The sequence below is a fragment of the Maribacter sp. 6B07 genome, from assembly GCF_002700155.1.
In the GTDB taxonomy this organism is placed as follows: domain Bacteria; phylum Bacteroidota; class Bacteroidia; order Flavobacteriales; family Flavobacteriaceae; genus Maribacter; species Maribacter dokdonensis.
Map to the genome: position 1 here is coordinate 230,686 of NZ_PDUT01000002.1, position 57,671 is coordinate 288,356.

Sequence of the window (57,671 nt, forward strand, 5' to 3'; positions counted from 1 at the left end):
GTTCGGTTCTCACATACTGAAACGCCTATTGTTGATTTGAACGCTAAAATCAGACATGTGTATGATATTCATCAGCTATTGAAGGATAAAGTGGTTTAAGAGTTTTTCAGGTCGAGTGATTTCGATACAATGCTGCTAAAATTAGCTCATGATGATGTGCAGAGCTTTAAAAATAATAATGATTGGTTGAGGTATCATCCCAAAGAAGCTTTGATTTTCAAAAGCCCTGAAGAAACTTGGAAACAGCTGAAAGCAACATATCAAAATGATTTTAAGAATTTAGTTTATGGGGAGTTACCAAAATATGAGGAAGTGATGGCAACCATTAGTAAGGTGTCTAGCCGATTGTCCTATGTAAAATGGAAGGTCGCATTCTAAGATTTTATCGGATTTGTGAGTTGAACTTTATCTTTTGTCACATACCCCTTTATTGGAAACGGAAGGGTCTAGGAGATCCCATAAATTGCCATACAAATCTTTAAAAACGGTAACAGTTCCATAAGTTTCTTTTTTTGGAGGCTGTATGAAAGTAATCCCATGTACGACCATTTTTTTATAATCCCTATGAAATCATCAGTAAAAAGAAAAAGAAAGACCCTGCCACCGTCCGCCTTAGCGAGCACAAAGCTCCATTCCTTGGCTCTTGAAGGCGAAATCACGACCTAGCGTTTTAAATCATCAATTTGCGTATCCTCCAAAAGCTCAAAATCCAATTTTTTGGCATAAAATCGAATGGCCTCATCATAATCTTTAACCACTAAGGAAATATGTCCTATTCTCTGATACATTTAAGGTTTTTTATTCTTCTTTTAGTTTCATATTTAATTGGAATAGATAAGGTAACTTATTTAAGTTGCTTAAGTAGTTTAATAAATCCAGTGTTTTTTCTTAAAGCTTTAAAAGAACTATTCTCATTTAACCATTTTTTATCATCAAAACCCAATTCGATGGCTTGTTCGAGATACTTTAAGGCATTGTCGAAGTTTTTGGTCTCTGCAAAATACATAGCCAAATTTCGATTGGCTCTCCAATTTTCGGGGTTCTTGTTTAAATAATTGTCAAATGCATTTTTTGCTTCATTCAAGTTAGTATTCTTAAAATAGGATAACCCGATGTCGTTATAATACTCGGCTTCTGAGTACGCTGGATAAATTTCTAGAGCTTGTTGAAAACCTGAAATAGCATTTTCATAATCTTCTAATTGATAATAACAACTTCCAATAAATTGATACACCGGCATGGTTTGGCCTTCCGAAGCAATTTTATAACTGGGCTTTTTTGAAACGACCAATAAAAAATGTTCAAGCGAATTAGAGTACTTCTCTTTTTTATATAATTCCGCTCCTGTGCGTAATTCCAACTCAACGAAGAGATTGTCAATCATCTCTTGCTTAGGTCCATTATTGGGATAAATTTCCTTGAAAACGGAATTACATTTTTCATAGTAGTTATAAGCTAGTTTCAGGTCTTTTTTGGTTTTATACAATTGTGCCAAATTCCAGTAAATTTGTCCTAATTCTGCTTTATTTTCAGGGAAATCCTTCTCGATTGTTTTAAGTATATCTAATAAACATTTTTCTGATTCTTCTAATCTATTTGCCTCAAACAACAAAGAACACATGTTTATATTATCCTTTAGCTGAATGAATGTATTTCCTAAACTAGCTCTCTTCCTCATGTCAATACTTTTCTCAAAAATTCGAATCCCTTCATCATGCCTATTTAGTTTTACAAGATTCCAAGATTGAATCTGATAAGCATTTATTGAGTTCTCAGTAATTATATCATTTTCTTTTTCCAGAAGCGAAATCACCTTTTTAGTCAGTAATAAGGATTCATTATAATTTTCTTTTTGAGTAAGTATGTTTGCTTCAGTTAAATATGATTGGATAAATTGTGGGTGTTCCAGATTTTGAGTACTTAATCTAATATCCAATCCCTTTTTCGAGTAGATTTCAGCTTCATCGATTCTGCCTAACTCAATTAAAAGATTTGCCATATTAAAATAAATGGTAGCAAGTTCAGGGTTTGGTCTAATGTGAACTTTTTCAAGAAGTTTTATGGAACTTAATTGAGCATCCAAAGCCTTATCATATTCCAAAATAACCTTATAACCCTTGGCTAAATCGTCATAGGCAATTCCAAGTACTCTATTTTTGTCAAATTGTAATGCACTATTCTCTATTGTGTCAACACCCTTTTTTAAATAATATAAACCTTTCTCAAAATCTTTTAGCTTGATATATGAGTTTCCTATTTTGGAATAGGTTATGCCTAGAAAATTCATTTTTCCTGGGTCATCGGGGCTATTTTCAATTATTTCTTTTGCTTTTAGCTGAAAATCTAGGCCTTTTTCAGTGTTTCCCAGGGCTTCATTATAGACACCCAAGTTCATCATAACATTAGCGCGTCTTGGATTATTGAAGGTTTTCTCTTCTAACCAGAGGGAAAGGCCTTTTTCAAGACGGTTTAAAGAATTGTCATATTTTCCATCTAAAAAATAAATATGAGCGACTGAAGTATAAAACTCTGCTAGACCATCACCTTTGAAATTGTTGGTTTCAAATATTCTTATAATGTTTTCATAGCTTTTTATTACTTCTTCATATCTGAATTTAGGTAAAAGTAGATTTATTCTTAGGAAATAACCATTCAATATTTCCATAGTACTTTGGATAAATCTGATTTTTGAATCAACTTCTTCATTTTTTAAAGCTTCTTCACTTATTATTGCTAAAGCTTTTTCAACACCTTGACCAGACTCGATGGCCTTGACCGAATTTTGAACTAGTAAACTGGCTTTTGGTAAATTCAAGGAAGCAATGAATTCAGATAAATTTTCTGCTTGCTGCTGTGCTTGGTCTCTTTCTAGTCTTATCTTGTTTAGTTCCTCGGTCAACTCTTTTCTTTCACTCTTCTCAAGATTCGAGTCATCAAGTGACTTAGCAATTTTTTGTATATTCTTTGACAAATCTCCTAGATAATCATTTGCAATTAAATTATAGTATTTGATTGCTGATTTTTCTTTCTCTCCTGGATAACATACAATTAGGTCAATTGGCGAAGTATCCGGATTTTCAGGAATAGCCAAAAACTGTAACTGGGCTTCATTTACCAATTCAATTTCTTCTCCTTCGTTATTTGTTGGTCCAATTAGCAATCTTACTGGTTGACCGATTGATTTATTTGGACATTTAAGAATAAAAAGTCCATTTTCAAGGGAATATGTTGTACTACACCCAAATGCACTTATTTCAATTCCAGTAGCAGGTTTCCCATTACCTTGATAATAAGAAACAACTCCTTTAATTTGTTGAGAATGTAGCTGGTTTATAACTAAAATAAGTAATAATGAAATATACTTTTTCATGCTCTATTGTAGTGGTTCTAGCCGAATCTCCATCATAGTATTGGGGTAATAAATTTCAGTTTTAGATTTAAAGCCACTTTTTTTAATGGTTAGATTATAATAATCAGATATTGACGACACTCTATACCAATAAGGTAGGACCGTTTTGAATTGACCATTTGAGTTGGTATAAATCAAAGTGTCTGCATTAATGTAAATAGAGGCATCTGCTATAAAACTCTCCCCACTTTTGCTTCTAACCAATCCTTTTATCGTTCCTAAAGATTCATCTCTCTTTACTTCCAAGATAATGGGTTTACCATTAAAAATAAAAACTTTATTCTTATCCACCACTTCCCATCCTTGAGCCTCAAGTCCGATTTTTAGGGTATCACCAATACTATTTGACGTAATATCAGGAAAATTTGTCCTTCCATTGACTCCAATAGTTTCATTTAATGAACGATTTCCTAATGGAATGTTTATTCTACCCTGATTTTCTAAAACGGAATTCCCAAGTGTGTCCGTCACAAAGATTGTTAGTTGTTCAATTTGAGGCTTTTCATTACAACTTCGAATCCAAATAAATACAGTTCCTATTGCTATAATTATGCCGATTATAGCGTCAACTCTAAAAATATTATTCCAATTTATTTTCATTATTTTTGAATAACGTTTCCCTTAACTATTCAGTAACCGTTTTAATAGTTTTCGATTTACTTGAAATCCATATTATTTTCATATGTTTATTTACTGTTTGGTAAACCACTAAAATAGAAATAACCCTCCAATTTAACGATTAAGGACTGCTATAATATGGAATTATCTTATTTATCTTAATGATGTATGTCCTTGTAATCCTGTGGAAGCCCCAAATCTTGCCCAAAAACTTTACGGACGGATGCTGTGCGGTTTTTGCAGCATTCCGGTAGAGCGTCAAGCAGAAACCGCATGGGGCGCACACTACTTTTAATTTGGAACGTTATCTTTTTTATTTTAATTTATGACCAATATGTTTTTTATGATTATAAAGCTAATCCGTAAGCATTATCGAATAATTAGTATTTGATATAATTAGTACAATTGGGGGAATAATATAGAGGTGCAATAAAGAATAATTACTATAAAAAGCAAGCAAATTGTTTTAAAAGGATTTTATATAAAAACATAAATGTTGAATATTCAATCAATCAGGATGAATTTAATTTTTATCGAACCTTTTTTCCATAAATGCTACTTTATCTTTTTCTGCCTGTAGTAACCGTTCGTAAAGTTTCCGGTTCTCCTCATGGGCTTCCATTAGTTTATCCAATGGATTGAAAGTGCAATGTGTATTGAATGCGCTGCTGTCGTGGAAACTATTAAAGTAATTGAATATGGACTCCTCATTAAATTGTTGAATACCTTCCTTGGTTACCCCAAGTGCCTTTGCAATTTCATCCAGTTTGGCATCGTCCACTTTCTCACTGTTCTCGATGTTGGAAACCGCCTGTTGGCTGATGCCCAGTTCCTCGGCCAAGGTATCCTGCTTCATGCCTCGGAGTTCCCGGATTCTTCCGATTTTTCTACCTATATGGTTGTTCTTGGTCTTTGTCTCCATATCCCAAATATAGCTTGTTTCTAAAAATTAACCAATTGTAAAATACAAACTTCGATAATAAATTACAAGTCCATATGGTGGGATACGGGGAACTATGGTCCTATAATAATATGGAATAGAAAACTATAAGACATTGTGCCATGGACAACTACGTGAACATCCCCGAAAATTTTGAGAAAAGTAAGGAACTAAAGGCCTTAATGATCGATATCGTTAATGTTATCACCATCGATAGGGCCTTTCTCTCAGGACTACAGGAAGAGGGCGGAACAAAGTACCATATTGTAACCTTGTTCGTGGATACCGAGAACGAACCCATACCCAACGAAAAAGTATCATTTGTGATACGGACGGGAAAGCGGTACCCCGATTTCAGGATAAGGGTCTATACGGAGAACCAGTTCGAAATCGGTGTTGAAGTTGGCTCACTTTATTTCTTACGGCATTGCCTTTACGGAACCGTTATTTATACAGGGTCTGACAGTAAAAACCAATTCGACTATTCGGAAATGGCCATGGGTACTTTGGTCAAAAGGGCCAAACGGTATTTCGGTAAAGAAATAGGAAAGGTTGATGCCTTTGCCCGGGCCGCCGATGGGCTAATCGATGAAAGGGATTATGCTATTGCCACATTCAATATACACCAAGCCTATGAGCTTTCTTTCCGTTGCATTGAACAGATGTGTATCGGGAAAAGCAGGATTACCCACAGTATCATCAGTCATATCAACTATTGCAAGCCTTTCTTTCCAACGCTCCGGTCATTCTCCGAAACCTCGGATATGGAGGAAAACGAGCTACTGCTGCTCTTGGAACATGCCTATAATGTCGCACGTTACGGAAACGAGTTCGAGATTACCAAGGAACAGGTACTAAGGATACAGGGAGAACTTAAGGATTTCATAAATAAAGTACATGCTATATTTCAACGGCACCTTTCAAGTTGTATTCAAGGAATCGAACATCTCGGAGCCATGTTCGATAACGCATCCAAATCCGATCCAACGATTGAAAAAAAGGAAAGAGAAGAATTTCATTTGGGCGGCACAAAAGATGTTAAGAAAGAAATGGCCAATGAAGAAAAAAAAGAATACAGAACCAGACTGTTAAAAATCCAAAGGGCATTATCACATCGGGACGGACTGTTGAAGTCAGCAGGATATTCAAGTAACCGGAAACCATTGATGAAGGCAGAATTCCTTATTGGTAATAATGACGAACTCATGTTCAATCTATCCTGCTTGTTGAAAACCTGTGTGTTGGCATTGGAGGGCGAAGCCGGCTTTTCCCATTTCGCGCTTTCCAATGCGGATCCCAGGTCCAACGTAACAACGACTTTGGAGTTCATCATCAGCCTATTGCCCAGGGAGCAGATGATGGCCTTGGACGAGATTACCGAAGTCCTGACCGGACTCGATTTAACAAAGTAGTGGAAATAATAAGATACATTAGAGAACCGGACATCCTATTACTATCTGAGAGACACCATTTTCATATTATACACAATTCTGAATTTTACATTGTACAATCCTTTCCCAAATCTTACCATAACTTGACTGCGCGTGGATCCTATGGAAATTTTGTAGCGTTCCTGTAGATAAGCGTCAAGCAAAAATTCCATAGGGCGCACCCTACTTTCGGTTTGGAACACTATCCTTTTTCTGTATCCATTTCCGGTACGATTCGTAATGACCGGGATTCTGGTCAAAATAACCTCTCAGCTCAGAGATTACTTCTTTCCCTTCGTTGGTAAAGGCCTTTTCTCGGACAACATTTGTCCCAGATACTTTGAAGCTCAAATAGCCGATGATGACCAAGGAGATGAACCAAATCGAGTAAAGTATCCATAACTGTACCTTTGGAACCAATCTTGCTTTTGAAATCTGACTACTGATATCCTGAACCGACTCCTGAAGCTTTTCGGTTTTGGTCATCTCAGAATTCAGATGTTCACGGAGCAATCGTTCGATTTCCGAAGTATCGGGTATCACGTTGATGTTGTCCGTATGTTGGGTCAATTTTTCCAATCTAACGATGGATTTGTTGAACCCGTCCAACTCGTCGGTGAGCAGTTCCATTACTTCATCCAGTTTTTTATATCCCATAGCTTCTTGTTTTAAAATCCTATTCCGGTATCGATGGCCCTTTTAATGGTTTTTTTGATAATGTTCTTGGCGATGCTTGTGGCCAAATTGGAACTCATTTCAAGGGTCTTCCCCATAAGTTGGACCGATTTTCCGATTTCTTTTGGTTTGGCAATCCCTTTGTTCTGGGAAAGTTGCGCCATGATCCTTCCCCCAGACATGGAGCGGTGCACCTCGCTTGCCTTAAAGTTATGGCCCTCATACTGGAACCGGAATCCTTGTAACTTGTTCGCTTTATTGATGGTCGGAATGACTTCCACGTTCCTTTCTTTCATGATCTTGATATAACTATCCAATGTTTTTGGCCTGTCGCTCTCCATTACTTTATGATGGATCTCCTTTATTTCAAACCGGATCTTTATGGAATCCAGGTCCTTTTCCATTTGTACCTCCTTGACCGTGGTCAGTCCCATTTGTTTGGCGACCCGTTCAGCAGCCAACTGGCTCTGTTTACCAATGAAACTGTCATTATAGGCCCTGCCGTCGAAACCGATACGGTTTACGTACAGATGCACATGGGTATGAGCCTGGTCCCTATGGACAAAGGCGATCGCCTGCCGTTCCTTTAAGCCCATTTCCTTGATAAAACGTTGGGACAGTTCCCATAGCTTTTTCTTTGACAGGCTTTTCCCGTCCTGGACGGTAGGGCTCAGGATAAAGCTCAAGGTGTTCTTTTGGCAACGGCCATTCTCTTGCTGTATCAATTTGAACTCCTCCGTGATCTCCTGAGGATCTGTTCCCGCCAAATGTTGGCTAAATACGATTTCAGCATCCTTCTCTTGGTTCCAGCCGTATTCGATACTTGTACCCGTATGCGCTATGGATTTTCCCTTTCCGATCATTTTTTCCTTCTTTTGAAATTATTAAGATGGGTCCGTATTTCCTCCGCCAATTGCTCCACCTCGCTGGTCAGTTTGGGGTTGTGTTTCCTGAACATATTTCCGATCCGGGTAAAATTCCCTTTGTACTTCACAAGCATTTTATAATGGTCCAATTGTTCCTCGGTCAAACGTTCGATGACGGTATGGCCGAATGCGGAGCTTCGGCAATATTCGGAGAGGGAAAGCCCTGCCCGTTCCGCTCTTTTTTGGAGCAGTTTTTTCTCATATATGGAGCACCTGAACTTGATATAGGTTCTTTTCATTTCTTTTTTTCTTTGCGACTATCGGGAGTAAAGCAAGATTGTTTTTGTGGCAACAAAAACACATCTTGCGCTCCCTGACCAAGTCTCTTTTTAGTAGTATAGATGAGCCATTCGTTCATGTCCTTGAATTCTTTATATAGCATTGACATGTCCACGCAGTTACTGGAACTGGCCATCAATTTTTGGCTCGTCCGTTTGCCGTTTTGGTCATTGTCGAGATATAGTTCCACGCTCGAATATCTCTTCGGTACCGACATAACTTTTTCGATTAAGACTGTCGAGTTCATTATTAAAAAATCAGTTTTATACTTTAACTCCGGTCGATGGCATAGAATGGAAAAGAAATCGAACATACCTTCCGTTATCACAAGTCTGTCGTAACCGTTTTGAATAAATTTGATATCCTTGGACATGGTACAGCTTTTGATGTACTTGTTTCGGAGTTCCCAACCGCCGGAATCATTTCGTAGGCCGACGGCGAAAAAGTGTTTTCCCTTGAAGGTATAGTGGACTTCCTTACTGTAGCTCTTAACGATTTCCATATCGATTCTTCTCGATTTTATATAGCCCGACAAAGCAGGATGGGATATCGACTTTACCGCTATGATAGTGACCTTGTCTTCTACTGGTTCCTGTCCCTTAAAAAGCGGATGCCGGTGAAAAGAAAAAGAGTTCGAGTCCTGTTCTAAAAACCTTAAAGTTTCCTTTACCGGGGAATTGTTGATTTTACATATCAGGTCGATAACATTCCCCCCTTTTCCTTCTCCATGGTCGTACCATCTATTGAGTTTTTTGGACACCTTGAAAGAGGCTTGGGTCTCTGAGCGGAAAGGGCTCAGGAACCAAGCTTCTTTTTCGTTCGTTTTGGTCGGAAAGTGCCCGAGTTTTGCCAGCGCCTTTTCGATGGGAAAAGCTCGGGCTCTTTCACACGATAACTTAATTGTTCTTTTTTTCTTCATCAGCTTAATTTTCGTTATTTCTCCTACCTTTCTACCTGAACCAATGAATACGGTGCTTTAGACTTAGGTCACAGTAATTTTTAATGTTGCCTATCTTACCTAATAGGTAGGTTAGGTAACCTTTAGGTAAGATGGTATTGAAACATCCTACCTTGATTCGCATCTCATATTTGTTAGCTTCCTTGTTCGCTAGGTAACTAGGTAGGTAGTATTCTGTATTTTATGATTGTTCCATTTCCCAAGGGCTATCCATGAACAGCGGTCTCGCTAGATAGCCATAAACTTGCCGTTTGGGGTGTTTTACTTTCTGAAAGCCGAAACCAGCAAGGGCACGCCCGATATTGATGTGGTTCAACCGTAGGTTGAGCCTCCCGGTTGCGACCATAATATCCGAAGCGGTCTTGAAATCCTTCATGTCCGTGGATTTTTCGTAATACTTGGCAACGATTTCCTGTTCAGAGGTCAGTTTGGTATACCGTTTGTTGCGCTCCTCGTTCTCTTGAATGTCCAAAATTGTCAGTTCGGGATTGAAATCGGGGTCTGAATAGGCAAGATGGTACGCCTGGGTCCATACCTGTTTTATATCCACTTCCTTTGAATACGCAAAATCGATTTTTCCTTTGAGTTCAAAGCAGAGCCATCGAACCGATCCCGTCTCATCGTTTAGGAACGAGGACATGTTGGTGGAACCTAGGAAAGAACAAATTCTGGGAAGGGTGGTGTTCTTCTTATCATAGGGCAATCGCTCGTTGATAAAAGTTTTGGAGAAAAAGGACTTTAGCGCGTTCACATCCTTTTTGGAAAGCACTGCCAACTCGTCAAGATTGTACAGAAAGTTTCTGCACAACTGGATACGTGCATCCTTGTCGTTGCTGATGTCCTCGGCCATATATTCCGCCAGTTCGGGCGGACAAAGAAATCGGCACCACGTAGATTTACCGGAATTCTGCCCCTGATGGGACAGCACGAAGGCCTGTTTGTTGAAATAGTGTACCTCCAACGCACACTTTATTGTCCGTACCAGCCATTTCTTGAAATGATATTCAAAGGCTTCCTTCTCATATGTCGGTACATAGGAGGCTAATTTTAGTATATGATCCTGCCCGTCCCATTTAGGGAGGTTTTCAAAATATTCCCGGATGGGATTGCATTTTGGAATCCATTCCGACCGGATAAGGGTTTCCAGTTTCCCGTTGGGGATATCGATGCCCGCTTTTGCCAGTTCGATGATAAGGGAATTCAGGTTCAGGTACTGCCATTCCGTAGAATCCTTCAAGGCGATCTGGAAGTCATGGGAAATCTCGTTATATGTAATGTTATACTTGCCCTCCAAATATTCCATGGTATAGTCGTACACGGTCTTTTTCTTAGCGTCCTTTACATGGTAGAGTTGATTTCCATTGCGAAGCGAGGTCATGACCTTCTATTTTTGAGCGTGTACTTAAGTGCATCGTCGGCAATTTCGGCATGTGACTTTCTGTGGTTCCGTAGAAGCCAATCGTTGAGTTTGCATTTCTCGAAGAAAATCATCTTACCGTTCGGCTTTGAATGCGGAATGTTTCCCGAGGCCGTCAGTTTGTAGAGATAACTTCTGGATATTCCGGTGTAGTCGCAGGTCTCCTCGAAGGTGAGTACCTCTTTATTGGCCGTCAACAGCCTTTCCAAACGATCAAGTCGTTCGAATATTAAAATAGTGTCCATTTGTTTCTTTTTAAGATTATTAAATGAACAAAAGCGCTTTTGTTTTCCTTTGGATAAAGTTAATAGGAGGGAGGTAATTAAGCTCGTTTCTATACAATTTTTTATTCACAAAAGATTGTATTTCAATTGTTTATATCAAATCAGTTTAGATGGCACCAAAGAAAATTTGTAAAAGGTAATTTGGTGTCAAAACGACTCATACGACACCGATCGATATTTGTTAAAATCGGAAGAATTTTGAGTTATCAACAATTGTAAATTAAAATACCAAGAAAATAGGGATATTTGAAGGGCAAATGGCACATTTGGATTAATTCAAATGTGCCATTTTGTTCAACCAGCGGTATTAATAAAACTCAAAAGGAGGTCCTCTGAAAATAGGTTCATTGCATAGTCTTTAAAAAAGTTCCCTTTAGAAAACGTACATAATGGTCTCATGAACTTTTCTATTACAATTGATAGAAAATTTTACTTTTTATTAACAATTAATTTCTTACCCGATAATTTTCTTTCGTACATTTAATTTAGAACGTCAATCCATAAATCATGAAAAGAAAACTACTTTTAATCGTATTTACCTTCGTAATGTTTATTACCCGTTCGCAAGAGGATGCTACCATTGAAATCGAAAAGTACGAACAAAAACTAAATGCCATTGATAAGCAGTCTATCAAGACAAACTATTTATTGAACAAGGGCTTTCTGATGTCCGGTTTTTTGGATGATTTTTTCGCTTATGAAAACCATGATGAAGATGCATTCACAGAAAACAATCCTCAAAAGTTCAAGCTCCTCTATAAGGGAATGAGAAAATCAGATTTGAAAAACAGAAAAAGACTATCCCAATTTAGTTTTAGAGACCTAAAGGCTCAATATGCCGATAGGCCGAACATAGTACCTATTGGGGTTATACAGACAAGGGGAGAGTATCTGGACTCATTGCAGATTGAGGACAACATCCAGAAGTCAAGAAATAATTTTGCAATCGATGCCGATTACACAAAGTACTTGGTTTTCAATGCAGGTGTACTTTCGAAAAGAGTTTACTCTGGCAATATCACTTTCGAAGTGGTACCCGAACTTTTTCAGATTCAAAACCCTAAAAGTATTAAATCATTGAGTATCGATTTTTCCGACGGAAATGGCTTTAGGCCCTTGGATAGTCTAAGCAATTTCAAAGTGCGTTATGAAAGCATCGGGGAAAAGGTTGTGGCCGTGCAGTTTAAACAGGGTAAAAAAAGCTTTACGAGTTACAGTAGAATTAAGGTGGTCACATTGGATGACGAAGAAGCAGACATGGTCCTGTTCCCTGTGACCGGAGAGGTACAAAGCAGTAATGCCGCCATCTCCAGCAGCAAGACGGTGACCATTGGTCAAAGTGCGCGATCTACCTCTTCCACAGGTGGTAGTGCAACGGTGCACTTGGGCTGTGATGTGGTTTTTGACCAACCGGTAATCGTTATCGAAGGCTTTGACCCCATTAACGAGAACAGCAGCGCAAACTTACGTGCCAATTATACAACAAGCGGTGTAGAACGTATCTTTAGGGCCAATGGACATGATATGGTCTATTTTAATTTTCAAAATGGAGGTGCAGATATCATACAAAATGCTACTGTCATAAGGAACTTGATCGAACAGGTCAATCGAGAAAAGGTGGGTAATGAAAAAATAATAGTCATTGGAGAAAGTATGGGCGGAATAATCGCCCGACTGGCCATACGTAGCCTAGAAAGTTCAAACATAACACATAACATTAGCCACTATATCAGCTTTGATGCCCCGCACAAGGGCGCGAATCTGCCTGTAGGCTTTCAAAGCCTAGTGCGCCAAATCGATGATGTGAACATTCTGCCAGCAGATATTAAAGAGGACTTGGACGACGCACTCGAACGACTGGATGCGAAGGCCGCCCGGCAATTGTTAATTAGGTTCAACGGCCCAAATCCACACCCCGATTTTACATCACTTCAAAATGAATTGAACCGGGTTGGCTTCCCCCAAAGGGAAGGCATTCGTAATATCGCTATGGTAAACGGCGCCGTGGATGGCAGCCATGGCGATGCAGGTTTTTTTAATGTCCCCGGCAGTGAGATAATAGAAGCTCAAGGGGCTTTTGCCGGTCTTTTTACGGTTGGTGCGGAAGTAGTTAGCAATAATTTAGGAGGTACTACTAGAGTTTCTACATTAATTATAAGAACGGGTGGAATTCCTACTACGGATAAACGGGCCTTTTTCAATTTTAACAGTATTAACTATGATATAGCAAGTGGTGGTGGCGTGGACATTGAGCGGGAGGTAGATGCCCTAAATGGTTTTGATGTGGACATTCCCAACAGGTTTGTCACTTTTGTTCCGCTGTTCAGTAGTTTGGCGTCAACAAGAAGTACAACGAGCCAAACCGAACTGAACCGATCCGAAGCATATTTAAGGACCAGGGGGCAGGTCCCATTTAATCGTGTTTTCGGAAACATTAGGAATTCCGAGCATGTTAACGCTCCAACTATTGCCAATCAATGGAATCTATTTTTAACAAGTGAACTTGGACTAAACACTACCACCACCTGCAATCAGACCCCAAGTGCCACGATAAGACCTCCGAGCCCCAGGATAAACGGTTCCTATTTTTATACCTGCCAAAATAGCGGTGGAGACGTGACGTTACGAGTGGACAACGACCCGGACTTTCTGGGCAATGTTTATACCCATACATGGAGGGTGACCGGCCCAAGGTCGATGAGCGGTTCGGGCAACACGTTTAGAATGTCCTCGACCTTACCGGCAGGAGTATATACCGTTGCGGTAACACGTAGTTTTTCTTCGGCCACAATTAATGATTTGCCGGCGGCGTCACGTAACCGGGTCGGCACTTCAAGTAGTTCAAGGGCGTTCTCTGTATTGACTTCAAGCAACAGGATTTGTTCGAATGGTGGCGGTCCCGACCCAGGTCCAGGGGGTGGAATACCCTTAACGTTCGATCTTGGGGATTTCGAAATTGATGATGTGAGCGAGGTCGCTATTTGGCCCAACCCGTCCAGCGATATCATAAATGTTTCCTATAAGGTTGATGAAAAAAGTGAGGTTTTAGTATCTTTAATAGCAATAAACAACTTTTATAATAAGGTGATCTCATTAGGTGCCGAATTGCGTCAACCCGGTGAATATACGGATGGTTTTGATATTGGGACAATTGCCGATGGGGTTTATGTGTTGGTGGTGGATATTAATGGTGTTCAAACCAGAAAAAAGGTAATCATAAAAAACAAGTAGGATGAAGCATTCAATGTTTTTGGCCGTTTTACCGTTACTAGCAATGGTCATGGCCTGTAATTCGGACGATTATGAGGGAAAAGGCGAGCCTGTACCGACCGTTACCACTTTTTCAGGTGTGGTTCTATATGAGACGAATATGGAGCCGGTAACCAATGGGGAACTTTTTATCAATGGAACTGATACGGAACCCTTGAGGTCTCCACAAACTCGTGCACAGGCCATTTTAAAAATAGAGGACGGAACTTTCGAGGTCTCTTTCGAGACTATTGAAGAAGTTGATAGGTTTGGAATGTTTGTTAATATACTTCAAGGCACTTCTATTATCAATACCTTTGTGGCTGGCAGCGACCCTCCTTTAAAATGCCAACCCGGAAATTGTGATAATTTCCCTCCAGGGCAAGATTATGAATTAATAATATTGGTGCCATGTGCCCCGGATGATTGTATATTATTTCCCCCAGAATAATATACAGATGATGTTTTTTTTTAAAGTTGCTGCCCGCTAGTTTATTAGGCTGTAATTCGGATGGCGATAATGAAATCCTGCCAGTCACTACCTCTTTTTCAGGTGCGGTCCTATATGGGACGAACATGTAGCAAGTAACCAATGGGGAACTTTTTATCAATGGAACTGATATGGAACCATAAGGTTTCCACAAACTCGTGCACAGGCGATTTTGAAAATAGAGGACGAAACTTTCGAGGTCTCTTTTGAGACTATTGAAGAAGATGATAGGTTTAGTTTAGCTATTGTGATTTTGCAAGGGAATTTTATTATCAATTCTTTTGTAGGCAGTAGTGCAAATGACCTTCAGTGTTTGCCTGGGGAATGTTGGGTCTTTGCCCCTAGCTAGGACTATGAGCTTACCATATTGGTTCCATGTGCTCGAACGATTGTATACAGTTTCCTCCGCATAATTGATAGCAATTAATCGTTTTATAAAAGAGACATTTCCTTTGGTTTTCCCCCATTGTTTAAACTTATTCACTTATAAATAAAGTTGGTATATAGTTGCTTCAAATTCCAATACTTCAAGAATCAATGGCAATAGGATTATTTTTTCTACCGTACGGTATTAATGTATGTTTACATGGGTCACATAAAATTTGAATTTGAGGCCTAGACAACGGCCGTTTAAAGGATCAACTTAATTCTATATCAGTTCTAATATAAAAGTGTGCCATTTCTGGAATCATATAGTAGTTTCATTAATTTACCTTTTATGGGACACTTTATTTTAGGGATAAAGTCTTACAAAGCCTATTAATCAATATTCAGATTCAACTTGGGAATTAAGTTCGCAGCTTCCTTCATTTTTTTATCGATGATTTTCGCATAGATTGCTGTAGTTCTTAATTCCCGATGCCCTAGGCGTTTCGATACGGTATAAATATCAGCTCCATTCTCCAAAAGTAAAACAGCGTTAGTATGCCGTGCCGAATGAAAAGTTATATGTTTGTTGATTCCGGCATGCATACACCAACGCAGCAATTGCATGTTCATATGAGCGCTATACCGAAGCCCTTTAAATACTCTATCAGCTGATGCTCTCCGTTCCCCTAAGAACTCCCTGGCCTGTTCGGATATATACAAATATTCCACTCCGTCCGTTTTCTTTTGCTGAAAGACAATTCTGAAAATAGGGATGTTCTCTAAATCCAATCCTTCATCCCTGACTTCAGACCATTTCATTTTATTCACGTCGGACCATCTTATCCCCGTTAATGCTGAAAAAAGGAATGCGCTTTTAAGTAGTGGGAGTTTACAAGGAGTACTCGCTAATTTTTGAAGTTCGTCCGCTGTAAGGTATTCCCGTGTAGACTCTCCCATGGTGAAGCCTTTCACTTTTTTGATGAAGTTCTCTTTTAGATACCCTTCCTCGAAGGCTGCATTCAGGCATGCTTTGAACTTGTTGAAATAGGTGTGCTTTGTATTTTGAGATAAGTTCTTCTTACTTTTTGTTACCGCTATGGTGTCCAAGTACTTTTTAAATCCCTTGATAAAATTGACATCTACCTCATTAAGGGTGATATGATTGGGACAATAGGATTCAATATGTTTTTGTGCTGCATCCCAATTATCGTAATTTCCTTTACTCTTGTAGCGTTCTTCTTTCTTCTCTTCATAGAATTCCAAGAAACCGATCTTACCCTTTTGATCATTCTGAATATTATATTTACCTTGATAAAGCTCTGCTTTCCGAATCGTAAATATCTGATCGGCCAGCTCCAAGTTTTCCTTATTCTTTTTCTTTTCTTCAGGTGTTTCAGGATTGGAGTAGAGATAGAGGTCAAGATATTCGAAATCCCTCAAAATTTTACGTTTACCCTCGGGTGTTTGTGAATTGCCTTTATAATATTCAAGATAGAGGCTAATCTTCCCGCTTTTCAATTTCTTCTTCCTAAGGTGAATTTTCATATGAGATACAAATTTGTGTATCTCGTAAATGAATATGTATTAAGAGGTACACATGAGAGACACAAAAGTACGAAAACCATACAAATAAGAGAAAGTAAAAAATCAGAGTATTTAATCAAGTATTTGATTTGCAGTTATTTGTGGATAAATGAAACCAAATAAAATTATTGTCTATTTCCCGATACAAAAATTAGCGAAAATATTTCCTAACAACTCATCATTAGTTACTTGACCGGTAATCTCACCTAAATGATAAAGTGCTTCGCGAACGTCAATAGCCATTAAATCACTTGAAATTTCAGCTTTCATACCAAACTGCACTTTTTCTATTTCTTCTAAAGCTTTTAAAAGGGAGTTGTAATGGCGGGTATTGGTGACAATGGTTTCATTATTTCTGAGCGCTCCTGTATTTACAAATTCCAAAAGGCTGTTTTGTAAATCTTCTACACCTTCACCTGTTTTTGCGGATAGGTATTTTACTTCGTCTAAATGAGATGTAATGTTTTCTTTATCCGTTTCAGAAAGGGTATCGGCTTTATTTACTAGAAGAACCAAGGGCTTTAACGGATTCTTATTTTTTATTTTTTCAAAATCGATAACAGTGTTTTTTAACTTTTGGTCATTTACCAGAAGTTTTGATCCATCAACGAGTAATAAAATAACTTGTGCTTGTTCAATTTTTTCAAAGGTTTTTTTAATCCCCATTCCTTCCACAACATCTTCGGTTTCCCTAATTCCGGCAGTATCAATAAATCGAAATCCTATACCGCCAATAGAAATTTCGTCTTCAATGGTGTCTCTGGTGGTTCCTGCTATATCGGACACCAAGGCACGCTCTTCATTTAAAAATGCATTCAATAGTGTAGATTTACCCACATTTGGCTCTCCTACAATTGCAACAGGTATTCCGTTTTTTATCACATTACCAACAGCAAAAGAGTCAATCAATCCTTGAAGTACCTTTTGAATTCTACCCAATAATTCTTTGAATGCGGTACGATCGGCAAATTCTACATCTTCTTCTGAAAAATCGAGTTCTAATTCTAGTAATGAGGCAAAATTGAGAAGCTCTGTACGTAAATGTTTTATTTCATTGCTGAAACCCCCACGCATTTGTTGCATGGCAATTTGATGGCTTGCTGCATTATCACTAGAAATAAGATCAGCTACTGCTTCTGCCTGACTAAGATCCATTTTTCCGTTAAGAAAGGCACGCAACGTAAACTCTCCAGGGTCTGCGGTTCTGCAACCATTTCTAAGAAATAATTGAATGATCTGCTGCTGAATATATGGGGAGCCGTGACAAGATATTTCTATGACGTTTTCGCCTGTGTATGAATGCGGATCTTTAAAAATAGAAACAAGGGCTTGGTCCATAACATTTTCACCATCCATGATATAACCTAAATGAATGGTATGACTCTTTTGCTCTTTAAGAATTTTGCCTGATGCAGACTTAAAGTGCTTAGACGCAATTGTGATGGCATCTGGACCAGAAAGTCTTATGACCGCAATTGCTCCTGCCCCTGCAGGAGTGGCCAATGCTATGATAGTTTCCGTTTTAATCATCGTGCAAAAATAATCATTTAATAACTGTTCTTCTTTTCTTATTTTACTGGTATTTTGTTTTCAGTATTCATTTATATAGTAATTTTACACGGTTTAAATTTTAATCAGAAAATGAAAAAAGTATTTGTTTTAGTTGTATTTATGTTTGTTTCTATTACAGGTGTTGCTCAAAGTGATACTGATGGTTCTTCTACCGAGATTACTATAGAGGAACAGAAAGAAATGGAAGAGGTTAAAAAGAAAGTAGAAAAAGCGGAGGCGAAAGCCAAGAAAGAAAAGAAAGAAGCTGCTGAGAAAAAAAAGCAGGAGAAACTTCAAAAGCAGATCAAATCGAAAGAGAAATATATTTCAAGTGAAAAGAAGCAAATTGAAAAGTTACAGTCTCAATTAGAGAAAGGAAAGTTAAAAGGTACGCTCTCTCCGGTCGATATTCAGAAAAAAGAAGATAAGATAGCTAAGGGTCAAATGAAGATCATGAAAGAGCAAGAAAAATTAAAAAAACTGAATAGAAAATTATAATTTATTCTTTTTTGTAACAATTACGGGGGTTGTGCGTCTTATTTATAGTATTCATCATTAAATCAATCAAAAATGGAACTAGTAAATAAAAACGCAGTCGCAGTACGTGAAGACCGAAATCTATTGGTCATAACGCATTTATCTCAATATTTGGATTTTGTAACAGGCTTTGGCGGACTTCTTGTGCCGTTGGTAATTTGGTTAACCACCAAAGACACGGTTATAGGAATGAATGAACATGGTAAGTCTGTAATTAATTTTCAATTATCATTGATTTTGTATCTTATAATTGGTATTCCTGGTATTTTATTATTTGGACTTGGAATCTTATTGTTGGTTTTTGCAGGAATTTTATCTTTGGTAATGCCTGCTATTAACGCCATAAGAGCTAGTAACGGAGAATCGCCAAGTTATTTTGGTACCATACGTTTTATCTCATAAGCTAATTTATAAAGCAATAAAAAAAGGGTCAGTTTTTAAACTGACCCTTTTTTTATTGTAAACTTAGGAAATTAACTGTTCAACATAACAGGCATTACCAACATGGTTACATATTCACCTTCATCCAAACCGTCTGAAGGAGTAAGTATACCGGCACGGTTTGGTAAACTCATTTCTAAGGAAACTTCGTCTGAACTTAAGTTGTTCAGCATTTCAGTTAAAAATCTTGAGTTAAATCCTATTTGCATATCATCACCTTGGTAAGAACACGTTAATCTTTCTTCTGCCTTGTTAGAGTAATCAATATCTTCTGCGGAAATGTTCAATTCAGCACCGGCAATTTTTAATCTAATCTGGTGCGTTGTTTTATTTGAGAAAATAGAAACCCTTCTTACTGAACTTAAGAATTGATTTCTGGCTATTGTAAGTTTGTTTGGATTCTCTTTAGGTATTACCGCTTCATAGTTTGGATACTTACCATCAATCAATCTACAGATAAGCTCTGTGTCTTCAAAACTGAACTTGGCATTACTTTCATTGTATTCTATAAGAACGTCAGATTCGCTGCCCGCCAAAATTCCCTTTAATAAGGTTAAAGGTTTTTTGGGCATAATGAATTCTGCTACCTGTGAGGCTCTAACATCTGTACGTTGATATTTTACCAATTTGTGAGCATCTGTTGCTACAAAAGTTAAATTCTCTGGTGAAAATTGAAAGAAAACACCGCTCATTACAGGTCTTAGGTCATCATTACCGGCAGCAAAAATGGTTTTGTTGATAGCAGTGGCAAGGATATCTCCAAGTAACGTTGTTGAACTAGGGCTAGTTAATTCCACAGCTTTTGGAAATTCTGCTCCATCGGCATATGCTAAGGCATATTTACCGTGATTAGAACTAATTTCTACGGTATTGTTATCTTCAACAACAAATGTCAAAGGTTGTTCCGGAAAAGTTTTCAACGTTTCTAAAAGTAATCTGGCAGGTACTGCAATGGTACCCTCGTTATCCGAATCTACCGTTATAACGGAACTCATAGTGGTTTCTAGGTCAGACGCTGATACAGTTAGTTTGTCCTTTTGCAAGTCGAACAGGAAATTATCCAGTATTGGTAATGTATTACTGTTGTTGATTACACCTCCTAATATTTGGAGTTGTTTTAGCAAATAGGTACTTGAAACTATAAATTTCATTCTTTAAATTTTATTGATATTGTTCCTGAAATCATCAAGAAAAATAGGTTTTAATCCTTAATGTTGGCAGTTTTCATTATCAACAAAGATATTTTAATTGCCCTTTTTAAGGAAACAAACTTATTAACAGTTTGTTGTTGGTCAAGGTACGGTATACTACTAGTTTTTACGGCATTATGCTCATATAATTTTCATAAGTACATTAGTTATTAACTTTTACCGTTTTGAATTTTATTAAAAGTACGCCTGTTAAAACAAAATATTTCTGTTTGTAAGGCTACTCAAAATCTACCATGATCGTATCCCTGTAATCTAATCCTAATAGGGTAGAGGCTCCGCCTACGGTAGTAAGGTTACTTTTAAATATTGCCAATTCTATATAGTTAGATGAATTAAATATCGCCAATAAATCACCTGCACTTTTTCTCTGGCTCTTCTCTAAACTGTAATCGATAAAATCATTATATGCTTTATGGATTGTGTTTATTTTATGGTTACGAACCAATAACGTATACGGTCTATCTTTGCGATAAGCGTCAAATAGATTTTTTCTAATATTAGTTACCACATTGCCATAGTTGTCTATATAAATGACACTGCCAATAATTTTTTTGCCTTCTTCAGTAATTCTAGGTGAAAACTCCCTTAGGTCCCTTAGTTCGGTAAATGGCTTGCCTACCAATTCTAAAGTACCTCCACGGGCTATATGACAGGCAACTTGTATAAAGACATTGAGCACGGGAAAAGAATTTGCAATGGAATCCGGTAAATTTATTTCAAACACTTTTTCCGGTGTCATTTCAGAAGTGATCAACCCTATAACACCGGTATTTGCACTTATAAAATAATGACCGTTTACCAATGCTACAATATGTTTATTGTCTGGGGTTTCTTCTGAGTCTACACCAACTATATGTATAGTGCCTTTGGGAAAACTATTGTATGAATTAGATAGCACGTAGGCACATTCTTGAATATTGAATGGCATGATGTCATGCGAAATATCAACAATTTTAGCATCGGGCAATTCGGTATATATGGAGCCTTTCAATACAGCTACAAAGTGATCTTTAAGTCCAAAATCTGTTGTGAGGGTAATTATTGCCATACAGCAATGTTGATATGTTTTTGGTTAGTCAAACTTAAAATTTGCTTAAATTTGATATACAAAACTAAACAAAAAAACAGCGATTAGAAATTAATATTCGCTAACTATAAATCATTATAAAAACGACTGTTTGAACGAGATAATTCTAGAACTTACCGAAATTAGCCCAAGAGAATTTTTTGGGCAGCAAAATGAGCATATTGATTTATTGAAAAAGTACTTTCCGAAGTTGAAGATTGTTGCCCGTGGCAATAAGATAAAGGCTTTTGGGGACGAAGAACTTCTGGAAGAGTTTGAGAGGCGGTTTGATATGCTTACACAGCATTTCATCAAATACAATAAATTAGATGAAAATAGTATTGAGCGTGTACTTACCAGTTCTGATGACGAAGAATTGAAATCTTCAAAGAATAGTGGTGAAACTTTGGTGCATGGTGTTAGTGGTAGGTTGATCAAGGCACAGACAGCCAACCAACGTCGCTTGGTTGATGCTTCTAAAAAGAATGATATGGTTTTTGCCATTGGACCTGCCGGAACTGGTAAAACTTACACCGGTGTTGCGCTTGCGGTAAAAGCTTTAAAAGAAAAACAGGTTAAAAAAATCATATTGACCAGACCAGCGGTTGAAGCTGGTGAGAACTTAGGTTTTTTACCAGGTGATTTAAAGGAAAAGCTAGATCCTTATATGCAGCCTTTGTATGACGCGTTAAGGGATATGATCCCGGCGGAGAAGTTGGTGCATTATATCGAGAACGGAACCATACAAATTGCCCCAATGGCCTTTATGCGTGGTAGAACCTTGGATAATGCCTTTGTTATATTAGATGAGGCGCAGAATACTACCCATGCCCAAATGAAAATGTTTTTGACAAGAATGGGTAGAAATGCACGATTTTTAATAACTGGCGATCCAGGACAAATAGATTTACCACGTAGAACCATTTCTGGATTAAAGGAAGCTTTACTTATTTTAAACAATGTAGAGGGTATAGAAGTTATATATCTAGATGACAAAGATGTAATACGCCATAAGTTGGTTAAAAAAGTTATCGACGCGTATAAAACTATAGAACATCACAATTAAAAAATTTCATGGCAAATAATACTATTTACGAAACAGAATTTAATTTTCCTGGTCAAAAAGATGTCTATAAGGGCAAGGTACGATCGGTATACACATTAGAAAATGATAGGTTGGTAATGATAGCGACCGATAGGTTGTCTGCATTTGATGTGGTTATGCCCAAAGGAATTCCTTATAAAGGGCAGATTTTGAATCAAATTGCAACTCAAATGATGGCATCTACCGAAGATATTGTGCCTAATTGGCTAACGGCAACACCTGACCCAAATGTAGCAGTAGGCGTAGCTTGTGAGCCTTTCAAAATTGAAATGGTTATTCGTGGATATTTATCTGGTCATGCCGCTAGGGAATATAAGTTGGGCAAAAGAATGCTTTGTGGAGTTGCAATGCCAGACGGAATGAAGGAAAACGATAAATTTCCCAATCCGATAATTACACCTGCGACCAAAGCGGAAATGGGTGATCATGATGAGGATATTTCTAAAGAGGATATTTTAAGTAAAGGGATTGTCTCTAAAGAGGATTATGCCTTACTGGAGAAATATACTTATGCTCTTTTTGAAAGAGGCACAAAAATAGCTGCAGACAGAGGTTTGATTTTAGTGGATACCAAATATGAATTTGGAAAAACCAAAGAAGGTGAAATTTTATTGATAGATGAAATACATACCCCAGATTCTTCAAGGTACTTTTATTCTGAAGGGTACCAGGAAAGACAAGATGCCAATGAACCTCAAAAGCAATTATCAAAAGAGTTTGTAAGACAATGGTTGATTGCCAATAATTTTCAAGGTTTGGAAGGACAGACGGTACCTGAGATGTCAGACGAGTATATTGAATCGGTTTCGGAAAGGTATATTGAATTATATGAGCATATCACCGGAGAGCCTTTTGTAAAGGCAGATACTTCGCATATTCATGATAGAATCAACAGAAACGTTTTAAATTATCTTGAAAGCCTATAGTGTTACCTGATCAAAGATTTGAACGTAAAGTTTTTCTTTTCTTTTAATCTTGAAATGATTTTTAAAAAGGCGACTGCTGTTATGTAAGCGTCGCCTAATGCAGTATGCCTATCTTTTTTGGAGATAGAGAACTTTTCTGCAAGCTCATCTAATGAATACTGAGCTTTGGGCTGCACCAAATAAGATTTTAAAAGGGTTTTCTTATAAATAACACCGGTATCTAAGACCTTGTTTTTTAATTTGGGTAAACCATGCCTTTCTAATGCAGTATTTAGCATCCCCATATCAAAACCTGCATGGTGCGCAACGATAATGGCATTGCCAACATAGGCCAAGAATTTTTCTAAGGCTAAAATTTCTTGAATACATTCTCGTTGTCCATTTTTCAATAAACCGTGAACAGGAACGGTTTCTTTATTGAATTTTTCTTGTTCCAAATAAATATCAAAGACTTCCTGTACAGAGATGGTTTCCTTTTTAACCTTCACAGCACCTATTGAAAGTATTCTGTCTTCTTCAAAACTAAATCCGGTGGTTTCTGTATCAAGTACTACAAAAACAAGTTCATTGAAATTTTTACTTTGAGGTTCTTTAAAGAGGTTCTCGTATTTCAACCAAAAATCAGGTAAATGCTTGGGTGTTTTTTTAAATAGCCTCATTATCCTAAAATATTGGTGACCTTAAAACGAAGCGTGATCAATTCTTGAATTTCTTTTATCGCTTTAAAGGTGCGCTTCAATTTCATTTTTTCTTGCTTTGTCAATTGTTCCAATTCAATAAATCTACCAGAATCATGATGTAAAAGCCCTTGTCTTGTTCTAAATTTAAGTAAAGCCTTTGTAGCGTAAGAACAAGCTAAATATAATTCTTGATTGTTTGGTTCCAACTCCGCCAATTTTTCATAACGCTCCCAAGTGTTGCTAATAGCTTTTACTGAATGCGATAATATTAATACCCTGGCTGCATCTATCAAAGGTCTTAATGCTCTACTTTTTAAATCGAAAAAATCTTTATGCTGTCCATCCTGCTCTACTAAAAACTGTCTAAAGAAGCCGGTGGGTGACGGACTTTGTAATGCGCCATTTGCCAAATGCACCAAGAAAATAGGATATTTTTCTACAGTTCTAAATATGTGTTCAGACATGTTGTCCAACAAACTTCTTTCTCCATATGCCAAACTGTAATCAAAAAATATGGATGACATTAATACTTCATTTGGTCCAGGGTTGCTGATCCAGTATGATAGTTTATTTTTCCATTCTTGTAAACTTAAACACCATTTAGGGTTTGATGCCATCATATCTGCAGGGCAATATTCATATCCAATAGTATTAAGTCCTTTGGTTATATGTTTGGCAAGCTCTAAAAAATAAGTGGTAGTCTGTGGTAAATCCTCTTCTGGCACATCTTCAAAAACTAAGGCATTATCTTGATCTGTATGTAACAATTGTTCACTTCTACCTTGACTTCCTAAAGCCAACCATGCAAAATTGGTTGGTGGAGGGGTGTCCATTTTTGCTATGGATATTTCTACTACTTGTTTTATACAGGTGTCGTTAAGTTCTGAGATAATTTTTGCGATTAACCCTAGTGGAATATTTTGTTCCAAATACCCCGTTAAAAGTACCATAATACTTTTTCTGAGCTGCTTTATTTTCTTTATGCGCGTTGTTCGTTTTATGGCTTTGACCAAAACTGCGGGGTTGTCACCCAGAGAAACCATTACGTCATGTTTAGATAATATACCTAAAGCTGGGGTGTTTGGAGTACCGTCTTCGGTGATCACCAAATGACTGATGTTACTTTTCATCATAGCCATTTGAGCCTGTGTAATGGTTAGATTTTTTGGGTAGGTTATTACCGGTGAAGCCATAATGGTCTTTACCGATGCGGTTATAGGCTGTTTGCCCGTTATTACCTTATTTCTAAAATCTTTATCTGTTATGATACCTACAGGTAGTTCTTTGCTGACAACAAGAATGGATCCAATTTGCTTTTTGGTCATTATCTCAGCTGCCTTTTGTATGGTAGTACGTGTGGAACAGGTAATCAGCTTTTTAGAATAACTAGCTAATTGTAAATCTGGTAGTACTACTTCATTATTGGTTGCTTCACTGTCTTCCGTATCGTAAAGCTGACCTTTTTGACTTTTGGCGTAAGGGTTGCGCGTATTGGAGGCAAAACTCTCCATTAAAAAAATCGTTACCTGCTCGTTCTGTTTTGCAATTGGTTTGAATATGTCTATAGGAATACCATAGATAATAGATTCTTCATGTGCTCTGGCCTCTAATTTGTAGTTTTCATTGGCAAAAAGCGGTCGTAGGCCAAAAATATCGCCTTCATCGCAATAGTCAAGAATATTGGAAGTCGTAGGGTTGTTCAACGTTACCGCGCCCTTATGAACCAAATAGAAATGAGCGTGTTGGTTTTCATCAACAGAGAAAATGATGCTGTTTTTCTCTTTATAAATAATGACTACGTGTTCGGCCAATTGAAATAATGACTTATGGTCAAGTGCGTTGAACGGAGGGTAGTTCTTAATAAAATCCGCTACTCTTTCAGAAATAAGATTTTTCATAAATTAAAGTTAGCGGAATTAAAGATGATAAAAAAGGTCCCGACAATGTTTGCGCTTTCATGACAAAAACCAACTTGTTTTAAGCTTAGCAATCACTTAAGAAAACGCCTACTGCAAGTCCGCCTTCAGAGGTTTCTTTGTATTTGGAGTTCATATCCTTGGCGGTTTCCCACATGGTCTGTACAACTTTATCTAGTGGTACTTTAGCTGCAGAAGGGTCAGAACCCAATGCAAGTTCAGCAGCGTTGATAGCTTTAATGGCTCCCATAGAATTTCTTTCTATACATGGTATCTGTACCAGACCACCTATAGGGTCACAAGTAAGTCCTAAATGATGCTCCATGGCTATTTCCGCAGCCATGAGAACTTGTTCTGGAGTGCCGCCTAAAAGTTCGGTCAAAGCTCCCGCTGCCATTGCTGACGATACTCCTATCTCTGCTTGGCAACCACCCATGGCCGCTGATATTGTAGCTCCTTTTTTAAAGATACTTCCAATTTCTCCCGCCACTAATAAAAATTGTTTTACATGCTCAAAATTACCGGCATGGTTTTCAATGACCATGTAATACATTAATACGGCAGGTATAACACCTGCACTACCGTTTGTAGGTGCAGTGACTACACGGCCCAAAGAAGCATTTACTTCATTTACACTTAGGGCAAAACAACTTACCCATTGCAAAATTTGCCTAAATTTTACCTCGGTTTGTCTAATGCTTTGCAACCATTCCTGCGGTGTAGAATAGGGTAGGTCACTTTTTAATTTGTTATGCATTTCAAATGCCCTGCGCTTAACTTTTAGCCCGCCGGGTAAAGTACCTTCGGTATGGCATCCGGTGTACATGCATTCTAGCATTGTGGACCAAATTCTATCAAGTTCGTGGTCTATGACCTTATCTTCTCTTAAGGAACGTTCATTCTGCAAAACAAGGTCAGATATCTTTAGGTCTTCATTTTTGCAGAACTCAAGTAGCTCAGTCCCTTTTTGCACAGGAAAAGGAAATTTTTTGAACATGTCAACTTTTCGCTTGGCATTTTTTCGGTCTTCTCCAATTACAAATCCACCGCCAATAGAATAGTAGGTTTTTGAGATTTTTCTTCCAGATTTCAATTTTGCCTGAAATTTTAGGCCATTAGCATGAAAGGGCAAAAACTTCTTATTGAAAATAATATGTTTGTCCGGATCAAATACAATACTGTACTTACCGTCTAAAAGTAACACATGGTCATTTTTTATTGAAGATATCATAGGGTCTATACTTTCAATAGGCACTAATTCCGGATCGGCACCCAATAGCCCTAACATTACTGCGTAGTCTGTGGCATGCCCTTTACCCGTTAATGATAGAGAGCCATATAAATGTACCTCTACTTCTTCAACGTTTTCAAGATTGTTTTTAGAGTTTAACCGTGCCAGCCAACGTTCTGCGGCACGCCATGGTCCAAGAGTATGTGAACTGGAAGGACCTACGCCTATCTTTAACATATCAAAAACACTAATGCTTTCTATCTCCAAATCTTATAAGTTTTGTAGGCTAAGGTACAATGTTTCGGCAACCTTTTACCATACTAAATTGGCATATTTAATTTCCTTTAAAACATAATAATGACATCATGTCAGTTTTTTGTGCTTGGCATATTGTTTGTCATTTACATACCGATTGTAAAATAAAGCACTTAATTTAAAACATATAAAATGAGTAAGATTATAGGAATAGATTTGGGTACTACCAACTCCTGTGTTTCCGTAATGGAAGGTAATGAGCCAGTGGTAATTCCAAATGCAGAAGGAAAAAGAACTACGCCATCTGTCATCGCTTTTGTTGATGGTGGTGAAATTAAAGTTGGTGATCCAGCAAAAAGACAAGCGGTAACCAACCCTCATAAAACCATTTATTCTATTAAAAGGTTTATGGGTAATAAATTTTCTGAATCAAGTAAAGAGGCAGGAAGAGTACCTTATAAAGTTGTTAAAGGAGATAATGATACGCCTAGAGTAGATATTGATGGCCGTTTATATTCTCCACAAGAATTATCTGCAATGATTCTTCAGAAAATGAAGAAAACTGCAGAAGACTATTTAGGTCAAGATGTTTCACGTGCGGTTATTACCGTACCAGCATACTTTAACGATGCACAGAGACAAGCAACCAAAGAAGCTGGTGAAATTGCCGGTTTAACTGTAGAACGTATCATTAACGAACCTACAGCTGCATCTTTGGCTTACGGTATGGATAAAAAAGATACAGACCAGAAAATAGTTGTGTTTGACTTTGGTGGTGGTACACATGATGTATCTATATTGGAGTTGGGCGATGGAGTATTTGAAGTATTGGCTACTGATGGTGATACACACTTAGGTGGTGATGACGTAGATCAAAAAATCATTGACTGGTTGGCAGAAGAGTTCAAGGCTGAAGAAAGCTTGGACCTAAGAGAAGACTCTATGGCGTTACAACGTTTACGTGAGGCTGCTGAAAAAGCTAAGATAGAATTGTCTTCATCTGCACAAACGGAAATTAACTTGCCTTACGTTACCGCAACTGCTTCTGGACCTAAGCACTTAGTAAGAACTTTGACTAGATCTAAGTTTGAGCAATTGATTGCTGATTTGGTAAAGAGAACTATTGAGCCATGTGAAACTGCTATGAAAGCAGCGGGACTTTCTAAGAGCGATATTGATGAGATTATCCTAGTTGGTGGTTCTACTAGAATACCAGCAGTACAAGAAGCTGTTGAGAAATTCTTTGGTAAAAAACCTTCTAAAGGTGTAAACCCAGATGAGGTTGTTGCTATTGGAGCAGCTATTCAAGGTGGTGTTTTAACTGGTGATGTTAAAGATGTATTGTTATTAGACGTTACACCACTTTCATTAGGTATTGAAACTATGGGTAGTGTAATGACAAAGCTGATTGAAGCTAACACTACAATACCAACGAAAAAATCTCAGGTGTTCTCTACGGCAGCGGATAACCAACCATCGGTTGAAATTCATGTATTGCAAGGGGAAAGACCTATGGCAAATGATAATAAGACCATTGGTAGATTCCATTTAGATGGTATTCCACCAGCAAAGAGAGGTACTCCACAAATTGAAGTAACTTTTGACATCGATGCTAATGGTATTATTAAGGTTTCTGCAACTGATAAGGCTACAGGTAAATCTCAAGATATTCGTATCGAAGCTTCTTCTGGATTAACTGAAGAGGAAATCAAAAAGATGAAAGCAGAAGCAGAAGCTAATGCTGAGTCTGATAAGAAAGCGAAGGAAACTGCCGATAAGCTAAATGAGGCCGATGGTATGATTTTCCAAACTGAGAAGCAACTTGAGGAATTTGGCGATAAATTATCTGATGATAAGAAAAAGCCGATAGAAGAAGCTTTAACAGAGTTGAAAGCAGCATATGAGACAAAAGATATAGCTGTAATTACTCCTGCTTTAGATAAAATCAACGAAGCTTGGAAAGTTGCATCTGAAGAGATGTACAAAGCACAAGCTGAAGCTCAAGGTGGTGGTGCTCCTCAAGGAGAGCCAACTGCAGACGGTGGTGCTTCTGAAGGTGATAATGTTGAAGACGTTGACTTCGAAGAAGTAAAGTAATATAACTTTAACTTGATATATAAAAGGGGCGGTATTTACCGCCCCTTTTTACTTTTACGGTAATTTATTTTGAACCACGTATTATTAAAGTAATTTTACAGTATGATAAGAAAATACTTTCAGACATTTTTAATTGTTTTCATTTCGATTATAGGGAAAATACAAAGTCAAGAGATTCAAATTTTCACTGTTGAAGATTTTGATTTGACGGGTAACGTAAAAAAGTGTTTGGTAAGCACCGACTATGGTAAAGAGGAATATGACTTTAATAAAAATGGTCTTTTGACAAAATCGGTTACCAGATATAATGATCAAGATTATGACGTGGTTTATTACAAGTACGGTAAAGGGGAGTTGTTAGAAAAACGCTCTGAATCTTACAGGAATAATACTTTTGATGCCAGTACGTCAATAGCTCATTTCTATGAAATAGATTCTACGGATAACCTTAAAATACAAGAACGAATATTTTCTTATGATAAACAGTTTTTAGATGAGTACATATATTATTATGACGAGTTTGGTGATTTAATAAGCATAAAAAGAACTAACAATGATGGTACGGATATTACCCAAATAGAACATAAGAAATTTAAAGGTGAGAATACGGTGACCTATCTATTGAACGAAGTACCTTTAAAATCTATTCGTACATCTACTTTAAAACCTAAGAATAAACAGGTACAAAAAGTAGTGTTGACCAAAGAGTATTTAAATGGTGAAGAGAATTTCGCCTTTGAGGAGGTTTATAGTTTAGGTGGTATGTTAATGGCTGAACAGGAATTTGAATATGATGGTGTTGCTGAAAAATTTGTACCTACCACTAGAACTACTTATGAATACGATGAGAAAGGAATGTTGGTAACCGAAATTGCAAAAAGAGGAGCGGGAATCATAAAAAAGGAATACATCTACCAATATGATAATTCAGAGTTTGGCAACTGGGTAAAACAAATAGTGACACCTGATAATACCTATACCACTAGAAAAATCACCTATTACCCACAAGTGTCTAAAACGGTTGAAAAATAATACTATTGATTTTTCTTTATCCATTCAGTACGCAGTAAACCATAACAACACGTGTTTCTTTTAAAGCCATCTAAGAGGTAGACATCCTTTCTTAAAATACCTTCTAAAACACATCCTAGTTTTTCTACTGCTTTTCTAGATGCGGTATTACGCTCATCTACACGAAATTCCACTTTTTCAAAATCTAAAGTGGTAAAGGCATAAACAAGCATTAATTTTTTCATTTCCGTATTTAACCCAGTACCCTGAAATTCACGACCTATCCATGTAGAACCTATATGTAGTACTTTGTTTTTATAATTCATATTCATATAACGGGTGCATCCGGCATAAACACCTTGCTTTTTATCATATATTATGAATGGAATGCTAGTGCCTGCCACTAATTGTTGTAAAGCTATTGTTACATAATTTTTTAAGCTGTTGGGCGTAGCAATATCGGACGGAGAATATTGAACTAAATTTTCTTGAGATGCTATAGGTATCAATACTTTGTAGTTATCCATTGTTAATGGACTTAACCTTACCCTTTCATTTTCTAGAGTTACTTGACCTTTCATTATACTAACTGATTTATAATTTCTTTTTTTACTTCATGTACACCGTCAAAACTTATATGTTGAATATTATCTCCAAATAACAAATGAATTTTTTCGCTTTCTTTTGATAATCTTTCAGGACTAAGATATTGGTCTTTATCTCCAATAATGGATATGACTTTGGTGTCTTTGTTTAAAAAGTTGAAATCTTGTTTCTTGAGTTCATTGGGCAAACCACCTGCGTAGATAATCAATTTTGAACATTGAAGTTTAGAATAAGCCAGATACCTTGTAGCTATTGAAACTCCTTGAGAAAATCCGAAAAAAATAATCTCACAATGTTCTGGCAAATTTTCGTTTTGCAATACCGCATCAATATAATTAAAAACGTTTATGGTTTCCAATGATGTATTTTCTTTGGTCAACCAACTTGCGCCCACATGTTTGTATTCATTTTTTAAATAGTATTTAGAAGGTGCTTGGGGTGCAATAACATAATTTTCTTCTTTGGGCAGGTCTGCAAAATATTTAAGAAAAAAACGGCTTAAGTACCCAATGCCATGGAAAACTAACCAAACACGTTTTGTTTGGCTATTTAATTCATTTAAAGTCTCATAGGTGTTGGTGGTATGATATGAGACGTTTTTAACTTTCTTGTTCATGTATTTGCAATTCTTCTTAGCTTTTCAATTGGTAATGTAATGCTTAATTTTACAAAAAAAAGGATGAACGACTACAAAGAAAAAATTTTAAAGATCTGTAACGAAACTTCTAAGAATACCTTAATGGAAACATTAGATATTGAGTATATAGATGTTGGGGAAGATTTTTTATTGGCTAAAATGCCTGTTACGTCAAAAGTTCATCAGCCCGACGGTGTTCTCCATGGTGGTGCGTCTGTAGCATTGGCAGAAAGTGTTGGTAGTGCGGCATCTTATATATTTTTGGATGGAAATAAGTACTTTGTAAGAGGTTTGGAAATTGCAGCAAATCATGTAAAAAGCATAAAGGATGGATTTGTTTATGCAAAAGCTACCATTTTACACAAGGGAAGAACCACACAACTGTGGGAGATAAAAATAACCAATGAAGCAGATCAATTAATCTCGCTTTGTAAACTAACTACAATAGCATTACCCAAAAGCTAGTATGCCGCAAGAACTTTTTGATCAAGTTGAAACCTGTTTAAAAGAACAGTTACCATTTGCATTGTATAGAAAGCCCAATAACGCTGAACTCATTGGGATATTTCAAAGTAACGATGAGGTTCATTATGTAAAAGATTTTACAGAAACGGGTTTCGTTTTTGCACCCTTTAATTTAAATGACAATGCCATATTGTTAAAGATGGATGTTGTTATTAAAGCTTTGTATGAGCAAAGTGAGATAAATGATCTTAACCAAAATGTGTCAGTAGCGTACAATGAAATAGAAAAACTTAGATATCTTAATTTGGTTTCATCTGCAATTAAAACTATTGACAAAGGTGAATTTAATAAGGTAGTATTGTCTCGTAAAATTGAGGTTGAATTTAAAGAAGACGTATTAGAGGTATACCAACATTTGTTGAATACTTATAAAAAAGCATTTTGTTACTTCTGGTATCATCCAAAAGTTGGTTCCTGGATGGGGGCAACGCCAGAAATACTGGTAAAAAGAAAAGGTTCTCAATTTTCTACTATGTCGCTTGCGGGCACACAGAACTCTCAAAAATCGGAAATGCCAAAATGGTCAAAGAAAGAATTGGACGAACAACAATTGGTGACAGATTATATCTTAAATGCTTTAAAGGAAAAAACGGTTTCATTAAAAAGCTCTGAAAGAGAGTCTGTAAGAGCTGGTCAACTTTGGCATCTTAGAACGGAAATAAAAGGTACTTTTTCTCCTAATAATTTTGGTACTGTATTAAAAGCACTGCACCCAACACCGGCTGTATGCGGTACACCTTTGGCTAGCGCCAAGGAATTTATTTTGAACAATGAGATGTACGATCGCTCGTTTTATACAGGTTTTCTTGGGGAGTTGAATATTCAAGAAGAAGTATCAAGAAACAGAAATAGAAAAAATCAAGAAAACAGTGCCTACCGAAGTGTAGCAAAAACATCAGAGCTCTTTGTGAATTTACGATGTATGCAATTGCAGAAAGCTAAAGCGGCTATTTATGTAGGTGGTGGTATCACAAAAGATTCCAATCCAGAAAGTGAGTGGGAAGAAACCTCTTTAAAAAGCATGACAATGCTTCGTGTATTAAGCGGTAATTAGACACGCATTTTTTGGTATATAATCGGCATTGGTCGTATTTTTGAACTACATGAAATACTCTGCTATACCCACTGCACAAACTATAGTTCAACATTGCCGGGCCAAGGAAATTGGTAATATTGTAATTTCGCCTGGTTCAAGAAATGCGCCATTAACAATTGCTTTTGCAGAGAATCCTTTTTTTAAGTGCTTTAGTATTGTTGATGAGCGATCTGCCGCATTTTTTGCCTTAGGTATGGCACAACAGTTAAAAGAACCTGTAGTGGTACTTTGTACCTCCGGTAGTGCCCTTTTAAATTATTACCCTGCAATTGCCGAAGCATACTACAGTAACATTCCGTTAATTGTAATTTCTGCAGATCGGCCAGTTTATAAATTAGGTATTGGTGATGGACAAACTATTGATCAGCGCAATGTTTTTAAAAACCATATTGGTTATTCGGCAAATTTAAAACAAGATGTAAGTCACGCTTCCTCAACAGTATTGCAGTACAGACCAGATTGGTTTGAGGATGGTAAAATGGAAGATATTCAGCACGATGTTCAAACCTTTAATGACCAGCAACTTAATCTTGCTTTTGATATTTCGTTGAAATCTAATAGTCCGGTACATATAAACGCACCCTTTGAAGAGCCCTTGTATAATACATTTTTAGAGCCAACTGTTTCACCTCAATTAAATATTGATGCTAATGAAATCGTAGATGTACTAAATATAGAGCCTCATAGGGAAATTTGGAATGCATCTTCTAAAAAAATGGTTTTGGTAGGGGTAAACTCTCCCAATGAGGTAGAAAGTGAAATTTTAGATTTTTTAGCGAATGACCCTAGTGTTTTGGTATTGACAGAAACTACTTCTAACATTCATCATCCACATTTTTTTAATAGTATAGATTCTTTAATTGCACCTATTGAAATGCAATTGGATAGTGATGAGTTGTTCAAAAAATTAAGACCTGAGGTGTTGATCACATTTGGTGGATTAATTGTCTCTAAAAAAGTAAAGGCTTTCTTAAGAAAACATAAACCAGATCATCATTGGCATATTGGTGGACAAACAGCGAATAATACATTTTTTTGCCTGAAAGAGCATTTGAAAATTTCTGTTAACCGTTTTTTTGATGAGATGTATGCACAACCCATTAAAACGGATAGCGATTATTTTTTGAGTTGGAATAAGGTGAAACAAGGCTACATGTTAAAAAGAGAGGCGTATCTTAAAAAGATTCCTTTTTCTGATTTTTCAGCTTTTGGACAGTTGTTGGGTTCCGTGCCAGATAATTACATGTTGCAATTGGCAAACAGCTCTACTATTAGGTATACCCAGTTGTTTGATTTGAACCCTTCATTAAAGGTATTTTGTAATAGAGGTACTAGTGGTATTGATGGTAGTACATCTACTGCCGTTGGTGCGTCTTGGGCATATGGTAGCCCCACTTTATTGGTTACGGGTGATTTAAGTTTTTTCTATGATAGTAATGCACTTTGGAACAATTATATAAAGAACAATTTTAGAATTATAGTAATTAATAATGGTGGAGGTGGCATTTTTAGGATTCTCCCTGGTAAAGATGATTCCAGTGTATTTGAAACCTATTTTGAAACACGTCATTCTCTTTCCGCTGAGCATCTGTGCAACATGTTTGGTTTTGATTATAGAACGGCTAAATCTTCTATAGAACTTGAAGATGAATTAAAGGACTTTTACAAAGAAACCGTTCGTCCGATGTTACTGGAAATTACTACACCTACATTAATAAACGATAAAATTTTGATTGATTATTTTCGTTTCATATCTTAGTAGGGTATTAACCATTAATTATAACACATTTAACATGAGTAAAAGAGACGATTTAATAGAAAAGTATGCTGCGGACATCAAAGATAAATTTGGTGAGGATGCAGATATGGACTTGCTTAAAAAAGTAACTGTTGGTTTAGGACCATCTATTTATAATATTGATGCTTCTAAAGTATCTGGTAGTGACCAAAAAGAATTGGATACTGTTAAGAACAACTATTTGATCAAAAAATTAGGTCTTGCAGATGATTCTAAATTAGATGACGCTATTGCTACAGTTATGGAGAAGTATGGTTCTTCTAACAGAAATAAACATAGAGCGGTTATCTATTATAAGCTTTGTCAGCATTTCAATAAAGCATCTGTTTACGATAAATAGTCAGATGGCAAATAATATAAAGACCGTTATCTTTTGATAACGGTCTTTTTTTTGCTCCGGTATTTAAATATTTAAAATGTAATTTTGCAGCATGATAGAATTAGGACGTATTAACAACCTTGAGATTTTAAGAGACACCAGTGTAGGGCTTTTTTTGGGCGATGAAGAGGGCAATGATGTTTTGTTGCCAAATAAGTATGTACCTACTGGGTATGAAATAGGGCAGAAGATTAAAGTGTTCTGTTATTTGGATTATGATGAAAGACCAGTTGCAACAACTTTAGAACCGGATATTATGCTCGGTGAATTTAGATTGTTACAAGTTGCTGAAGTTAATGAGTTTGGTGCTTTTATGGAGTGGGGACTGGAAAAACACCTGTTGGTACCTTTTAGGGAGCAGCGTGTTAAAATGAAAGAAGGGCAATGGTATGTTGTTCATTGTTATTTAGATGAGCGTTCTGGTAGATTGGTAGCGTCTAATAAGCTTGATAAATTTCTTAGTAATGACACCGTAGATTTAAAAGAATGGGAGCAGGTAGACCTTGTGGTTACAAGGCAAACAGACTTAGGGTGGGAAGTGATCGTAAATGAAAGGCATAAGGGTTTGGTATATTTTAATGAAGTCTTTAAGCCAATTAATATCGGTGATGTAATACCTGGTTGTGTAAAAACGATTAGAAAAGATAATAAGTTGGATATTTCACTTCAACCACTTGGAGCAAAAGTATTAGAACCTGCGGCAAAAAAAATATACGAGGTCTTAGTTGAAAACGGTGGGTTTTTAGGATTACATGATAAATCTGCACCAGAAGAAATTAGAGATGTCTTTCAAATGAGTAAGAAGACTTTTAAGAAAGGTCTGGGTACGCTTTATAAAGATAGAAAAATAAAAATAGAATCTGACGGTATCACATTATCAGATGATTAGGGTGTTAATTGTAAGAAAAATCTTAGGTATTTGATTTTCAACGAAATAACTTAAATAATGGTCAGGTTTATTGTGATAACTTACAATTAATTTTATTTTTGTGGTAAATGAAAAGTTATTAACAAATTTTAACTTACATTTAAGTTTTAAGCGCAAAATTTACCCTGTATATGCCTTTTATAGAAGAAAGTGATTTACTAGAATTACATAAAGATGTAGATAAAGCTCAAATTATCAATGAGCGTTTATTGGATCAGATAAAGTTTAAGAATAAAGAATTGAAAAAGAGTAAGATTCAGCGAAACATTTTTGCTGGTATTACAGGTCTTTTCTTGATAGGTGGTTTGGCATTCACATCTTTTACCGCTGGTATTTCTAGTTCTGGAGGTTTTAACAGGAACAATAATAAAGATTTGGTTTTGACATCAATTGATAGTGTTGATGCATATAGAACGCGCTTGGAGAATCTTAAAGAACAGAATGAAGAACTTAGTTTAGTAAAGGAATTTTACTTGGCAAAAGAGTTTTTACAGAAAGAAAAGATATATTCGGTTCAGGTAAAGTCATTTGTGGATAACAATGTAACATTAGCTTCTGAGGCTTTGACCAATACGCTTTTTGTAAAGACAAATCCTTTTTACTCTTATTCCTTAGGGAACTTTGAAACTCTAGAAGAGGCCCAGTCATTCAGAAAACAATTGGTTGATCTAGGTTTCAACGATGCTTTCGTAGCTTCTTACCAAGATGGTAAAAGAATTCAAATAGAAGATCCATTTTAGTGACTAAAGTTAAAGCTTGGCTCAACGCTGCAAGGCTTAGAACGCTTCCCTTATCAATATCAGGTATTTTTGTAGGTACGGCATTGGCTGCTTATTATGGTGCCACCAATGTAACTATTTTCATATTGGCCTTATGTACAACTATAGGTCTACAGGTGACCTCTAACTTTGCCAATGACTATGGCGATGGTGTCAAAGGCACTGATGGTGATGATAGAATAGGACCTAAACGCGCCTTGCAAAGTGGTTTGCTTACTGCCACAGAATTAAAAAGAGGTATCTATATCAGCATTGTAATTAATGCAGTTTTAATCATTTCATTGATATTCACATCGTTTGGAACTAAAGATGTTCTTTACCCTGTCTTATTTTTGGTTTTAGGTGCTTTGGCCATTTGGGCCGCAATTAAATATACTGTAGGTAAATCAGCCTATGGTTATCAAGGATTGGGCGATGTTTTTGTCTTTATATTTTTCGGATTGGTAAGTGTTTTGGGTTCCATGTTTTTGTACTTGAAATTTATTGATTTGTTCGCTGTGTTACCGGCAATTGCAATAGGACTTTTAAGTGTTGGGGTTCTTAATCTTAACAACATGCGAGACATTAAATCAGATACTGCCGTTGGCAAGAATACTTTGGCTGTAAAAATAGGATTGTCTAAGGCAAAAAAATATCATTATTCCATTCTGGTCGTATCCTTTTTGTGTTTGTTTTATTTTCTCTTTACAACAAATGCCTCACAGTTACGTTATGTAAGTCTTGTAGGCTACCTACCAATACTGGTTCATTTAAGAAAAGTAGCTCTCACAGATAAGGCTGCAGAACTAGATCCTGAGCTTAAAAAATTAGCTTTAAGTACGTTTTTTATAGCGGTATTGTTTTTTATTAGTTATTATTATTTTTTGTAATTTTGAGTATAACCCACAAACCATTTTAAGTCTTGGAACAACCCATAAAAATTCTAATTGTTGAGGATAATGTAATCATCGCTGATGATATGCAATCTATGTTAGAGGAAATAGGATATGAAATAGTTGATAATGTAATTGTTTACGAGCAAGCAGTTGAGGTGTTAAAAACCCAGCAGGTTGACTTAGTTCTTATTGACATCATTTTAGCCTCTGATAAAACAGGTATAGACTTAGGTAAACATATTAGGGAGAATTATGACATTCCTTTCATTTTTGTAACCTCTAACTCTGATCGTGCAACGGTTGAGAATGCCAAGACGGTTAAGCCTAACGGTTATTTGGTAAAGCCATTTGAGCAACAAGATCTTTATACTTCTATTGAAATTGCCTTATCTAACTTTATTTATGGCAAACAAAATGCCAGTAATGGAACGGCTAACAGTGGAAATACTGAAGATGTTGCCATGTCAAATTCAATTTTGAAGGATTCTATATTTGTTAAAAAACAACATTTATATTACAGAATTCAATTTGGTGATATTCAGTTTATAAAGGCGGATAATGTATATTTAGAAGTGAATACCGTGGATAAAAAATTCTTGGTACGATCACCATTAAAAGATTATTTAGAGAAGCTTCCCCAGAATAAATTTTATAGAGCACACAAATCATACATTGTAAATGTAGATCATATTGATGCTATTAATTCAAAGGATATAATGATCAATAATACATTGATTCCAATTTCTAAAGACTTTAAAGAATTTATTATTTCGGCAATGAATTCTTGATATAAGTTGATATATAAAAAAAACACCTTTTTTAAAGGTGTTTTTTTTTGCGCCAATCTTAGATGAAAGGTATTTTTTCATCGTTTAAATGTTATTTTTCATCGGTAAAATGCATGGCTGAACCACTTGTTTGCATTTCACAACAAATATTTGAGGTTACACAACAATTAATGCACGGTCCTATGGCTAATTCATAATTTTGATTTATTGATAATTGCCTATTGTTTTAGCCATATTGGTCTAAGGCAGCCAGAATAAAGCGCAATTTTTAATGATTTAATAAAAAGTACGTAGAACACGCTTTTTGGGCTCGTTGTTATTTAATGATAATTTAATAACGGCTCACAACAAAAATTTAGTTGGGTCAGCTATTAGCATTAAGTTTGATTCGACTTTTATTGAGATATGAAAAAACCTTTTATTTTGAGATTTGTAGGCACTATAGTTTTTAGTGTATTTATGTGCACTTTAGCGGCGCAAGATGGTGTAACGACTCAAAATGAAGATTACTACAAGCAGTTTCAAGATTTAGAGAACGGAGAATTACGTTCTTTCTTCTTTTTTAATACTCCAAATCGTTACAATCAGAATTCACCATATGATTGGTTAGATACCGTAAAAGTGTATTTGAACAGTTCTGAGAAAACTAAAGATTCTATTTCCATTAGGAATTACCAACTTATTGAGTCTCAGATATATTACGATTTGGGCAACTATGAAAAGAGTTTGGCTATTGCTAGACCTCTTTACGATGACTTAAGTAAGTTGGATCTAGATTCCAAACACATCATTTTAGATATTTTAGATAGTAATTATGCTAAGCTAGAACTTTATGATAAGCAAATAGAAATCAGAAGGGTAAAGCGTGAATTGGGTTTAACCGATAACGTGGCTTTTTATGATATTTACGCTAGTCTTGGTCAATATAGAAAAGCTATGCGAGATTACATGACCGAAGAAAAGAAAGAGCTTAAAGATGATGATTACTACGGGCTTGCTATTTACAATAATACAATTGGTAATTATTTAAGACAAGATAAATCTACGCCTACGGCGCTTAGCTACTTTAAAAAAGCAGAGGGTTTGATCAAGGTTTTTTTAAGTGATGTTACCAATCAACATTCTGATAAGGAAATTGCCGATGGTAGAATTTTAAACGGAATCATTATTGGCAATATTGGTAAATGTCATGTGCAACTGGGTGAATATGAAAAAGCAATTCCGTTTTTAGAAGAGAGTAGGGAAATTATTAGAAAATATAATAAGAGTAAGTTTTCATCTGATATTATTGAAAATACCTTGGCGTTGGCAGAGTGTTATTTGAAATTGGATGATTATGCTAAGGCAACAGATTACTTAAGCGATGAAATGAACCCAATTAAATTGGATAATATTTTAAAGCGGAACAGAATTTATGCGGATTATTATTTTAAAACCGGTGATTATCAAAACTCAACGGTTTATTTAAAGAAAAATATTAGAATTAGAGACTCTATAGATGCTCTTGCTTCTAATATTAAAAATCAGCAACTGACATCGGTAATTGAGCAAGATTTGGATAACTCCAAAAAAACTATGGAGCAACAAAAAGCTCAATTAGAAGCATCTAGAAAAGATATTAAGGCTAGGGATGATAAAATTAGCTTGGTTTTTGTTTCCTTGATATTTACGCTTATTGGCTTTGCCGGTCTGGTATATGCTTACTTAAAGAGTATTAAGAATCAACGTCTTATTGCCGAGCAAAAATTTATTATCGAAAACTCTTTGGTGGAAAAAGATTCACTGTTGAAAGAAATTCACCACAGAGTAAAGAATAACCTACAGATGGTTTCTAGTTTACTGAGTTTACAAACCAAGAATACTAGAAGCAAAGCTGCAATTGCAGCATTGGAAGAGGGTAAGAGTAGGGTAAAGGCCATGGCGCTTATACATCAAAAATTATATCAGAACGATGATTTATCCGTAATTGAAATGCAAGGGTATATTGAGAGTTTGATCAATAGTATTCAATCCGTATATAAAAAAGGAGGTCATAATATTAATATTACCATAGATGCCGAAGGTGTTGAGTTGGATATAGATAGAGCTATACCTTTTGGACTTATTTTAAACGAATTGGTATCTAACTCGTTTAAATATGCATTTCCCCATGATGATAGTAACGGTAAAATTTACATTCATTTGAGAAAAATTGCGGGTCAAGAAGGTTTCTTTGAGTATACGGACAATGGTATTGGCTTACCGGAAGATACAGATGAAAGAGCAAATTCCTCAATGGGTATTCGTTTAATGAACAGATTGGCAAATCAGCTGCAGACTTCATTGAATACAGATAAAACCAATGAAGGAGTTCGTTTTTGGTTTAATTTTAAATAAATTACCTCACCTTACTTTTCATTACTAAACGGTGTAATAGTTTAGGGAAAAAGCGTTTTAAGTAAATACCAAATTTTTCTTTTCCACCAATATAGGTTTCAAAGCGTTTCTTTTTAATAGCGTTAATGATTTCCTTAGCACATTTTTCTACGGGCATGCCGTTAAGAGTTGCATTGTCCTCTTTTTGTAGTGCGGTACCATTGGCGGTCAAAGCATTTTTGGCAACGTTGGTCTGTATAAAGCCAGGGCAGATGATAGATACATCAATATTGTCTTTCTCATGCTCCATTCGCAAGGCATCAAAGAAGCCGTGTAATGCATGTTTTGCACCACAATATCCAGAACGGTAAGGCGATGAAAACTTACCCATTAAGCTGGTGATGGTTACGTAATGACCTCCTTTTTGTTTTATGAAATAGGGTAAGGCATGTTTGGTTAATTTTATGGTACCCAGATAATTGACGTCTATCATTTGTTGATAAACTTCAAATTTGGTTTCAACAATCAAAGAACGTTGACTTAATCCTCCATTGTTGATTAAAACATCAATTTTTCCAAATAGCGAAAATGCAGTATCGGTAATTTCTTCAAGTGATGAAAAATTGGTTAGATCTAATGGGAGTATTTCAACATTGTCCGGATTCTTGCAATTATTTTTAACTTGAGTCAATACACTTTCCCTTCTAGCCGAAGCTATTATTTTTGCGCCCAACGCGTTCAATTGATATGTTAGCGCTTCACCAATTCCTGATGATGCTCCCGTTATCCAAATTACCTTTTCTTCCATTCTTTTAAATCCGTCGGTATTAAAGTGAAAATATAGCTAAATTTGAAGGATTATATGAAAGCAATTTTTAAAAAGTATATTCTAAATTTTAAAAATCCGAGCGGCACCTCTAGAGGAATTCTAAAAACAAAGGAAACATGGTTTCTATTCTTGGAGCAAGATGGTAAAAAGGGAGTAGGTGAGTGTGGATTGTTTAGGGGACTTAGCTATGATGATGTTCCTGGTTATGAAGATAAATGTAATTGGGTTGTAAGTAATATCAATTTAGGGGAAGTGGAATTGCTTAAGCGATTATCTAATTTTCCAAGTATTCAATTTGGGGTTGAACAGGCATTTCTGTCACTGCGATCAAACGATCCTTTTCATCTTTTTGATTCCACTTTTTTAGAGGGCCAACAACCAATTTCAATTAATGGTCTAGTTTGGATGGGCGATAAAGAGTTTATGCATCAGCAAATAGAGAATAAGCTAAAAGATGGTTTTTCATGCATTAAAATGAAGATTGGTGCCATTGATTTTGATACGGAAATTGCATTGCTTACATCTATTAGAGAGCGTTACTCTAAAGATGAAATTGAATTGCGAGTAGATGCCAACGGTGCATTTTCTGCAGAAGAGGCGTTGGCGAAATTAGAAGTATTGTCAAAACTTGATTTACATTCCATTGAGCAACCCATTAGACAGGGACAATGGAATGAAATGAAAAATCTTTGTGCTAAAACACCATTGCCTATAGCTCTTGACGAAGAATTAATTGGGGTTGTTGATGTAACAAAAAAGGTAACGTTGCTACAAACTATACAACCACAATATATTATTTTGAAACCAAGTTTAGTTGGAGGTTTTGCAGGTAGTAATGAATGGATTACAATTGCTGAAAGAAACAATATTGGTTGGTGGGTAACTAGTGCGTTAGAAAGTAATATAGGTTTAAACGCAATTGCTCAATGGACCGCAACTTTAGGTAATAATATGCCACAAGGTTTAGGTACCGGAGCTTTGTTTACTAATAATGTTAATAGTCCTTTAGAGGTAAGGAATGGCGGTTTGTTTTATAATAAAACTAAAAACTGGAATACGAATTTAATTGATGAAATATGTATATAGAACAGGCGTATAAAGGTTTAATTGATAATTGGAGATATTTAGTAGGAATATTGATAATTATTGTGGTATGGCAGTTTTTAGGCTCCTTTCCGTTATTGGCTGCTTTGGCACTGGAAGAAGGTGGTATGTCTGCAATGATGAGTAATAGTATAGGAAAGATGTCCCAGGTATTGGGCTCCAATACATTTTTGTTCTACATGCTCTTAACCTTTGTTTTCGGACTTATTGCGGTTTTTCTAGTGGTTAAATTTTTGCATCAACAATCGCTTACCGCATTGACCACTTCAAGAACTAAAGTTGACTGGAAAAGAGTAGCTTTTTCTTTCTTTTTATGGGCTTCAATATCTGTGCTTTTTATCGGTATAGATATTTATTTTGCGCCTGAAGATTATGAATATAACTTTCAATTAGAACCTTTTTTAATCTTAGCCGTTATAGCTATTGCAATGATTCCGTTACAGACAAGTATGGAAGAGTATTTAATGAGAGGGTATATGATGCAAGGTCTGGGCGTACTTACTAAGAATAGATGGTTTCCACTTCTCTTTACCTCTTTGCTGTTTGGATTATTGCACATATTGAACCCAGAAGTGGATAAATTGGGTTACGGTATCTTGATTTTTTATATAGGAACCGGACTCTTTTTAGGTATAATTACACTTATGGATCAAGGTTTGGAACTTGCTCTTGGTTTTCATGCCGCAAACAATTTAACTGCAGCACTTTTAGTAACTGCAGATTGGACCGCATTTAGTGTAGATTCTGTCTATAGGGATATTTCAGAACCTGTGCTTGGTTGGGATATGTTGGTTCCTGTATTTGTAGTTTTTCCCATTCTTTTATTGGTTTTTTCAAAAAAGTACGGATGGACTAATTGGAAAGAAAAATTAACAGGTAAGGTGTTAACTGAAGAAGAATTTTTAAAGCTCGATAATTAAGTAATGTATAAAGCATTTATACACCCTAATTTTTCAATTCATGGTAGGGCAATTTCTTTTGATGATTTAACAGAGGTTAGTTATAGTCTAATAAAGGAAGGAGAGGACTATGAAAAACAAATTGGGGCATTTCTTTTGGATTGGATTGATGACTCCGAAATAATATTGGTAAAAACCTCTGGTTCTACGGGAAAACCAAAGACAATTGCACTTCAAAAAGAATATATGGTAAATAGCGCTTTGGCAACAGGTAGCTATTTTAACCTGGAGCCTAACTCCACAGCTTTACTCTGTTTGCCAGCTTCATACATTGCAGGTAAAATGATGTTGGTCAGGGCTATGGTTTTGGGCTTGAATATTCATTTTTTGCCTCCAAGTTCGTACCCATTGGATGGTGTTACGCATTCTTTTGATTTTGGGGCTATGGTTCCTTTGCAGGTGGGTAACTCTTTATCCAAACTACACCAAGTACATAAATTAATTATTGGTGGCGCACCCATTTCCAATTCAATAAGAGAAGAATTAAAGGGTGTTGATAATAGCAGTTATGAAACCTATGGTATGACGGAAACCATTACTCATATCGCTATAAAACCATTGAACAATAAAGAAGTTAAAGATGCTCCTTTTACGGTTTTACCAAATGTAGAACTTACCATAGATGATAGAGGTTGTTTGGTAATTAACGCACCAAAAATTTCAGACGAAACCGTGGTGACCAATGATATGGTTGAGTTACTTTCAAGAACTCAATTTAAATGGTTGGGTAGGTTGGATAATGTCATTAATTCTGGAGGAGTAAAATTACATCCAGAACATATTGAAAAAGTAATATCAAACTATATAGATACTTCGTTTTTTGTTGCCGGTGTTGCAGATGATGAATTAGGGCAAAAAGTGGTTTTAGTGGTTGAAGATGCAGAAGTAAATGACATTCAGAAAATTATTGAGGGTATAGGGGAATTCAAAAAATTCGAGAAACCTAAATCGATTTTGATAGCTAAAGAATTTCAAAGAACCGATAGTGGAAAAATTCAACGTTCTAAAACTGTTGAACAAATTTTGAAGCCTTAATATATTCCGCTATTTTCATCATTAGAAAAACCACTATCTAATGATCAAGCAACTAATTACCGTATTCATTTTTATTCAGGGCTTTTTATTGAACGCCCAACAAATCCTTAATGAAAAAGAAAGGGCTATTGTTATAGATGAAATTCTAGACGACCGTTTTAACAACTTACTTCCAAAACTTATGGATGCTGCTGACTTAGACATGTGGGTGGTAATTTCAAGGGAATACAATGAGGATCCAGTTATTAAGACCATGTTGCCTGCTACTTGGTTAAATGCCCGTAGAAGAACTATTCTTTTGTTTTATAGAGATAAAGCAAAGAACACTATTGAAAAATTAGCCGTTGCTCGTTATAATGTTGGTAAGAATATTGTTTCTGCTTGGGATAAGGAAAAGGAGTCTAATCAATGGAAGAGGTTAATGCAGTTGATATCAGAAAGAAATCCACAAAAAATCGGACTTAATTATTCTACAGACCATAACATTGCCGATGGTTTGGTAAAGACGGATTATGAGGAATTTATGGCAAATCTACCTAAAAAGTATACTTCAAAAGTAACATCTGCAGAGCAACTAGCCGTACGCTGGATTGAAACTAGAACGGAGCGTGAAATGATTATCTATGATCAATTGGTAGATATTACACATGATATCATAGCCGAAGCATTCTCAGAGAAAGTAATAACTCCGGGAATTACCACGACTTCTGAGGTTGAATGGTGGATGCGCCAAAAAGTGACAGATTTAGGTTTAGAAACCTGGTTTCACCCAACCATAGATGTACAGCGAAGTAAAGAGGAATTGGTAAGTCACCTGTACTCTTTCTCTGGTAGACCAGAAGATACAGTGATATTACCAGGGGACTTGGTCCACTGCGATTTCGGTATTACGTATTTGCGTTTAAATACTGATTGTCAAGAATTAGCGTATGTACTAAAGCCAGAAGAAACTGCTGCCCCAGAATTTTTAGTAAACGGACTAAAGGAAGGGAATAAATTGCAAGACTTTCTAACCGGTAATATGATTAAAGGAAGGTCTGGAAATGAAATTCTTAAAAAATCGCTGGACGAGGCTAAAGCTGTAGGGTTAAGACCTTCTATTTACACGCACCCGTTAGGTGCTTATGGTCATTCTGCCGGAACAACTATTGGAATGTGGGATGCTCAAGGTGGTGTTATGCGTGACGATGGAGAAAATTATGGACTTAATCCAAATACTGTTTATGCTATTGAATTAAACACGACCATCAACATACCGGAATGGAATAGAGATATCAGAATCATGCTTGAAGAAGCAGGTTTTTACGGTGAAGATGGATTTAGATATGTAAATGGTAGACAAACGGAATTATTGTTGATACCACGAGTGAAAGATCATCAGGGCAATTAATCTTAATTTGTAAGACAAAATTTTGTTGATGTAATAAAAATCTTATTTTCTATTTATTGTGTTAGGTTTAAAAGCTTGTTATTCATATATTTAAGAGTGACCTGACGGTTATTGAATAACTCGCTTAATGAAATGGATTACTAAACTTCATATAAAGTATTGTCTTTTATTGTTTTTGTGTACGCTAAGTATAGGACTTTTTGGGCAACATCAATTTAAAGGAACAGTAGTAGATGCTGATACGAAAGAGACGCTTCCTTTTGTAAATATTGGAATTGTAAATAAAGGTGTAGGTACCGTAAGTAATTTTGATGGTAAATTTTATCTAGAGATTAATAAGGCTGATTTTTCTAATACAGATGTGCTACAATTTTCTTCTGTAGGTTATAAAACCATTCGGCTTAAAATTTCAGAGGTAAACTTTAATAATTTGTTGTTTCAAAAAGTTGTCATGCAGCCTGAAGCAATGCAATTACATGAGGCAATCGTATCCGCTAAATATCTGAAAGGTAAAAAAGATGATGTCGTAGGCTTTTCCTATCCTAGTAAAAATAAGTTTGGGTATTGGAAAGGGGATGGTTCGTTGGGTGCCGAATTGGTGACAAGGATAAGTGTGGATAAAAAGAAGCACCTCTTAAAAGATTTTCACTTTTATCTAAACGAAAATTATTCTGATAGTGTATTGGTGCGCATTAATGTATATAAAGGCGGCACCATTTATCCAGAAGATAAATTATTGAAAAAGAACGTTACTAAAATGATAGGCAAATCTTCTGGAATGGTAACCGTAGATTTAAAGCCGTACAACCTTATTGTAGATGAAGATTTTAGTATTGGTCTAGAATTATTGGAAGTATATGGTAAGCGAGTGGGTTTGGTTTTGGCCGCGGATTATAGACCAAGTACATCATACAGAAGATATGTGAGCCAAGGACAATGGAAAACATTCAGGGGAGATGCAATGACTTTTTATGTAAATACTTCTACTTTGAGTGAGGATGACATTTCTCAAATATCAGAATACGCTAGACATAAAACCCTTCAAAATTCGTTCAACACTCCCCAAATAAATATCAACCCTGTCCCAACTCATAGATCAATTACGGGTTTTGTTTTTAATAATGGTAAGCCTGTTGAAAATGCTACTGTTCAAATAGCGGAGTCATTAAAGCATACACAAACAGACGCCTATGGTAGGTATACCATTATGGCACAAATAGGTGATGTCATTAGTTTTGATTATTTGGGTTTCGAAAAAGTGGAACGTACCGTATTGGAGACCATACATAATATCAACGTCACCATGAATTTGATGGTTGAAGAACTAGAAGGTGTTACCGTTACTGAAAGAGCGCGTTTAAAGAAAACCGAGGCAGAAATGTTCTCTGAATATTTAACGAATGATGAATTTGCTAAGAGTGCTTATGGAACTCTTGATAAAAAAACAATTGGTCATGCAATAACTATTGTAGATGGTAAGAGTTTGAACTTATCGGCGCCAAATATTCTAGCAGCTTTAGATGGTAAAATAGCTGGAGTTCGCATTGGTAATGTAACCAATGGAAATACTTGTTTTGGATGTTCTTTTACCAAAGTTGCTGTGTTTATAAGAGGAGGCAAAGGGTCAATTAATAATATTAGACCTGCAATATTCGAAATTGACGGAGTAATTTATGAAGATGTTCCGTATTTTTTAGATTTAAATGTTATTGAGCGCATAGCGGTAATACCTGGTCTTGCTGGCGTTGGAAGATATGGGCAGGTTGCCGCGGGCGGTGTAATTGCAATAAGTACAAAACATGCTAATTATGCTACCAAGAATAATAGAGCTAGTGACCTAGCTAAAATTCGGAATAATATTTATGAATTTGATGCAATAGATAAACAACAAGCAAATAGAAACTTGCCAAGTTATCTTCAAGATCTTTTAGCTAGCAGTAGTTTTGAAGCGGCTAAGAAAGTGTATCACGAAAATGAAAAACGCTATAGTAGTTCTGCTTCATTTTTTCTTGATGCTTATATTTATTTTACTGCCAATTGGGAGCAAGAAGAATTCAATAATGTGATTATTTCTAATCATCAATCTCTATTTGTTGATAACATCAATGAAATGAAAGCTTTGGCATATGCTTATCAGCGAGAAGGTAAATTTGAAAAAGCAAACGAACTATATACCAGCGTTTTTGTAAAGAGACCAAATTATGCGCAATCATATAGAGACTTGGCAAATAGTTATATTGAAGTAAATGAAGTGCAGAAGGCAGCCAATCTATATAGTAGGTATACCAAATTATTGAACGATTCTTTTCTTGTGGCAGATACTATAGGATTACATCCTATTATTACGACTGAGTTCAATCATTTTTTACAGCATAAAACCGACTATGCTATTAGTTCAGAAGATTTAAAAGAAGTGGCTGAAATGCGGAAGGGCGCGGATACCCGTCTTCTTTTTGAATGGAACGATGATGAGGCTGAGTTTGACCTTCAGTTCGTAAATACTGAAAATCGCTATTTTATTTCAAGTACATCAATATATAGTCAGAATGAATATTTTGGTAAGCAAGAAAATTCATCAAGTAAAGAGTTCTTTCTTGAAAGCGATATTCAAGGAGAATGGATTATAAATATAAATTATAAGGGGAATAAAAGCGGTTTGCCCATTTATTTAAAAGTGACTGCTTTCTCTGGCTACGGTACAGATAATGAAGAAAGTACTATTAGGATTTATAGGTTGTCGTTAAAAAATGTGAATCAAAATCTATTTTACTTACCAACTTTAGGAGCAGATAAGTTAAATTAAAGTTTATTAAAGATGTAATGTTTTGAAGGACAAGTGATTAAAATTTGTTTTAAATTTTAATCAATTCAGTAATATTGTTAAATTCATACATAATTAGCAATTATATTCCTACATATTTTAGTGTGGTTTAATTTTTGATATAAAATTACTTTATAACCATATAAAACTCTATTCAATGAAAAATGTTTTAATTCTCTTAGTGTTAGCGTCTTTCGCTAGTAATGTTCATGCTCAAAGTAATATTGTTAAAGGTAAGGTTACTCAAATGGATGCACCTTTGGCAAATGTTCAGATTTCTATAATAGATTCTGAAATTTCTACTACAACAGACGCCAACGGATTATATCAAATATCTGCGGAACCTAGGGATGTAGTTAAATATACATATCCCGGTTTAAGTGATGTTCAGATAATGGTTGAAGATGTTACACGAATCTTAAATATTGAAATGACTCAGAAAATTGAGCAATTAGATGAGGTTACTGTTAGGAACAGTAATAGAAAGTCTCAGATAGAACTGGAAGAGGAGTATAAATACAAACCAAATTTAATTAAAACGGCATTTGGTATTTTGGATAGTGAGACTGCCCCCGGAAAAATTAGATTTCTACAAGAGGACGAGATTAATGATGTAGGTATTTGCATTTTAGATGTTGTTAGAAATGAGTTTGCTAGCGTAAAGGTGTTTGGTGATTGTATGCGAGGTGGGGGTGTATATATTAGAGGGTTTAATTCTATTAGTCAAGCATCACCTGCGGTTTATGATGTTGATGGTCAGATCTTAACAGATACACCTACGTGGATCACACCAGCTTCAATAGCTAGATTGGCTGTTTTAAATAATTTGGCAATGACTACTAGATACGGTTCAATAGGTGCTGGCGGTGTCATAGTAATTAACACAAAAACATTATTATATGCAGGTAATATTGATGGAAAGCCTTATGATCAAGCTAAGCTTAAAAATAATAAATATGATAATTCAGCATTAAGTACAGTTAATTTTAAAGAAGATAAGCCTTCGTACATGAATGAACTTTTAAATGCGAAAACCGAAGAAGATGCAAAGATGATTTACGCAAATCAAATCAATAAATACAACAGTTCATATTACTATGTTTTAGATGCCTATGATTATTTTTCTAATAGATGGAAAAATCAAGAATTTGCAGAAATGATTATTCAGGAGAATGATAGGGTTCTAAGCGGAAATCCTTTAGCATTGAAATCTTTAGCTTACATATATCAGGCAGAAGGAAAGTTTAAAGAGGCAAATAAATTATATGAAGATGTATACACCCTTAGAGCAGATTATGCACAATCGTATTTAGACTTGGCAAATAGTTATAGAGAATTAGGTTTAAATCAAAAAGCTGCCGCTATGTACTTGCGTTATGATTACTTGTTAGCAGAAGAGCTATTGGAGAAAGAAGAGCCAGTGAAAGTTATTATGGATCGTGATTTAAATAATTTGATTTCTCTAAAAGGGGCTGATTTAGTTTCAACAAATAAGGTAAAAGAAATTAAACTTGATGATGATTTTAAAGGAACACGTTTGGTTTTTGAATGGAGCGATAGTGAGGCTGAATTTGTGTTACAATTTGTAAACCCAGAAAAGCGATACTATAATAGTGAGCATTCTTTAGCTGCAGATGCTGAACGTATTCAAATTGAAAAGCGCTCAGGTTTCTCCAGTGAAGAATATTTAATAGATGATACGCTTCGTGGTAATTGGTTGGTTAACGCTACCTATTTAGGTAACAAAAGTTTGACGCCTACATATTTGAAAGCTACTATATATTATAACTATGGTAGTGCATCGCAACGAAAAGAAACAAAGGTCTTTAAACTGGGTCTACGTAATGTAAATCAGCAATTGTTTTCAGTATCAAATGCGGTAAGTATAGTTGCAAATTAAGTTCGTTAATTTCTCAAAATATAAAAGAAAAATAAACATAGTTATTATAAAAAGCCCACAATACATTTATACTGTATTGTGGGCTTTTTGAATGTAAATAGTTTTATTCGTTGATACTAACGATTTTTCAGGAAATTACACCTGCAACACTCCCATATTAAAAGGTTTCTCAATAGGTGCATGATCAGCGGCTTCTATACCCATTGAAATCCATTTACGCGTGTCCTTTGGGTCTATAATAGCATCGGTCCATAATCTTGATGCTGCGTAATACGGAGAGACTTGATTGTCGTAACGCTTCTTGATTTTATCGAATAGTTCCGTTTCTTTTTCCTCAGTGATGGTTTCACCTTTCTTTTTCAATGAAGCCTTCTCAATTTGTAAAAGAACTTTTGCAGCAGAGTTTCCGCTCATTACGGCTAGTTCTGCGCTTGGCCAAGCAACAATTAACCTAGGGTCATAAGCTTTACCGCACATGGCATAGTTTCCAGCTCCATAGCTATTGCCTATGACAATGGTAAATTTTGGTACGACGGAGTTACTTACCGCATTTACCATTTTGGCGCCATCTTTTATAATACCACCATGCTCACTTTTACTACCAACCATAAATCCGGTTACATCTTGCAAGAAAACTAACGGAATTTTCTTTTGGTTGCAATTGGCTATAAATCTGGTTGCTTTATCTGCAGAATCGGAATAAATGACTCCGCCAAACTGCATTTCTCCTTTTTTGGTCTTTACAACTTTTCTTTGGTTGGCAACAATACCAACTGCCCATCCATCTATTCGTGCATATCCGGTAAGTATGGTTTGTCCGTATCCGGCTTTGTATTCTTCAAATTCCGAGTCGTCTACCAATCGCTTAATAATTTCCATCATGTCATACTGTTCCGCTCTTGAGCTAGGTAGTATACCACAGATATCATCAGGATTTTCTTTTGGTTTTATACTTTTCTTTCGGTTGTATCCCGCTTTTGGAAAATCACCGATTTTATCCATAATATTCTTTATGGTGTCCAAAGCAGCTGCATCATCTTTCGCTTTATAATCGGTTACCCCACTAATCTCGCAATGAGTGGTTGCTCCGCCCAATGTTTCATTATCTATGCTTTCACCTATTGCGGCTTTCACCAAATAGCTTCCTGCCAAGAAAATACTGGCGGTCTTATCTACTATTAAGGCTTCATCGCTCATTATAGGTAAGTAAGCGCCACCGGCAACACAACTGCCCATAACGGCAGAAATTTGGGTTATGCCCATACTGCTCATAACCGCATTGTTTCTAAAAATACGCCCAAAGTGCTCTTTATCCGGGAAAATTTCATCTTGTAATGGTAAATACACGCCGGCACTGTCTACTAAGTAAATAATAGGTAGTCTGTTTTCAATAGCAATTTCCTGTGCTCTTAAATTCTTTTTGGCGGTAATAGGAAACCATGCGCCAGCCTTTACCGTTGCATCATTGGCAACTACTATACATTGCTTTCCTTTTACATATCCAATTTTTATGACAACACCGCCAGAAGGGCAGCCACCATGTTCTTTATACATGCCTTCGCCAACAAAGGCTCCAACTTCAATCTGTTCGGTTTTTGGATCAAATAGATAATCAATACGTTCTCTAGCGGTCATTTTACCTTGATCGTGCTGCTTGGCAATTTTTGCTTTTCCTCCACCTAAATAAACCTCTTTCAGCTTTCGTCTAAGGTCAGATAATAACAACTTATTCCTATCTTCGTTTTGATTGAATTTTAAATCCATTCTGTATATTTATTTTCTTCGCATAAAGATAAGAAGTTAATTTTGGTGTACATGCAACAAAAATAAAAAGTATGATAAAGTGGGGTATTGTAGGGGCAGGTAACATAGCACATAGTTTTTCTAAAGATTTAGCTTTGGTAGATGGCGGTCAATTGGTTTCGGTAGCATCTAGGAGCTTAGAGAAGGCCCGGACATTTGCCAAAGAGTATGGAGCTCCAAATGCTTTTGGTAGTTATGATGAGTTATTTCATAGTAATACGGTAGATATTATTTATTTGGCAACACCGCACACTTCCCATGCAGATTTGAGCATTGCCGCCATGAAAGCCGGTAACGCCGTACTTTGTGAAAAACCATTGGGCGTGAATGCTTCGGAAGTTCAGACAATGTTAGCTGCTGCTAAAGAGAATAATGTTTTTCTTATGGAAGCATTATGGTCACGTTTTAATCCGACCATTAAAAAAGTAAAGGAACTTGTAGATAATGGGACTATAGGAGATATAGGTTATTTACATTCAGATTTTGCGTTTTATGCTCTGGATAGGGATGAAAACGGTAGGCTATTAAATCCTGATCTTGCAGGAGGTTCTCTATTAGATATTGGGATCTATCCTATATTTTTAGCTTATTTACTGTTGGGGATGCCCAAGGATATTAAGGCAACTGCCAATTTTTATAAAACAGGGGTAGAGGTGCAATGTAGTATGATTTTTAATTATGATAATACACAAGCCATTTTGTATAGCGGACTCAACTCTAACTCTGAAAAGAAATCTGAAATAGCAGGAAGTAAAGGAACAATTTTTATTCATCCAAGATGGCATGAAACTACTGGATTTACGTTGGAAAAAGAAGGGGAAGTAGTAAGTAATGAACTAGGTAAAAGGGGTAAAGGCTATGTTCATGAGATAGAAGAAGTGCATGATTGTTTAAATTCTGGTAAGAAAGAAAGTGCACTTTGGAGTCATCAAAACAGTTTGGATCTTATAACAATTATGGATACGGTTCGTGAAAAAACAGGAATTGTGTTTCCGTTTGAATAATAGCAGGGGTAATAGTGGATAAATGTCTTAAAATTTACGATATTTGATGTTCGCTTAAATTTTAATTGATTCAAAAATGAACAAGAATACTGTGCTCACTTGGGCTACTTTTATTATGATCTTCGTAGGGCTTGCGCTAATTGCATTAGGAGCCTTTCGATACGATGATGTCGCTGGTTGGGGTTTTGCATCTGTGGGTATAGGGTTTTTTGCCATTGCTTGGGTGTTCAATGCCCTTAAAGGTAGAGTATAATCAATGTTTTTAACTAGTAGGGATTTCTTCTACTGGATGATAATTTTTTCACTAAACACTATAATTTTATGTCAGACGATAAGAAGGTAATCTTCTCCATGTCAGGAGTTACGAAAACCTATAAGAATGCTAACACCCCAGTTTTAAAGAACATATACTTAAGTTTTTTCTACGGTGCCAAAATCGGTATTTTAGGTCTAAACGGTTCTGGTAAATCTACTTTGTTAAAAATAATAGCAGGTGTAGATAAAAATTTTCAAGGTGATGTAGTCTTTTCTCCAGGATATAAAGTTGGTTACTTGGAACAAGAGCCAGAACTGGATGAAAATAAAACCGTTTTGGAAATTGTAAAAGAGGGCGTTGCCGAAACGGTAGCCATTCTTGATGAATACAATAAGATAAACGATATGTTTGGTCTGCCGGAAGTGTATGAAGATGCGGACAAAATGCAGAAGTTGATGGATCAGCAGGCTGTATTGCAAGATAAGATAGATGCAGCCAATGCTTGGGAACTAGATACCAAATTGGAAATTGCTATGGATGCCTTGCGTACTCCAGATCCTGAAAAGAAAATTTCCGTGCTTTCGGGTGGTGAGAGAAGAAGGGTGGCCTTATGTAGGTTGTTGCTTCAAGAGCCGGAAATCTTATTATTAGATGAGCCTACCAACCACTTAGATGCAGAGTCTGTACATTGGTTAGAGCATCACCTGGCATCTTATAAGGGAACTGTAATTGCCGTAACGCACGATAGATATTTCTTGGATAATGTTGCCGGTTGGATTCTTGAATTGGATAGAGGTGAAGGTATACCTTGGAAAGGGAACTACTCTTCTTGGTTAGATCAAAAGTCTAAACGTATGGCACAAGAAAGTAAAACAGCTTCTAAAAGACAGAAAACATTGGAGCGAGAGCTGGAATGGGTTCGTCAAGGAGCAAAGGGTAGACAGACCAAACAGAAAGCACGTTTAAAGAACTACGATAAGTTGATGAGTCAAGATCAAAAACAACTTGATGAAAAACTGGAAATCTATATTCCTAACGGACCACGTTTAGGTACCAATGTTATTGAAGCTAAAGGCGTAAGTAAGGCATACGATGATAAGTTGCTTTACGAAGATCTTAATTTTAAATTACCACAAGCGGGTATTGTTGGTATTATTGGACCAAACGGTGCTGGTAAGACCACTATTTTTAGAATGATCATGGGTGAGGAGACACCGGATAAAGGTGAATTTGAAACTGGTGAGACCGCTAAAGTAGCCTATGTAGATCAGAGTCATTCCAATATAGATCCAGATAAAACTATTTGGCAAAACTTCAGTGATGAGCAAGAGTTGGTGATGATGGGTGGTAAGCAGGTCAATTCTAGGGCTTACTTAAGTAGATTCAACTTCTCGGGTAGTGAACAGAATAAAAAAGTGAGTATGTTGTCCGGTGGTGAGCGTAACCGTTTACATTTGGCAATGACTTTGAAAGAGGAAGGTAACGTGCTTTTATTGGATGAGCCTACCAATGATTTGGATGTAAATACACTACGTGCTTTAGAAGAAGGTTTGGAAAATTTTGCAGGTTGTGCCGTAGTCATCTCTCACGATAGATGGTTCTTAGATCGTATCTGTACACACATATTGGCTTTTGAAGGCGATTCTCAAGTGTATTTCTTTGAAGGTTCGTTCTCGGATTATGAAGAAAACAAGAAGAAAAGGTTAGGCGGAGATCTTATGCCTAAAAGAATTAAGTATAAAAAACTAATCAGATAAAATTTTGGTTATAAAGAAAAAGCCCGCAATTGCGGGCTTTTTAATTTTATACTAACAACTAAAGTATTAATATTCGTCATTAGGGTACCAGTCTAATTGTACCACTTCAATATCTTGATTGCCTGCATCTACCAATTGTTTGAACTTGGCAACATCGCTAACATCTGGATTGCCCCTGTAGTGATAAGGATAAACTTGTTTTGGTTTAAAATCTAACACTGCTTCGGCAGCACTTTCAACGGTCATGGTATAAGGTAAATTCATACAAACAAAAGCTTTGTCTATATTCTTTAAAGAACGCATTTCTGGGATATCCTCTGTATCTCCGGAAAAATAAATACGTTGATCGCCAATAGTTAAAACATAGCCGTTTCCACGACCTTTATTGTGAAATTTAAGCGCTTCACTTCTTAAATTATACATGGGTATGGCTTCAATGGTAATACCGTTTAATTCTTTACTGCTCCCGTTGTCCAAAATTACAAGCTGTTCTACATATTCTTCGGGCAATTCTTCTGCAACGGCTTGTGGTACAACAAAGGTAGCATTGGTTGTTTCTAATTCTTTTAAGGTCTCTATGTTTAAATGATCACCATGTATATCGGTAATTAAAATTAATGTAGCATTCTTTTGCCCTTCAAAAGCTGCGGCACCACCTGTTGGGTCAATATAGATTACTTCATTGTTCCATTCTAAAACTGCCGTTGCGTGTTCTATGGGTGTTATGTTGATTTCGGTGTTTTTAGCCTCATTTTTCATTGAAGTCGACATTTCCGCTTCTGCTTCTGTGACTTCGGAATCTGATTTCTTTACTTCTTTACATGAGAAAGAAATGGCTCCTATACATAATAATAAAAAGAGTTTATTGATGTTCATTGTTATATTGTTTTAGTTTTAATTCCATTTTAATGTCAGATCTAAGGTAGTCTAAATTATCTTCCAACGGCGTTTCTGTAAATCCGTATTTTTTATAAATATGCAAGGCGGCGTCAAGCTTGGTGCTTGAATATAGTTCAAGTGTATTCCAGTTTTTATTCTTTGCGAAATCAATGGCGTATAATAATAATTTTTGACCAATTTGTAAGCCGTGATAAGATTTGCTAACTGCCATTTTTCCTAATTCATATCTTTTCTTGTTTTTTCTTATTAATGCAAAACACCCCACAGGTTCATTATGCCAGAGCCCAATAAAAATAAAGCCACCTTTGTCAATGATAGCGGCTTGGCTGTTTTCTAATAGTTCTCTGTCCTTTTCTTCAACCCTAAAATATTCGGTAATCCACTCTATATTCAAGTCTTTAAAGATTTGAGTATATTTAGTCTCAAATGGCACAATGGTAAGCATGGTCTATGTATTGGTCTAAAGGTTACTTCTAAATTATACTATATTTT

At 36.2% G+C, this 57,671-nt stretch carries 53 protein-coding genes (1 of these 53 running past the window's edge); 30 read left to right on the forward strand and 23 right to left on the reverse strand.

Going from position 1 to position 57,671, the window contains the following annotated elements; translation table 11 throughout:
* Both CSC80_RS19765 and CSC80_RS19695 read left to right on the forward strand, forming a co-directional pair.
* Nucleotides 1-99: the end of a nucleotidyl transferase AbiEii/AbiGii toxin family protein gene (locus CSC80_RS19765; RefSeq protein ID WP_262497238.1), read on the forward strand. 111 nt of this gene lie to the left of the window's left edge; 99 of the gene's 210 nt are visible here — the last part of the coding sequence; the start codon falls outside the window, past its left edge; it ends in the stop codon at nt 97-99.
* A 30-nt stretch (nt 100-129) separates the two neighbouring features.
* The gene (locus CSC80_RS19695) at nt 130-378 is read left to right on the forward strand and encodes a hypothetical protein (RefSeq protein WP_236973376.1); all 249 of its coding nucleotides are present in this window, start codon (nt 130-132) and stop codon (nt 376-378) included.
* 284 nt (nt 379-662) lie between these two features.
* On the opposite strand, the gene CSC80_RS19605 is transcribed toward CSC80_RS19695, so the two are convergent.
* From CSC80_RS19605 to CSC80_RS10720, 4 genes are all read right to left on the reverse strand, one after another.
* Nucleotides 663-788, reverse strand: a complete 126-nt coding sequence (locus CSC80_RS19605; RefSeq protein WP_201796632.1) for a VOC family protein — start codon at nt 786-788, stop codon at nt 663-665.
* A gap of 56 nt (nt 789-844) precedes the next feature.
* Nucleotides 845-3,370, reverse strand: a complete 2,526-nt coding sequence (locus tag CSC80_RS10710; RefSeq protein WP_099191743.1) for a tetratricopeptide repeat protein — start codon at nt 3,368-3,370, stop codon at nt 845-847.
* 3 nt (nt 3,371-3,373) lie between these two features.
* A complete protein-coding gene (locus tag CSC80_RS10715) occupies nt 3,374-4,009 on the reverse strand; it encodes a carboxypeptidase-like regulatory domain-containing protein (RefSeq protein ID WP_099191745.1) in 636 nt (211 codons plus the stop codon).
* Between the two features lie 541 nt (nt 4,010-4,550).
* Nucleotides 4,551-4,949, reverse strand: a complete 399-nt coding sequence (locus CSC80_RS10720; protein WP_099191747.1) for a helix-turn-helix transcriptional regulator — start codon at nt 4,947-4,949, stop codon at nt 4,551-4,553.
* A 140-nt stretch (nt 4,950-5,089) separates the two neighbouring features.
* On the opposite strand from CSC80_RS10720, the gene CSC80_RS10725 reads away from it, so the two are divergent.
* The gene (locus tag CSC80_RS10725; RefSeq protein ID WP_099191749.1) at nt 5,090-6,379 is read left to right on the forward strand and encodes a HEPN domain-containing protein; all 1,290 of its coding nucleotides are present in this window, start codon (nt 5,090-5,092) and stop codon (nt 6,377-6,379) included.
* Nucleotides 6,380-6,580: 201 nt separating this feature from the next.
* On the opposite strand, the gene CSC80_RS10730 is transcribed toward CSC80_RS10725, so the two are convergent.
* The 6 genes from CSC80_RS10730 to CSC80_RS10755 all read right to left on the reverse strand — a co-directional run bounded on the left by CSC80_RS10730 (nt 6,581) and on the right by CSC80_RS10755 (nt 10,897).
* Entirely contained in the window at nt 6,581-7,054 is a 474-nt protein-coding gene (locus tag CSC80_RS10730) for a DUF6730 family protein (RefSeq protein ID WP_099191751.1), read from the reverse strand.
* Nucleotides 7,055-7,065: 11 nt separating this feature from the next.
* Nucleotides 7,066-7,935: a relaxase/mobilization nuclease domain-containing protein gene (locus CSC80_RS10735; protein WP_099191753.1), complete on the reverse strand. Its 870-nt coding sequence runs from the start codon at nt 7,933-7,935 to the stop codon at nt 7,066-7,068.
* On the reverse strand, nt 7,932-8,237 hold the full coding sequence (gene mbpA / locus CSC80_RS19790; protein ID WP_099191755.1) for a mobilization protein MbpA: 306 nt from the start codon (nt 8,235-8,237) through the stop codon (nt 7,932-7,934). The genes CSC80_RS10735 and mbpA overlap by 4 nt, the downstream gene beginning before the upstream one ends.
* On the reverse strand, nt 8,234-9,196 hold the full coding sequence (locus CSC80_RS10745) for a toprim domain-containing protein (RefSeq protein WP_099191757.1): 963 nt from the start codon (nt 9,194-9,196) through the stop codon (nt 8,234-8,236). The genes mbpA and CSC80_RS10745 overlap by 4 nt, the downstream gene beginning before the upstream one ends.
* Before the next feature lie 220 nt (nt 9,197-9,416).
* Nucleotides 9,417-10,613, reverse strand: coding sequence for a VapE domain-containing protein (locus tag CSC80_RS10750; RefSeq protein ID WP_099191759.1), 1,197 nt, complete (start codon nt 10,611-10,613; stop codon nt 9,417-9,419).
* Entirely contained in the window at nt 10,610-10,897 is a 288-nt protein-coding gene (locus tag CSC80_RS10755) for a helix-turn-helix domain-containing protein (RefSeq protein WP_099191761.1), read from the reverse strand. The genes CSC80_RS10750 and CSC80_RS10755 overlap by 4 nt, the downstream gene beginning before the upstream one ends.
* A gap of 546 nt (nt 10,898-11,443) precedes the next feature.
* Here CSC80_RS10755 and CSC80_RS10760 point away from each other — a divergent pair.
* The 3 genes from CSC80_RS10760 to CSC80_RS19475 all read left to right on the forward strand — a co-directional run bounded on the left by CSC80_RS10760 (nt 11,444) and on the right by CSC80_RS19475 (nt 15,024).
* A complete protein-coding gene (locus CSC80_RS10760) occupies nt 11,444-14,167 on the forward strand; it encodes a T9SS type A sorting domain-containing protein (RefSeq protein WP_099191763.1) in 2,724 nt (907 codons plus the stop codon).
* 1 nt (nt 14,168) lies between these two features.
* Nucleotides 14,169-14,636 (forward strand): hypothetical protein, encoded by a 468-nt coding sequence (locus CSC80_RS10765; protein ID WP_099191765.1) that lies wholly within the window; start codon nt 14,169-14,171, stop codon nt 14,634-14,636.
* Nucleotides 14,637-14,847: 211 nt separating this feature from the next.
* Nucleotides 14,848-15,024, forward strand: coding sequence for a hypothetical protein (locus CSC80_RS19475; protein WP_180268608.1), 177 nt, complete (start codon nt 14,848-14,850; stop codon nt 15,022-15,024).
* A gap of 410 nt (nt 15,025-15,434) precedes the next feature.
* Here CSC80_RS19475 and CSC80_RS10770 read toward each other — a convergent pair whose 3' ends face one another.
* Both CSC80_RS10770 and mnmE read right to left on the reverse strand, forming a co-directional pair.
* Entirely contained in the window at nt 15,435-16,589 is a 1,155-nt protein-coding gene (locus CSC80_RS10770) for a site-specific integrase (protein ID WP_099191767.1), read from the reverse strand.
* A 171-nt stretch (nt 16,590-16,760) separates the two neighbouring features.
* A complete protein-coding gene (gene mnmE / locus CSC80_RS10775) occupies nt 16,761-18,158 on the reverse strand; it encodes a tRNA uridine-5-carboxymethylaminomethyl(34) synthesis GTPase MnmE (RefSeq protein ID WP_099191769.1) in 1,398 nt (465 codons plus the stop codon).
* Nucleotides 18,159-18,269: 111 nt separating this feature from the next.
* On the opposite strand from mnmE, the gene CSC80_RS19330 reads away from it, so the two are divergent.
* Nucleotides 18,270-18,677, forward strand: a complete 408-nt coding sequence (locus tag CSC80_RS19330; RefSeq protein ID WP_143751740.1) for a hypothetical protein — start codon at nt 18,270-18,272, stop codon at nt 18,675-18,677.
* A 72-nt stretch (nt 18,678-18,749) separates the two neighbouring features.
* Nucleotides 18,750-19,118: a DUF4870 domain-containing protein gene (locus CSC80_RS10785; protein ID WP_058103241.1), complete on the forward strand. Its 369-nt coding sequence runs from the start codon at nt 18,750-18,752 to the stop codon at nt 19,116-19,118.
* A 71-nt stretch (nt 19,119-19,189) separates the two neighbouring features.
* Here the strand turns inward: CSC80_RS10785 and dnaN are convergent, their stop codons facing one another.
* The gene (dnaN, locus tag CSC80_RS10790; RefSeq protein WP_058103240.1) at nt 19,190-20,308 is read right to left on the reverse strand and encodes a DNA polymerase III subunit beta; all 1,119 of its coding nucleotides are present in this window, start codon (nt 20,306-20,308) and stop codon (nt 19,190-19,192) included.
* 277 nt (nt 20,309-20,585) lie between these two features.
* A complete protein-coding gene (locus CSC80_RS10795; protein ID WP_058103239.1) occupies nt 20,586-21,416 on the reverse strand; it encodes an SAM-dependent chlorinase/fluorinase in 831 nt (276 codons plus the stop codon).
* A 130-nt stretch (nt 21,417-21,546) separates the two neighbouring features.
* Between CSC80_RS10795 and CSC80_RS10800 the strand changes: the two genes are divergently transcribed.
* Together CSC80_RS10800 and CSC80_RS10805 are read left to right on the forward strand one after the other, a co-directional pair.
* Nucleotides 21,547-22,500, forward strand: a complete 954-nt coding sequence (locus CSC80_RS10800) for a PhoH family protein (protein ID WP_058103238.1) — start codon at nt 21,547-21,549, stop codon at nt 22,498-22,500.
* Nucleotides 22,501-22,508: 8 nt separating this feature from the next.
* Nucleotides 22,509-23,465, forward strand: a complete 957-nt coding sequence (locus tag CSC80_RS10805; RefSeq protein WP_099191773.1) for a phosphoribosylaminoimidazolesuccinocarboxamide synthase — start codon at nt 22,509-22,511, stop codon at nt 23,463-23,465.
* Nucleotides 23,466-23,467: 2 nt separating this feature from the next.
* On the opposite strand, the gene CSC80_RS10810 is transcribed toward CSC80_RS10805, so the two are convergent.
* The 3 genes from CSC80_RS10810 to CSC80_RS10820 form a co-directional block, all read right to left on the reverse strand.
* Nucleotides 23,468-24,124, reverse strand: coding sequence for a 3'-5' exonuclease (locus CSC80_RS10810; RefSeq protein WP_099191775.1), 657 nt, complete (start codon nt 24,122-24,124; stop codon nt 23,468-23,470).
* Nucleotides 24,124-26,043 (reverse strand): DUF294 nucleotidyltransferase-like domain-containing protein, encoded by a 1,920-nt coding sequence (locus tag CSC80_RS10815; protein WP_099191777.1) that lies wholly within the window; start codon nt 26,041-26,043, stop codon nt 24,124-24,126. Before CSC80_RS10815 ends, CSC80_RS10810 begins: the two co-directional genes overlap by 1 nt.
* A gap of 85 nt (nt 26,044-26,128) precedes the next feature.
* On the reverse strand, nt 26,129-27,553 hold the full coding sequence (locus CSC80_RS10820) for an L-serine ammonia-lyase (RefSeq protein WP_099192304.1): 1,425 nt from the start codon (nt 27,551-27,553) through the stop codon (nt 26,129-26,131).
* Nucleotides 27,554-27,739: 186 nt separating this feature from the next.
* Here CSC80_RS10820 and dnaK point away from each other — a divergent pair, with 186 nt between their 5' ends.
* Nucleotides 27,740-29,644, forward strand: coding sequence for a molecular chaperone DnaK (gene dnaK / locus CSC80_RS10825; RefSeq protein ID WP_071341858.1), 1,905 nt, complete (start codon nt 27,740-27,742; stop codon nt 29,642-29,644).
* 102 nt (nt 29,645-29,746) lie between these two features.
* The gene (locus CSC80_RS10830) at nt 29,747-30,676 is read left to right on the forward strand and encodes a hypothetical protein (protein WP_099191779.1); all 930 of its coding nucleotides are present in this window, start codon (nt 29,747-29,749) and stop codon (nt 30,674-30,676) included.
* A gap of 2 nt (nt 30,677-30,678) precedes the next feature.
* Here the strand turns inward: CSC80_RS10830 and CSC80_RS10835 are convergent, their stop codons facing one another.
* Both CSC80_RS10835 and CSC80_RS10840 read right to left on the reverse strand, forming a co-directional pair.
* Nucleotides 30,679-31,236, reverse strand: coding sequence for a GNAT family protein (locus CSC80_RS10835; RefSeq protein ID WP_099191781.1), 558 nt, complete (start codon nt 31,234-31,236; stop codon nt 30,679-30,681).
* Complete coding sequence (locus CSC80_RS10840) at nt 31,236-31,877, reverse strand: esterase (RefSeq protein ID WP_099191783.1); 642 nt, start codon at nt 31,875-31,877, stop codon at nt 31,236-31,238. The genes CSC80_RS10835 and CSC80_RS10840 overlap by 1 nt, the downstream gene beginning before the upstream one ends.
* Nucleotides 31,878-31,940: 63 nt before the next feature.
* Here CSC80_RS10840 and CSC80_RS10845 point away from each other — a divergent pair, with 63 nt between their 5' ends.
* The 9 genes from CSC80_RS10845 (at nt 31,941) to CSC80_RS10885 (ending at nt 41,442) form a co-directional block, all read left to right on the forward strand.
* On the forward strand, nt 31,941-32,363 hold the full coding sequence (locus tag CSC80_RS10845) for a hotdog fold thioesterase (RefSeq protein ID WP_058104270.1): 423 nt from the start codon (nt 31,941-31,943) through the stop codon (nt 32,361-32,363).
* 1 nt (nt 32,364) lies between these two features.
* Complete coding sequence (locus CSC80_RS10850) at nt 32,365-33,477, forward strand: chorismate-binding protein (protein WP_099191785.1); 1,113 nt, start codon at nt 32,365-32,367, stop codon at nt 33,475-33,477.
* Nucleotides 33,478-33,526: 49 nt separating this feature from the next.
* On the forward strand, nt 33,527-35,278 hold the full coding sequence (locus CSC80_RS10855) for a 2-succinyl-5-enolpyruvyl-6-hydroxy-3-cyclohexene-1-carboxylate synthase (protein ID WP_099191787.1): 1,752 nt from the start codon (nt 33,527-33,529) through the stop codon (nt 35,276-35,278).
* A 34-nt stretch (nt 35,279-35,312) separates the two neighbouring features.
* Nucleotides 35,313-35,657 (forward strand): DUF2853 family protein, encoded by a 345-nt coding sequence (locus tag CSC80_RS10860; RefSeq protein WP_071341864.1) that lies wholly within the window; start codon nt 35,313-35,315, stop codon nt 35,655-35,657.
* A 91-nt stretch (nt 35,658-35,748) separates the two neighbouring features.
* Entirely contained in the window at nt 35,749-36,585 is an 837-nt protein-coding gene (locus CSC80_RS10865; protein ID WP_074673285.1) for a S1-like domain-containing RNA-binding protein, read from the forward strand.
* Nucleotides 36,586-36,755: 170 nt separating this feature from the next.
* Nucleotides 36,756-37,364, forward strand: a complete 609-nt coding sequence (locus CSC80_RS10870) for an SPOR domain-containing protein (protein WP_099191789.1) — start codon at nt 36,756-36,758, stop codon at nt 37,362-37,364.
* On the forward strand, nt 37,364-38,272 hold the full coding sequence (gene menA / locus CSC80_RS10875) for a 1,4-dihydroxy-2-naphthoate octaprenyltransferase (RefSeq protein ID WP_099191791.1): 909 nt from the start codon (nt 37,364-37,366) through the stop codon (nt 38,270-38,272). The genes CSC80_RS10870 and menA overlap by 1 nt, the downstream gene beginning before the upstream one ends.
* A 32-nt stretch (nt 38,273-38,304) precedes the next feature.
* Entirely contained in the window at nt 38,305-39,066 is a 762-nt protein-coding gene (locus CSC80_RS10880; protein WP_058103224.1) for a response regulator, read from the forward strand.
* Nucleotides 39,067-39,471: 405 nt separating this feature from the next.
* Nucleotides 39,472-41,442, forward strand: a complete 1,971-nt coding sequence (locus CSC80_RS10885) for a histidine kinase dimerization/phosphoacceptor domain -containing protein (protein WP_236973377.1) — start codon at nt 39,472-39,474, stop codon at nt 41,440-41,442.
* Between the two features lies 1 nt (nt 41,443).
* On the opposite strand, the gene CSC80_RS10890 is transcribed toward CSC80_RS10885, so the two are convergent.
* Nucleotides 41,444-42,229, reverse strand: a complete 786-nt coding sequence (locus CSC80_RS10890) for an SDR family oxidoreductase (protein WP_099191793.1) — start codon at nt 42,227-42,229, stop codon at nt 41,444-41,446.
* 54 nt (nt 42,230-42,283) lie between these two features.
* On the opposite strand from CSC80_RS10890, the gene CSC80_RS10895 reads away from it, so the two are divergent.
* The 6 genes from CSC80_RS10895 (at nt 42,284) to CSC80_RS10920 (ending at nt 51,459) form a co-directional block, all read left to right on the forward strand.
* Entirely contained in the window at nt 42,284-43,336 is a 1,053-nt protein-coding gene (locus CSC80_RS10895; protein ID WP_099191795.1) for an o-succinylbenzoate synthase, read from the forward strand.
* The gene (locus CSC80_RS10900) at nt 43,327-44,274 is read left to right on the forward strand and encodes a CPBP family intramembrane glutamic endopeptidase (RefSeq protein ID WP_099191797.1); all 948 of its coding nucleotides are present in this window, start codon (nt 43,327-43,329) and stop codon (nt 44,272-44,274) included. Before CSC80_RS10895 ends, CSC80_RS10900 begins: the two co-directional genes overlap by 10 nt.
* Nucleotides 44,275-44,277: 3 nt before the next feature.
* A complete protein-coding gene (locus CSC80_RS10905; protein WP_099191799.1) occupies nt 44,278-45,348 on the forward strand; it encodes an AMP-binding protein in 1,071 nt (356 codons plus the stop codon).
* A 40-nt stretch (nt 45,349-45,388) separates the two neighbouring features.
* Nucleotides 45,389-46,738, forward strand: a complete 1,350-nt coding sequence (locus tag CSC80_RS10910) for a M24 family metallopeptidase (protein WP_099191801.1) — start codon at nt 45,389-45,391, stop codon at nt 46,736-46,738.
* Nucleotides 46,739-46,865: 127 nt separating this feature from the next.
* Nucleotides 46,866-49,541 carry a carboxypeptidase-like regulatory domain-containing protein gene (locus CSC80_RS10915; RefSeq protein WP_099191803.1) on the forward strand — a complete coding sequence of 892 codons (2,676 nt, stop codon included), beginning with the start codon at nt 46,866-46,868 and terminating at the stop codon, nt 49,539-49,541.
* 175 nt (nt 49,542-49,716) lie between these two features.
* Nucleotides 49,717-51,459, forward strand: coding sequence for a carboxypeptidase-like regulatory domain-containing protein (locus CSC80_RS10920; RefSeq protein ID WP_099191805.1), 1,743 nt, complete (start codon nt 49,717-49,719; stop codon nt 51,457-51,459).
* A gap of 135 nt (nt 51,460-51,594) precedes the next feature.
* On the opposite strand, the gene CSC80_RS10925 is transcribed toward CSC80_RS10920, so the two are convergent.
* Complete coding sequence (locus CSC80_RS10925) at nt 51,595-53,223, reverse strand: acyl-CoA carboxylase subunit beta (RefSeq protein WP_099191807.1); 1,629 nt, start codon at nt 53,221-53,223, stop codon at nt 51,595-51,597.
* A gap of 71 nt (nt 53,224-53,294) precedes the next feature.
* Here CSC80_RS10925 and CSC80_RS10930 point away from each other — a divergent pair, with 71 nt between their 5' ends.
* The 3 genes from CSC80_RS10930 (at nt 53,295) to ettA (ending at nt 56,279) form a co-directional block, all read left to right on the forward strand.
* Nucleotides 53,295-54,266 carry a Gfo/Idh/MocA family oxidoreductase gene (locus CSC80_RS10930; protein ID WP_343224347.1) on the forward strand — a complete coding sequence of 324 codons (972 nt, stop codon included), beginning with the start codon at nt 53,295-53,297 and terminating at the stop codon, nt 54,264-54,266.
* 76 nt (nt 54,267-54,342) lie between these two features.
* Nucleotides 54,343-54,519 carry a CAL67264 family membrane protein gene (locus CSC80_RS19480; RefSeq protein ID WP_091605214.1) on the forward strand — a complete coding sequence of 59 codons (177 nt, stop codon included), beginning with the start codon at nt 54,343-54,345 and terminating at the stop codon, nt 54,517-54,519.
* 68 nt (nt 54,520-54,587) lie between these two features.
* Nucleotides 54,588-56,279, forward strand: coding sequence for an energy-dependent translational throttle protein EttA (gene ettA, locus CSC80_RS10940; RefSeq protein WP_091605210.1), 1,692 nt, complete (start codon nt 54,588-54,590; stop codon nt 56,277-56,279).
* Nucleotides 56,280-56,345: 66 nt separating this feature from the next.
* Here the strand turns inward: ettA and CSC80_RS10945 are convergent, their stop codons facing one another.
* Nucleotides 56,346-57,155, reverse strand: a complete 810-nt coding sequence (locus tag CSC80_RS10945; protein WP_099191811.1) for an MBL fold metallo-hydrolase — start codon at nt 57,153-57,155, stop codon at nt 56,346-56,348.
* The gene (locus CSC80_RS10950) at nt 57,142-57,624 is read right to left on the reverse strand and encodes a GNAT family N-acetyltransferase (RefSeq protein WP_099191813.1); all 483 of its coding nucleotides are present in this window, start codon (nt 57,622-57,624) and stop codon (nt 57,142-57,144) included. Before CSC80_RS10950 ends, CSC80_RS10945 begins: the two co-directional genes overlap by 14 nt.
* Nucleotides 57,625-57,671: the final 47 nt, after the last annotated feature.

Coding starts and splice junctions, on each gene's coding strand:
- CSC80_RS19695 (WP_236973376.1), top strand. CDS start 130: ATGCTGCTAAAATTAGCTCATGATGATGTGCAGAGCTTTAAAAATAAT.
- CSC80_RS19605 (WP_201796632.1), bottom strand. CDS start 788: ATGTATCAGAGAATAGGACATATTTCCTTAGTGGTTAAAGATTATGAT.
- CSC80_RS10710 (WP_099191743.1), bottom strand. CDS start 3,370: ATGAAAAAGTATATTTCATTATTACTTATTTTAGTTATAAACCAGCTA.
- CSC80_RS10715 (WP_099191745.1), bottom strand. CDS start 4,009: ATGAAAATAAATTGGAATAATATTTTTAGAGTTGACGCTATAATCGGC.
- CSC80_RS10720 (WP_099191747.1), bottom strand. CDS start 4,949: ATGGAGACAAAGACCAAGAACAACCATATAGGTAGAAAAATCGGAAGA.
- CSC80_RS10725 (WP_099191749.1), top strand. CDS start 5,090: ATGGACAACTACGTGAACATCCCCGAAAATTTTGAGAAAAGTAAGGAA.
- CSC80_RS10730 (WP_099191751.1), bottom strand. CDS start 7,054: ATGGGATATAAAAAACTGGATGAAGTAATGGAACTGCTCACCGACGAG.
- CSC80_RS10735 (WP_099191753.1), bottom strand. CDS start 7,935: ATGATCGGAAAGGGAAAATCCATAGCGCATACGGGTACAAGTATCGAA.
- mbpA (WP_099191755.1), bottom strand. CDS start 8,237: ATGAAAAGAACCTATATCAAGTTCAGGTGCTCCATATATGAGAAAAAA.
- CSC80_RS10745 (WP_099191757.1), bottom strand. CDS start 9,196: ATGAAGAAAAAAAGAACAATTAAGTTATCGTGTGAAAGAGCCCGAGCT.
- CSC80_RS10750 (WP_099191759.1), bottom strand. CDS start 10,613: ATGACCTCGCTTCGCAATGGAAATCAACTCTACCATGTAAAGGACGCT.
- CSC80_RS10755 (WP_099191761.1), bottom strand. CDS start 10,897: ATGGACACTATTTTAATATTCGAACGACTTGATCGTTTGGAAAGGCTG.
- CSC80_RS10760 (WP_099191763.1), top strand. CDS start 11,444: ATGAAAAGAAAACTACTTTTAATCGTATTTACCTTCGTAATGTTTATT.
- CSC80_RS10765 (WP_099191765.1), top strand. CDS start 14,169: ATGAAGCATTCAATGTTTTTGGCCGTTTTACCGTTACTAGCAATGGTC.
- CSC80_RS10770 (WP_099191767.1), bottom strand. CDS start 16,589: ATGAAAATTCACCTTAGGAAGAAGAAATTGAAAAGCGGGAAGATTAGC.
- mnmE (WP_099191769.1), bottom strand. CDS start 18,158: ATGATTAAAACGGAAACTATCATAGCATTGGCCACTCCTGCAGGGGCA.
- CSC80_RS19330 (WP_143751740.1), top strand. CDS start 18,270: ATGAAAAAAGTATTTGTTTTAGTTGTATTTATGTTTGTTTCTATTACA.
- CSC80_RS10785 (WP_058103241.1), top strand. CDS start 18,750: ATGGAACTAGTAAATAAAAACGCAGTCGCAGTACGTGAAGACCGAAAT.
- dnaN (WP_058103240.1), bottom strand. CDS start 20,308: ATGAAATTTATAGTTTCAAGTACCTATTTGCTAAAACAACTCCAAATA.
- CSC80_RS10795 (WP_058103239.1), bottom strand. CDS start 21,416: ATGGCAATAATTACCCTCACAACAGATTTTGGACTTAAAGATCACTTT.
- CSC80_RS10805 (WP_099191773.1), top strand. CDS start 22,509: ATGGCAAATAATACTATTTACGAAACAGAATTTAATTTTCCTGGTCAA.
- CSC80_RS10810 (WP_099191775.1), bottom strand. CDS start 24,124: ATGAGGCTATTTAAAAAAACACCCAAGCATTTACCTGATTTTTGGTTG.
- CSC80_RS10815 (WP_099191777.1), bottom strand. CDS start 26,043: ATGAAAAATCTTATTTCTGAAAGAGTAGCGGATTTTATTAAGAACTAC.
- dnaK (WP_071341858.1), top strand. CDS start 27,740: ATGAGTAAGATTATAGGAATAGATTTGGGTACTACCAACTCCTGTGTT.
- CSC80_RS10830 (WP_099191779.1), top strand. CDS start 29,747: ATGATAAGAAAATACTTTCAGACATTTTTAATTGTTTTCATTTCGATT.
- CSC80_RS10835 (WP_099191781.1), bottom strand. CDS start 31,236: ATGAAAGGTCAAGTAACTCTAGAAAATGAAAGGGTAAGGTTAAGTCCA.
- CSC80_RS10840 (WP_099191783.1), bottom strand. CDS start 31,877: ATGAACAAGAAAGTTAAAAACGTCTCATATCATACCACCAACACCTAT.
- CSC80_RS10845 (WP_058104270.1), top strand. CDS start 31,941: ATGAACGACTACAAAGAAAAAATTTTAAAGATCTGTAACGAAACTTCT.
- CSC80_RS10850 (WP_099191785.1), top strand. CDS start 32,365: ATGCCGCAAGAACTTTTTGATCAAGTTGAAACCTGTTTAAAAGAACAG.
- CSC80_RS10855 (WP_099191787.1), top strand. CDS start 33,527: ATGAAATACTCTGCTATACCCACTGCACAAACTATAGTTCAACATTGC.
- CSC80_RS10860 (WP_071341864.1), top strand. CDS start 35,313: ATGAGTAAAAGAGACGATTTAATAGAAAAGTATGCTGCGGACATCAAA.
- CSC80_RS10865 (WP_074673285.1), top strand. CDS start 35,749: ATGATAGAATTAGGACGTATTAACAACCTTGAGATTTTAAGAGACACC.
- CSC80_RS10870 (WP_099191789.1), top strand. CDS start 36,756: ATGCCTTTTATAGAAGAAAGTGATTTACTAGAATTACATAAAGATGTA.
- CSC80_RS10885 (WP_236973377.1), top strand. CDS start 39,472: ATGAAAAAACCTTTTATTTTGAGATTTGTAGGCACTATAGTTTTTAGT.
- CSC80_RS10890 (WP_099191793.1), bottom strand. CDS start 42,229: ATGGAAGAAAAGGTAATTTGGATAACGGGAGCATCATCAGGAATTGGT.
- CSC80_RS10895 (WP_099191795.1), top strand. CDS start 42,284: ATGAAAGCAATTTTTAAAAAGTATATTCTAAATTTTAAAAATCCGAGC.
- CSC80_RS10900 (WP_099191797.1), top strand. CDS start 43,327: ATGTATATAGAACAGGCGTATAAAGGTTTAATTGATAATTGGAGATAT.
- CSC80_RS10905 (WP_099191799.1), top strand. CDS start 44,278: ATGTATAAAGCATTTATACACCCTAATTTTTCAATTCATGGTAGGGCA.
- CSC80_RS10910 (WP_099191801.1), top strand. CDS start 45,389: ATGATCAAGCAACTAATTACCGTATTCATTTTTATTCAGGGCTTTTTA.
- CSC80_RS10915 (WP_099191803.1), top strand. CDS start 46,866: ATGAAATGGATTACTAAACTTCATATAAAGTATTGTCTTTTATTGTTT.
- CSC80_RS10920 (WP_099191805.1), top strand. CDS start 49,717: ATGAAAAATGTTTTAATTCTCTTAGTGTTAGCGTCTTTCGCTAGTAAT.
- CSC80_RS10925 (WP_099191807.1), bottom strand. CDS start 53,223: ATGGATTTAAAATTCAATCAAAACGAAGATAGGAATAAGTTGTTATTA.
- CSC80_RS10930 (WP_343224347.1), top strand. CDS start 53,295: ATGATAAAGTGGGGTATTGTAGGGGCAGGTAACATAGCACATAGTTTT.
- CSC80_RS19480 (WP_091605214.1), top strand. CDS start 54,343: ATGAACAAGAATACTGTGCTCACTTGGGCTACTTTTATTATGATCTTC.
- ettA (WP_091605210.1), top strand. CDS start 54,588: ATGTCAGACGATAAGAAGGTAATCTTCTCCATGTCAGGAGTTACGAAA.
- CSC80_RS10945 (WP_099191811.1), bottom strand. CDS start 57,155: ATGAACATCAATAAACTCTTTTTATTATTATGTATAGGAGCCATTTCT.
- CSC80_RS10950 (WP_099191813.1), bottom strand. CDS start 57,624: ATGCTTACCATTGTGCCATTTGAGACTAAATATACTCAAATCTTTAAA.